At 39.3% G+C, this 57,671-nt stretch carries 51 protein-coding genes and 1 tRNA gene (1 of these 52 running past the window's edge); 22 read left to right on the top strand and 30 right to left on the bottom strand.

Features of this window, described 5'->3' with window-relative positions; translation table 11 throughout:
* Positions 1–162: 162 nt before the first annotated feature.
* Both CLV99_RS17545 and mfd read left to right on the top strand, forming a co-directional pair.
* On the top strand, positions 163–714 hold the full coding sequence (locus CLV99_RS17545) for a hypothetical protein (protein ID WP_133585810.1): 552 nt from the start codon (positions 163–165) through the stop codon (positions 712–714).
* Positions 715–757: 43 nt separating this feature from the next.
* Positions 758–4,093 carry a transcription-repair coupling factor gene (mfd, locus tag CLV99_RS17550; RefSeq protein ID WP_133585811.1) on the top strand — a complete coding sequence of 1,112 codons (3,336 nt, stop codon included), beginning with the start codon at positions 758–760 and terminating at the stop codon, positions 4,091–4,093.
* Positions 4,094–4,154: 61 nt separating this feature from the next.
* Here mfd and CLV99_RS17555 read toward each other — a convergent pair whose 3' ends face one another.
* The 8 genes from CLV99_RS17555 to CLV99_RS17580 form a co-directional block, all read right to left on the bottom strand.
* Complete coding sequence (locus CLV99_RS17555) at positions 4,155–4,547, bottom strand: hypothetical protein (RefSeq protein WP_133585812.1); 393 nt, start codon at positions 4,545–4,547, stop codon at positions 4,155–4,157.
* A 77-nt stretch (positions 4,548–4,624) separates the two neighbouring features.
* Complete coding sequence (locus tag CLV99_RS23485; protein WP_262708312.1) at positions 4,625–4,756, bottom strand: hypothetical protein; 132 nt, start codon at positions 4,754–4,756, stop codon at positions 4,625–4,627.
* A 40-nt stretch (positions 4,757–4,796) separates the two neighbouring features.
* On the bottom strand, positions 4,797–4,967 hold the full coding sequence (locus tag CLV99_RS17560; protein WP_133585813.1) for a class IIb bacteriocin, lactobin A/cerein 7B family: 171 nt from the start codon (positions 4,965–4,967) through the stop codon (positions 4,797–4,799).
* Between the two features lie 19 nt (positions 4,968–4,986).
* On the bottom strand, positions 4,987–5,127 hold the full coding sequence (locus CLV99_RS23245; protein ID WP_162850146.1) for a hypothetical protein: 141 nt from the start codon (positions 5,125–5,127) through the stop codon (positions 4,987–4,989).
* A 372-nt stretch (positions 5,128–5,499) separates the two neighbouring features.
* Positions 5,500–6,624: a TlpA disulfide reductase family protein gene (locus CLV99_RS17565; protein WP_133585814.1), complete on the bottom strand. Its 1,125-nt coding sequence runs from the start codon at positions 6,622–6,624 to the stop codon at positions 5,500–5,502.
* 47 nt (positions 6,625–6,671) lie between these two features.
* Positions 6,672–7,493 (bottom strand): TPM domain-containing protein, encoded by an 822-nt coding sequence (locus CLV99_RS17570; RefSeq protein ID WP_133585815.1) that lies wholly within the window; start codon positions 7,491–7,493, stop codon positions 6,672–6,674.
* 112 nt (positions 7,494–7,605) lie between these two features.
* Positions 7,606–8,040, bottom strand: coding sequence for a TPM domain-containing protein (locus tag CLV99_RS17575; protein WP_133585816.1), 435 nt, complete (start codon positions 8,038–8,040; stop codon positions 7,606–7,608).
* Between the two features lie 94 nt (positions 8,041–8,134).
* Positions 8,135–8,713 carry a LemA family protein gene (locus tag CLV99_RS17580; protein ID WP_133585817.1) on the bottom strand — a complete coding sequence of 193 codons (579 nt, stop codon included), beginning with the start codon at positions 8,711–8,713 and terminating at the stop codon, positions 8,135–8,137.
* A gap of 262 nt (positions 8,714–8,975) precedes the next feature.
* On the opposite strand from CLV99_RS17580, the gene CLV99_RS17585 reads away from it, so the two are divergent.
* From CLV99_RS17585 to CLV99_RS17595, 3 genes are all read left to right on the top strand, one after another.
* Positions 8,976–10,523, top strand: coding sequence for an NAD(P)/FAD-dependent oxidoreductase (locus tag CLV99_RS17585; protein ID WP_133585818.1), 1,548 nt, complete (start codon positions 8,976–8,978; stop codon positions 10,521–10,523).
* 61 nt (positions 10,524–10,584) lie between these two features.
* A tRNA-Gly gene (locus CLV99_RS17590) sits at positions 10,585–10,657 on the top strand.
* A gap of 151 nt (positions 10,658–10,808) precedes the next feature.
* Entirely contained in the window at positions 10,809–11,789 is a 981-nt protein-coding gene (locus tag CLV99_RS17595; protein WP_133585819.1) for an energy transducer TonB, read from the top strand.
* Positions 11,790–11,862: 73 nt separating this feature from the next.
* On the opposite strand, the gene sufD is transcribed toward CLV99_RS17595, so the two are convergent.
* The 3 genes from sufD to sufB form a co-directional block, all read right to left on the bottom strand.
* Positions 11,863–13,170 carry a Fe-S cluster assembly protein SufD gene (gene sufD / locus CLV99_RS17600; RefSeq protein WP_246032791.1) on the bottom strand — a complete coding sequence of 436 codons (1,308 nt, stop codon included), beginning with the start codon at positions 13,168–13,170 and terminating at the stop codon, positions 11,863–11,865.
* Between the two features lie 98 nt (positions 13,171–13,268).
* Positions 13,269–14,027 carry a Fe-S cluster assembly ATPase SufC gene (gene sufC / locus CLV99_RS17605; RefSeq protein WP_133585820.1) on the bottom strand — a complete coding sequence of 253 codons (759 nt, stop codon included), beginning with the start codon at positions 14,025–14,027 and terminating at the stop codon, positions 13,269–13,271.
* 83 nt (positions 14,028–14,110) lie between these two features.
* On the bottom strand, positions 14,111–15,562 hold the full coding sequence (gene sufB / locus CLV99_RS17610) for a Fe-S cluster assembly protein SufB (protein WP_133585821.1): 1,452 nt from the start codon (positions 15,560–15,562) through the stop codon (positions 14,111–14,113).
* Positions 15,563–16,008: 446 nt separating this feature from the next.
* On the opposite strand from sufB, the gene CLV99_RS17615 reads away from it, so the two are divergent.
* Positions 16,009–16,479 carry an Lrp/AsnC family transcriptional regulator gene (locus tag CLV99_RS17615; RefSeq protein WP_021071083.1) on the top strand — a complete coding sequence of 157 codons (471 nt, stop codon included), beginning with the start codon at positions 16,009–16,011 and terminating at the stop codon, positions 16,477–16,479.
* A 5-nt stretch (positions 16,480–16,484) separates the two neighbouring features.
* Positions 16,485–17,564: a DUF6695 family protein gene (locus CLV99_RS17620; RefSeq protein ID WP_133585822.1), complete on the top strand. Its 1,080-nt coding sequence runs from the start codon at positions 16,485–16,487 to the stop codon at positions 17,562–17,564.
* On the opposite strand, the gene ung is transcribed toward CLV99_RS17620, so the two are convergent.
* Both ung and CLV99_RS17630 read right to left on the bottom strand, forming a co-directional pair.
* Positions 17,561–18,235 carry a uracil-DNA glycosylase gene (gene ung / locus CLV99_RS17625; RefSeq protein WP_133585823.1) on the bottom strand — a complete coding sequence of 225 codons (675 nt, stop codon included), beginning with the start codon at positions 18,233–18,235 and terminating at the stop codon, positions 17,561–17,563. The two genes, CLV99_RS17620 and ung, sit on opposite strands and share 4 nt — an antisense overlap.
* A gap of 60 nt (positions 18,236–18,295) precedes the next feature.
* Entirely contained in the window at positions 18,296–18,811 is a 516-nt protein-coding gene (locus CLV99_RS17630) for a DUF421 domain-containing protein (protein WP_133585824.1), read from the bottom strand.
* A gap of 192 nt (positions 18,812–19,003) precedes the next feature.
* Here CLV99_RS17630 and CLV99_RS17635 point away from each other — a divergent pair, with 192 nt between their 5' ends.
* Positions 19,004–19,543 carry a tetratricopeptide repeat protein gene (locus tag CLV99_RS17635; protein ID WP_133585825.1) on the top strand — a complete coding sequence of 180 codons (540 nt, stop codon included), beginning with the start codon at positions 19,004–19,006 and terminating at the stop codon, positions 19,541–19,543.
* A gap of 35 nt (positions 19,544–19,578) precedes the next feature.
* Here the strand turns inward: CLV99_RS17635 and CLV99_RS17640 are convergent, their stop codons facing one another.
* Positions 19,579–20,040 carry a hypothetical protein gene (locus CLV99_RS17640; RefSeq protein ID WP_246032792.1) on the bottom strand — a complete coding sequence of 154 codons (462 nt, stop codon included), beginning with the start codon at positions 20,038–20,040 and terminating at the stop codon, positions 19,579–19,581.
* On the bottom strand, positions 20,040–20,513 hold the full coding sequence (locus CLV99_RS17645) for a DUF4293 domain-containing protein (RefSeq protein WP_133585826.1): 474 nt from the start codon (positions 20,511–20,513) through the stop codon (positions 20,040–20,042). The genes CLV99_RS17640 and CLV99_RS17645 overlap by 1 nt, the downstream gene beginning before the upstream one ends.
* A gap of 135 nt (positions 20,514–20,648) precedes the next feature.
* Here CLV99_RS17645 and truA point away from each other — a divergent pair, with 135 nt between their 5' ends.
* Both truA and CLV99_RS17655 read left to right on the top strand, forming a co-directional pair.
* Positions 20,649–21,380, top strand: coding sequence for a tRNA pseudouridine(38-40) synthase TruA (gene truA / locus CLV99_RS17650; protein WP_246032793.1), 732 nt, complete (start codon positions 20,649–20,651; stop codon positions 21,378–21,380).
* A 38-nt stretch (positions 21,381–21,418) separates the two neighbouring features.
* Complete coding sequence (locus CLV99_RS17655; protein ID WP_133585828.1) at positions 21,419–23,182, top strand: ABC transporter ATP-binding protein; 1,764 nt, start codon at positions 21,419–21,421, stop codon at positions 23,180–23,182.
* A 129-nt stretch (positions 23,183–23,311) separates the two neighbouring features.
* Here the strand turns inward: CLV99_RS17655 and CLV99_RS17660 are convergent, their stop codons facing one another.
* The gene (locus CLV99_RS17660) at positions 23,312–23,500 is read right to left on the bottom strand and encodes a hypothetical protein (protein ID WP_133585829.1); all 189 of its coding nucleotides are present in this window, start codon (positions 23,498–23,500) and stop codon (positions 23,312–23,314) included.
* 388 nt (positions 23,501–23,888) lie between these two features.
* Positions 23,889–26,003 (bottom strand): M3 family metallopeptidase, encoded by a 2,115-nt coding sequence (locus tag CLV99_RS17665; protein WP_133585830.1) that lies wholly within the window; start codon positions 26,001–26,003, stop codon positions 23,889–23,891.
* 259 nt (positions 26,004–26,262) lie between these two features.
* Between CLV99_RS17665 and CLV99_RS17670 the strand changes: the two genes are divergently transcribed.
* Positions 26,263–27,366 (top strand): DUF4407 domain-containing protein, encoded by a 1,104-nt coding sequence (locus tag CLV99_RS17670; RefSeq protein ID WP_246032794.1) that lies wholly within the window; start codon positions 26,263–26,265, stop codon positions 27,364–27,366.
* Between the two features lie 95 nt (positions 27,367–27,461).
* The gene (locus tag CLV99_RS17675) at positions 27,462–27,965 is read left to right on the top strand and encodes an ecotin (protein ID WP_133585832.1); all 504 of its coding nucleotides are present in this window, start codon (positions 27,462–27,464) and stop codon (positions 27,963–27,965) included.
* Positions 27,966–28,024: 59 nt separating this feature from the next.
* On the opposite strand, the gene typA is transcribed toward CLV99_RS17675, so the two are convergent.
* The 3 genes from typA to CLV99_RS17690 all read right to left on the bottom strand — a co-directional run bounded on the left by typA (position 28,025) and on the right by CLV99_RS17690 (position 31,772).
* Positions 28,025–29,824 carry a translational GTPase TypA gene (gene typA, locus CLV99_RS17680; protein WP_133585833.1) on the bottom strand — a complete coding sequence of 600 codons (1,800 nt, stop codon included), beginning with the start codon at positions 29,822–29,824 and terminating at the stop codon, positions 28,025–28,027.
* A gap of 206 nt (positions 29,825–30,030) precedes the next feature.
* A complete protein-coding gene (gene kbl / locus CLV99_RS17685; protein ID WP_133585834.1) occupies positions 30,031–31,221 on the bottom strand; it encodes a glycine C-acetyltransferase in 1,191 nt (396 codons plus the stop codon).
* Positions 31,222–31,358: 137 nt separating this feature from the next.
* Positions 31,359–31,772 carry a DUF2147 domain-containing protein gene (locus CLV99_RS17690; protein ID WP_133585835.1) on the bottom strand — a complete coding sequence of 138 codons (414 nt, stop codon included), beginning with the start codon at positions 31,770–31,772 and terminating at the stop codon, positions 31,359–31,361.
* A gap of 155 nt (positions 31,773–31,927) precedes the next feature.
* Between CLV99_RS17690 and CLV99_RS17695 the strand changes: the two genes are divergently transcribed.
* The gene (locus CLV99_RS17695; protein ID WP_133585836.1) at positions 31,928–32,275 is read left to right on the top strand and encodes a phage holin family protein; all 348 of its coding nucleotides are present in this window, start codon (positions 31,928–31,930) and stop codon (positions 32,273–32,275) included.
* Between the two features lie 261 nt (positions 32,276–32,536).
* On the opposite strand, the gene CLV99_RS17700 is transcribed toward CLV99_RS17695, so the two are convergent.
* The 3 genes from CLV99_RS17700 to CLV99_RS17710 all read right to left on the bottom strand — a co-directional run bounded on the left by CLV99_RS17700 (position 32,537) and on the right by CLV99_RS17710 (position 37,887).
* Positions 32,537–33,907: a PepSY-associated TM helix domain-containing protein gene (locus CLV99_RS17700; RefSeq protein WP_133585837.1), complete on the bottom strand. Its 1,371-nt coding sequence runs from the start codon at positions 33,905–33,907 to the stop codon at positions 32,537–32,539.
* 107 nt (positions 33,908–34,014) lie between these two features.
* Positions 34,015–35,427 (bottom strand): hypothetical protein, encoded by a 1,413-nt coding sequence (locus CLV99_RS17705; protein WP_133585838.1) that lies wholly within the window; start codon positions 35,425–35,427, stop codon positions 34,015–34,017.
* Between the two features lie 3 nt (positions 35,428–35,430).
* Positions 35,431–37,887 carry a TonB-dependent receptor gene (locus CLV99_RS17710; protein ID WP_133585839.1) on the bottom strand — a complete coding sequence of 819 codons (2,457 nt, stop codon included), beginning with the start codon at positions 37,885–37,887 and terminating at the stop codon, positions 35,431–35,433.
* A gap of 88 nt (positions 37,888–37,975) precedes the next feature.
* Here CLV99_RS17710 and CLV99_RS17715 point away from each other — a divergent pair, with 88 nt between their 5' ends.
* Positions 37,976–38,929, top strand: coding sequence for a helix-turn-helix transcriptional regulator (locus CLV99_RS17715; RefSeq protein ID WP_133585840.1), 954 nt, complete (start codon positions 37,976–37,978; stop codon positions 38,927–38,929).
* 56 nt (positions 38,930–38,985) lie between these two features.
* Here the strand turns inward: CLV99_RS17715 and CLV99_RS17720 are convergent, their stop codons facing one another.
* The gene (locus CLV99_RS17720) at positions 38,986–41,478 is read right to left on the bottom strand and encodes a TonB-dependent receptor (RefSeq protein WP_133585841.1); all 2,493 of its coding nucleotides are present in this window, start codon (positions 41,476–41,478) and stop codon (positions 38,986–38,988) included.
* Between the two features lie 306 nt (positions 41,479–41,784).
* A complete protein-coding gene (nagB, locus tag CLV99_RS17725) occupies positions 41,785–43,707 on the bottom strand; it encodes a glucosamine-6-phosphate deaminase (RefSeq protein WP_133585842.1) in 1,923 nt (640 codons plus the stop codon).
* Between the two features lie 164 nt (positions 43,708–43,871).
* On the opposite strand from nagB, the gene CLV99_RS17730 reads away from it, so the two are divergent.
* Positions 43,872–44,537, top strand: a complete 666-nt coding sequence (locus CLV99_RS17730) for a TlpA family protein disulfide reductase (protein WP_133585843.1) — start codon at positions 43,872–43,874, stop codon at positions 44,535–44,537.
* A 35-nt stretch (positions 44,538–44,572) separates the two neighbouring features.
* Here CLV99_RS17730 and radA read toward each other — a convergent pair whose 3' ends face one another.
* Positions 44,573–45,961 (bottom strand): DNA repair protein RadA, encoded by a 1,389-nt coding sequence (gene radA / locus CLV99_RS17735; protein ID WP_133585844.1) that lies wholly within the window; start codon positions 45,959–45,961, stop codon positions 44,573–44,575.
* Between the two features lie 72 nt (positions 45,962–46,033).
* Here radA and CLV99_RS17740 point away from each other — a divergent pair, with 72 nt between their 5' ends.
* Together CLV99_RS17740 and CLV99_RS17745 are read left to right on the top strand one after the other, a co-directional pair.
* The gene (locus CLV99_RS17740; RefSeq protein ID WP_133585845.1) at positions 46,034–46,540 is read left to right on the top strand and encodes an RNA polymerase sigma factor; all 507 of its coding nucleotides are present in this window, start codon (positions 46,034–46,036) and stop codon (positions 46,538–46,540) included.
* Entirely contained in the window at positions 46,540–47,157 is a 618-nt protein-coding gene (locus CLV99_RS17745) for a hypothetical protein (protein ID WP_133585846.1), read from the top strand. Before CLV99_RS17740 ends, CLV99_RS17745 begins: the two co-directional genes overlap by 1 nt.
* 10 nt (positions 47,158–47,167) lie before the next feature.
* On the opposite strand, the gene CLV99_RS17750 is transcribed toward CLV99_RS17745, so the two are convergent.
* Together CLV99_RS17750 and CLV99_RS17755 are read right to left on the bottom strand one after the other, a co-directional pair.
* The gene (locus tag CLV99_RS17750; protein WP_133585847.1) at positions 47,168–48,316 is read right to left on the bottom strand and encodes a dipeptidase; all 1,149 of its coding nucleotides are present in this window, start codon (positions 48,314–48,316) and stop codon (positions 47,168–47,170) included.
* The gene (locus tag CLV99_RS17755; protein WP_246032795.1) at positions 48,313–50,052 is read right to left on the bottom strand and encodes a serine hydrolase domain-containing protein; all 1,740 of its coding nucleotides are present in this window, start codon (positions 50,050–50,052) and stop codon (positions 48,313–48,315) included. The genes CLV99_RS17750 and CLV99_RS17755 overlap by 4 nt, the downstream gene beginning before the upstream one ends.
* A gap of 327 nt (positions 50,053–50,379) precedes the next feature.
* Between CLV99_RS17755 and xseA the strand changes: the two genes are divergently transcribed.
* From xseA to CLV99_RS17780, 5 genes are all read left to right on the top strand, one after another.
* Positions 50,380–51,636 carry an exodeoxyribonuclease VII large subunit gene (gene xseA, locus CLV99_RS17760; protein WP_133585848.1) on the top strand — a complete coding sequence of 419 codons (1,257 nt, stop codon included), beginning with the start codon at positions 50,380–50,382 and terminating at the stop codon, positions 51,634–51,636.
* A gap of 6 nt (positions 51,637–51,642) precedes the next feature.
* On the top strand, positions 51,643–51,867 hold the full coding sequence (gene xseB / locus CLV99_RS17765) for an exodeoxyribonuclease VII small subunit (RefSeq protein ID WP_133585849.1): 225 nt from the start codon (positions 51,643–51,645) through the stop codon (positions 51,865–51,867).
* Between the two features lie 192 nt (positions 51,868–52,059).
* Positions 52,060–53,910, top strand: coding sequence for a HEAT repeat domain-containing protein (locus tag CLV99_RS17770; protein WP_133585850.1), 1,851 nt, complete (start codon positions 52,060–52,062; stop codon positions 53,908–53,910).
* Entirely contained in the window at positions 53,910–55,808 is a 1,899-nt protein-coding gene (locus CLV99_RS17775; protein WP_133585851.1) for a HEAT repeat domain-containing protein, read from the top strand. Before CLV99_RS17770 ends, CLV99_RS17775 begins: the two co-directional genes overlap by 1 nt.
* A gap of 23 nt (positions 55,809–55,831) precedes the next feature.
* Positions 55,832–56,437 carry a hypothetical protein gene (locus CLV99_RS17780; RefSeq protein WP_133585852.1) on the top strand — a complete coding sequence of 202 codons (606 nt, stop codon included), beginning with the start codon at positions 55,832–55,834 and terminating at the stop codon, positions 56,435–56,437.
* 68 nt (positions 56,438–56,505) lie between these two features.
* On the opposite strand, the gene CLV99_RS17785 is transcribed toward CLV99_RS17780, so the two are convergent.
* Both CLV99_RS17785 and CLV99_RS17790 read right to left on the bottom strand, forming a co-directional pair.
* A complete protein-coding gene (locus CLV99_RS17785) occupies positions 56,506–56,925 on the bottom strand; it encodes an SRPBCC family protein (protein WP_133585853.1) in 420 nt (139 codons plus the stop codon).
* A 97-nt stretch (positions 56,926–57,022) separates the two neighbouring features.
* Positions 57,023–57,671 carry the final stretch of a HEAT repeat domain-containing protein gene (locus CLV99_RS17790; protein ID WP_133585854.1) on the bottom strand. Its footprint extends 1,571 nt past the window's final position, so the window shows 649 of its 2,220 coding nt (coding positions 1,572–2,220); the start codon falls outside the window, past its right edge — the gene reads right to left on this strand; it ends in the stop codon at positions 57,023–57,025.

Genomic DNA, 57,671 nt, shown 5'->3' on the forward strand with positions numbered 1-57,671 from the left:
TTATTCTACAAATAGTTTGGACGTATTATATCTTTCAAACATAGATAAAATGCATGTAATTCACGAATAGCACCTCAAAAAAAACCAAACTATACGCTATTTACTCGATAACACCGAAAATTTGGGCAAGTTAAATCCAATTACAATCCTTAAATTTACATCATGTCTCTACATAAAGATCCTGAACTTAAATCAGCTGTACTCAACCTTTCTCAAAAAGAGAAAGACAAGCTACTGATACGACTCATCGGCAAGGATAAAATGCTACTGAAGCAATTACACTATCAACTTTTAGAAAACGAGTATGACCTTGAACATCGGATTGAAACTTTAAAAGCCAAGCTCGAGAATCTATTACATGATACCGCACATAAAGTATCAAACACGCCCATCTTCTCTAACTACAAAACAATAAACAATCTATTGCGCCAAGCCAGTGGTTTGATTAATGAGCACGAGAAAGTAACCAAGGACAAATTTAGCACAGCCGAATGCAGACTGTATATATTAGTACAACCTTATAAGATGTACCCTAGGCTATATGAAACAAGTCATCTTCAGGTCTCTGAAAAATTGCACAAATATATAAATGCTAGGATTAAAACGACGCTCAACAATGTCGCAACTCTACATGAAGACCTACAATTTGATCTTCAGGAAAACCTCTCTATTGTAGAGGAAATAAAGGAAAGACTAGATTTAGTTAAGTCTTAAAGACTATTAAAAATTAGTAATTTTACCAAAAATTGTTACTCAAGTGGAGATTCAAGAAATTTTATCAAAATACACAAATACCGAGCAAATAACTTCACTCGTTAAAAACTTACAGGAGAAAAGTCCAAAAATTCACCTGAAGGGATTAATAGGCTCCTCGGATGCCATGGTCGTCACAGCAGCCTATTCCTTGGCAGAAAGACCTTATATATTTATTTTACCCACTCACGAAGAAGCTTCTTATTTCCTAAGCGATCTAGAAAGTCTTTTTGACAAGCAAATCTTATTTTTTCCAGCTTCTTATCGAAAAGCTTTTGAATTTACGCAAACCGATAGTGCACATGTACTACAAAGAGCAGAAACCCTTAGCTCGCTAAACCGTAGTACAGGACTTCCAAAAATCGTAGTCACTTACCCCGAAGCCATAGCCGAAAAAGTAATCAATCGAAGTGATCTAGAAAAAAACACACTCTCTATAACACAGAACACCAAACTAGGGATTGATTTTATCAATGAGTTCCTTTACGAGTATGACTTTGAACGTGTAGACTTTGTATATGAACCTGGACAGTTTGCAATTCGGGGCGGGATTGTAGATATCTTCTCTTTCTCAAACGATCTCCCCTACAGAATCGAGTTCTTTGGTGATGAAATAGAGAGTATTCGAACATTCGACATTGAGTCTCAGCTTTCTGTTAATAAAATACATACTGTAACCATTGTTCCCAATGTCCAAGCAAAGTTTTTGACCAACAACCACATATCATTGCTTGAGTATATAGACAAAGAGGCTGTAGTATGGATCAAAGATGTACAGTTTACCCTGGATATTATCTCTAACGGATATAAAACTGCCTCTCAGTTCTGGAAAGCACTATCGGAGACCGATGTCAAAAACAACCCCGAATGGCTAGATCCTAGGTTTACATTTACAGACGATAAAAATTTCAGCGCCCTTCTTTTTGAGTTTCCCAATATCGAGTTTGGTAAGCAATTTTTCTTTAAGGCCGACCATACCATACAATTTGACACGCACCCACAACCCTCATTCAACAAAGATTTTAACCTACTGATACACAATCTAAAGGAAAACGAATCGAAGAAGATCAATAACCTCATTTTTTCCGACTCCACCAAACAAGTCGAACGCATCTATGCTATCCTCGACGACCTGGACAAGACCGTATCCTTTACCCCTATTTACAAAGCTCTTCGCGAAGGCTTTCGTGATGATCATACCCAACTCGCTTGTTATACCGATCATCAAATATTTGACCGATATTATAAGTACAAAAGGAAAAAGGGATACGAGCGTTCACAAGCTATTACACTAAAAGAACTGAGGGATTTAAAACCTGGAGACTACATCACTCATATCGATCATGGCGTCGGAAAATATGCAGGTCTTGAGAAAGTAGATGTAAACGGAAAAACCCAAGAAATGATCCGCTTAATCTATGCGGACAATGACTTGCTCTATGTCAATATCAACTCCTTAAATCGAATTTCAAAGTATTCTGGCAAGGAAGGAAGCATCCCAAAGATGAATAAGCTGGGAACAGATACCTGGGACAAATTAAAGAAGACGACTAAGAAAAAAGTTAAAGATATTGCTCGGGACCTTATCAAACTTTATGCAAAACGTAAGGCCCAGACAGGAAATGCTTTCAGTCCGGACACCTATCTACAAAAAGAACTAGAGGCATCTTTTATCTATGAAGATACCCCAGACCAAGAAAAATCCACTGCAGATGTAAAACGCGATATGGAATCGCCTCATCCGATGGATCGCTTAGTATGTGGAGATGTTGGCTTCGGAAAGACAGAGGTTGCCATTCGAGCAGCATTCAAAGCAGTTGCCGACAGTAAGCAGGTCGCCGTTTTAGTACCGACAACAATTCTTGCCCTGCAACATTTCCGTACATTCTCCGAACGTCTAAAAGGACTCCCTGCAAACATCGACTATATTAATCGCTTTAAAACAGCAAAACAAATAAAGGAAACCCTGAAGAAATTAGAAGAAGGGAAAATAGATATCATCATAGGCACACACCGTTTGGTCAGCAAAGATGTAAAATTCAAGGACCTTGGTTTGATGATCATTGATGAGGAACAAAAATTTGGCGTTTCTGTAAAGGAGAAGTTAAAAGTCATGCGCGCTAATGTGGATTCGCTAACGTTAACTGCGACACCGATACCTCGTACATTACATTTTTCACTCATGGGCGCTAGAGACCTAAGTATCATATCTACGCCACCGCCGAATCGCCAACCAGTACAAACCGAATTGCATGTATTCAACGAAACCTTAATAAAAGAAACCGTAGCGTTCGAATTAGAACGAGGTGGTCAGGTATTCTTTATACATAACCGAGTCGCAGACCTCAAACAACTTGGATCTATGATTCAGAATCTAGTACCAGGAGCTCGTGTAGGTGTTGCGCATGGGCAGTTGGAAGGTGATGACCTAGAAGACGTGATGTTAAAGTTTATCAATCACGATTTTGATGTCTTAGTAGCCACCACTATTATCGAAGCGGGTTTGGATATACCAAATGCCAACACGATTATCATCAACCATGCCCACATGTTTGGACTCAGCGACCTACACCAAATGCGTGGCCGAGTAGGACGTTCCAATAAAAAGGCATTCTGTTATCTGCTCAGTCCACCGTTGTCAACACTCACACCGGAAGCCTACAAACGTCTTTCTGCTATTGAAGAATTTTCTGAGCTAGGCTCAGGTTTTAATGTCGCAATGCGTGATTTGGATATACGTGGGTCCGGTAATCTATTAGGAGCCGAGCAATCTGGTTTTATCGCGGAGATAGGATTTGAAATGTACAATAAGATTTTGGATGAAGCTGTACAAGAGCTCAAAGATGATGAGTTCGGTGACCTATTTGCCGATGAACAAAACAAAAAATATGTCACTTTCACCCAAATCGACACCGATCTCGAAGTATTGATTCCGGACGAATATGTCACCAATATTAGTGAGCGCTACAATCTGTACAACGAGATAGCTAAACTCGAAAATGAGCCCCAATTGGAAGCTTTTCAACAAGAACTGGAAGATAGATTCGGCCCTATTCCAGAACCTGTATTTGAATTATTTAACACACTTCGATTGCAATGGCTGGGTAAAGAAATTGGGTTTGAAAAGATTTCATTTAAGAAACAAACACTTAAGGGCTATTTCGTAAACAATCCCAAGTCTACCTATTTTGAATCAAATCAATTTGGCAAAGTATTGGCTTTTGTTCAAAAGCATCCTAGCATCAGTAATTTAAAAGAAGTAAAGGGTCAGTTAAGAATAGCCTTGAGCAACATCAATACAATCGATTATGCGCTTAATCTATTAAAAGAAATGGTATAAGAAAAGGGAGCAAGGTTATCCCCTTAAAAACGGTTTAGAATAAAACAGAAGGATTTTGCATCTATTTGCTATAGACTTCTGTTTTTTTTAATATAAAAACATCTATCAGTTGGGAGACAATAACGGCGAGTAGACTGGCTATAATATCATTCCAGTCAAATTTTATACCGTCCAACCAGACATTTACTGTTTCATGCAAAACTGAATACACGACAATAAACAAAGAAGCTTTTAGTCCATTATAACCTTTCAGAATTCTTGTAATAAAAATATACAATATAATGGAACCCAAAAAATTGGGCAATGAATTCAATATCACCCTTACAGTCGTCAAATCAGGATACGTAGTTCGAATATACGGGCGAACGAAATGCCTATTTAAAGCATAAACACCCGTAAGTAAAACAATTAAATAGGTATGCCATTTTTTGTAAAAATAAATATCAAATTTCATAGGTTGTCATATGATTCTTTAATATTAAAAAATCAAAAGGACTAAACCAAAAAATAGTTCAGTCCTTTTACTTTGTCTTACCACCAGCCCATATCACATCCAGCGTAGTAAGCTACTGCAATTGGTCCTCCAAGTGCTATTCCTACTGCTCGACCAAATAATTTAGCTCCGGCTTTTGATCCTGCATCACCACCGTTGCAGTTGATCATTTCTTGTTCATTTAAATTTTCCATTTCGAGTATTATTTAATTATCTTCCTAAAAAACCATCACGAAATTCTCTTGGATTTTCGATTGCACTTACGATTCCGTAAAGCAATAACCCACCTAATACTGTTGGCCAGATACCGCCATCAACCATTTTCATTTCTTGAGCATCCAACTCTTGGACATCAAGACCGTTTAATTTTAAATTCATCATTTTTCTATATATAAATTGTTTAAATTTTCTGATTTACTTTCACGGTGTATCCACCTCCTCTACTAGCACTCTCAAACATGATGTCTAAAGTGATGTAACTTCCTTCCAAATTTGCACCACCCTGTATCTCTAAAAGTTCCTTTTCTGTTAAGTTTTCCATCCTATTCATTCTTAATAATTATCATTTATTTTGTTGAACCCTCTGTCATTTTCTTACTCAAAATTATTCTGTGACAATGCATAAAAAAAGCATTGGGATTTTATTTTTTATTTTTTTTCATTACCTATTGAAATCATATTTCCTTTTACCTTATCCTTAATTTCTACCTCAAAGATCTATTGGTTCAATGCTCAAAAAAAGCAGTGTAATTTTTTTTCTAGCTATCAAAACTCACACAAATAGAGTAATGGACATTAACGAGTGTCATGAGCATAACATGCAAAAGGCTCTTAGTTTTAAATGAGAAAAACAACCAAATAAAAACGGGGTTTAATATCTCTATTAAACCCCGTTTCTTTATATTAAGGAATATTACTTAAGTAGTTCCGCTAGTTTAGCTTCTAAAGCCTCTCCGCGTAGGTTGGATGCAACTATTTTACCATCTCTATCCAGTAAATAATTTTGTGGAATACCACTGATAGCATACAGCTCTACGACAATTGACTTCCATCCCTTCAGGTCGGACACATGTTTCCATTGTCCCAGCTTATCTTCCTCAATAGCAGCCACCCAAGCGTCCTTCTTTCCTGGATTATCCAAGGACACACCAAACACCGTAAATCCTTTATCTTTAAACTTGTTATAAGCAGCTACCACATAAGGGTTTTCATGACGGCACGGGCCGCACCATGATGCCCAAAAATCAACAAGTACATATTGTCCCTTAAGCGAGGAAAGGGCAATATCATTCCCATCAGGATCAGGCAACGTAAAATCAGGTGCAGGCATCCCTACAGCCAGTTTGCGCATAGACTCTATTTTAGCATTCACGCTTTTACCCTTCGCTGTCGCTTTTAACCCCGGAGATAATGCCTTAAAGTTCACTTCCAGTTCCAGTACATTCTCAGGGCTTATCTTTTCATCTAAAAGCGTAAGTGTGACATAACTATTAGGATTTGCTTTGATATATTCGCTATCAATCCCTTCCTGCTTTTTATAAATCTCTTGTGCTCGTTGCTGTAATGAAGCAATAAATGCCTCATCGCCTTTCTGCTCATCAGTAGCAGCATAAAATTCGCTATTCAAGGCATCCATAGCTACTGATAAATCTTTACCTGCTAATTGATACTTTGCAAATTCTTCGTTGATCGAATTACCAGATACTTTTGCTTCTTTCAATGTACTTCCAACGACAGATATTACTCCCTTAGAAAGATATAAAGAACCAAAATCGGGAGCCTGAAGCTGACGGAGCGCCTTGCCTTCTGGAGACAATATCAAATAAGCTTGTAAGGGCTCATTGACAACACCGTTAAACTTAAACTCTCCATTTGAAAAAGAGGCCGAGTCAAGTTTTTCTTGTCCATTGTCTCTATACTGCATATACACCTTAGCAGGAGCATTAAGATTTCCGATTTTACCCTTTATGGTATATTCCTCTTGAGCAAAAATAAGTGTAGGAAGCACTGCTATACTACACATTAACATTTTCTTCATCTTCATCATATCTATATTTAACTAACTTACCTTAATCATTCATTGTCTTACCATCGGCCACTAGCACCTCCGCCACCAAAACCACCTCCGCCAAAACCTCCGAAGCCACCACCGCCGCCTCCGCCAAAGCCACCACCAAAACCACTATCATCTCTATCCGATCCGCCACGTCCCAATCCACTTAATAACATCCACCAGAAAAGATCAGAAGACCCCTTACCATCAATTACTCTTCTTCCTTTATTGCGCCCTCCTCCTTTGGAAATCAAAGAAATTAGGATAAAAATAATAATGATTACAACCACTCCTCCTACACGTCCACCTTCCGACTCCGAAGAAGCCTTAGGTTCTGCTTTATATTCACCTTTAGTATAAGAGATAATAGAACTAGTCGCATTGTTCAGTCCAGTATAATAATCTCCTGAACGAAAAGCGGGCTTGATATCATTTTCAATAATCCGGTAGGCAATAGCATCCGGCAACGCACCTTCTATCCCATATCCCGTTTGAATAGTAATAGCACGATCTCCAATGGCAGCCAATACCATTACACCATTATTATACTTCTTATTCCCTACTCCCCATTTTTGAGCGAGACGAACAGCATAATCAGCGATATCATAACCATCTGTAGAGTTGACCAATACTACCGCTATCTGCGTAGAGGTGCTATCGTCAAATGCTACAAGCTTACGCTCCAAAGCCTGAACTTCAGACGAGCTCAACGTATTGGTATAATCAGTAACTAGTGTTTTTGATACGGCAGGAAAATCCTGTCCTACTGCTACCGATACACCTACAAGGATCAGTACAGGTAAAACAACCATTTTTAAAATCAACGAATAGAAGATTCTCCTGACATTTTTCATCGAAATAGTTTTTTTGAGTATTTATATTCTTCTCTAAGAAAGAGAGCAGATGTGTCCGTCGCCCTATCGTTAAGGTTATCAGAATCCGGAATTTTCCTGAAGGTATACATCGTTAATTCCTTCCAAAATAAACTTCATTTGGCAATTCATTGATATCGTCCTCTTGCCTTGGAAAAAAACGATGAAGCTGTTCTCCTGCCTCATGTATACCTTCAACCAGTCCACCAAAAAAATTACCGGTCCTAAAATAGACAAGCATTTTTTCTTTTGTAGTTTCCCAAAAATCATCTCCTACGCGCTTATTGATACCAATATCCCCAATAATAGCAAATTGATGATCTACAACTGCCAAATAAATCAACACGCCATTTCTCAGCGCAGTCTTGTGCATATCCAACTCCTCAAAATATTGGGAAGCCTTATCAAGCACATCTACATCACCCACAACGTTCTCAATAACGATTCGTATCTCTCCTGAAGTCCTATTTTCAGCAATACTGACCGCGTGTGCCACACGCTCTTGCTCCTCTGTATTTAAGATAGACATACTATACCGTTTTAAAGTCTATAAAAAAGAAAGATGAATACTGGACACCAATACCCATCTCTCTTCTTATAGTATAAATAATTTTGACAACTCGTTAGAAAGATACTGTTGGCGCTTTATCAGCTCCTTCTGTAGCCTGGAACGTACCTTTCGATTTGAAACCAAACATTCCTGCCATAATATTATTCGGAAAACTTCTTACCGTTGTATTATAGTCCTGTACGGCTTCATTATAAGCTCTTCGCTCTACAGAGATACGATTTTCTGTTCCTTCCAATTGAGCCTGTAACTCCTGAAAGCTCTGATTTGCTTTTAAATCAGGATAAGCCTCCACACTGACCAACAGACGACCGATCGACTGCGACAAAGCATCCTGTGTCTTTTGAAACTCGGCAATAGATTCCTCTGTCAAATTTTCAGGATTTACAGTTACGGAAGTAGCCTTAGCCCTAGCCTCCACCACAGCGGTCAATGTTCCTTGTTCGTGTTGAGCAGCCCCTTTCACAGTCGAGACTAAATTTGGAATCAAATCTGCGCGGCGTTGATACGCATTTTCTACCTGTGCCCATTTAGCTTTAACATTTTCGTCCTTAGACACCATCGTGTTATAACCGCACGAACTAAAAGAAAGTGCAGTAAACAATCCAACAATTGCAATTAATAGTCTTTTCATGTGTATTTAATTTGTATCTCTTTTGCCACATCAGAGTACTTAATTGTACTTCAATGTTCATTATTTTATAACAGAATAATTTGTCCCCTACTATTTTAAAGCTGCTCGACAACAACTTCAATCCAGTTTTTTAAAAATACAAATTACTTTTTAATTTCAAACTAGACAGACAAAGCTAATGCCAACTTTTTAATATAGATATATGTCTGCTAAATTGTTACTTTTGCACTTATTGTGGGATAAAAACCCAACTTAAAACACTATGCAGAAAGAGATTGAATTGGCTGTAAGCCCGGATTTTATACACGACGAAAACTATATTATCCAACAAGGGGCCGCCAAATTAAAAGTAGACCGTAACCGGATTAAAGGCATACATGTCCGCAAGCGTTCCATAGATGCTAGAGCGCGTACGGTAGTATATAGAATACGGGTAGTGTATTTTGTAGACGAACATCCGAAGCCACTACACTTCAAGTCTGATTTACAAAACATCAAAGATGCCAAACCAGTCATTATTATCGGGGCAGGCCCCGCTGGGCTATTTGCTGCATACCGTTGTTTAGAGGTAGGTCTCAAACCTATAGTTTTAGAACGAGGAAAACCTGTCCGAGAGCGGCGTAGAGATTTGGCAAAAATAAACAGAGAAGGTATTGTTAACCCCGACTCCAACTATTGTCATGGGGAGGGGGGCGCAGGAACCTATTCTGATGGTAAGTTATACACCCGATCAGACAAAAGAGGAGATGTCAACAAGGTACTTTCCATTTTTGTAGAACATGGTGCCGATGCTGATATTCTTGTCGATGCCCGTCCCCATATCGGCACAAATAAGCTCCCCCACATCATTGAGGATATGCGCGAGCGAATCTTGGAAATGGGAGGAGAAATACATTTTGACAGTAAAGTCAACAATATCCTGACACAATTTGACAAAGTCACTGCAGTAACGACTGCCAATGGAAAGCGGTTTGATGCTAAGCATGTTATTCTAGCGACTGGCCATTCTGCCAGAGATATCTATGAATTATTTCGAACAAATAATTGGCACCTTGAAGCCAAGCCGTTCGCACTAGGGGTCCGGATAGAGCATCCGCAAGCGATCATAGACCAAGCACAATACCATTGTAGTACCCGCCACGAAAACTTGCCTCCAGCATACTATAGTCTAGTTGAGCAGGTAAATGGCAGAGGTGTGTTTTCATTTTGCATGTGTCCGGGAGGCATCATAGCTCCCTGTTCGACCGAACCTAACGAGATTGTAGTAAATGGCTGGTCTCCTTCCAAAAGAAATAACCCAACCGCAAATTCAGGGACGGTCATACAGATTAACCTAGAGGATGTACATTCGTCCGCTCACGATCCTTTTGCACTATTGGATTTTCAACGTCAAGTGGAACAAAAAGCTTTTAACCTAGGAGGAGGTCGTTTGGTAGCTCCTGCCCAACGAATGGTTGATTTTGTTCAAAATAGGCTATCTAATGACCTACCACAGAACTCCTATAAGCCAGGCACAAAATCAGTTGATTTGAATGAAGTCCTTCCTGATTTTGTACACCAAGCTTTACGTGGCGCACTTCCAATATTTGGAAAAAAGATGAAAGGTTATTACACCAATGAAGCCATATTGGTAGGTGTAGAATCTCGTACCTCATCACCTATACGAATTCCCAGAGACAGAGAGACTCTACAGCATACGCAGATTAAAGGTTTATACCCCTGTGCAGAAGGAGCCGGTTACGCAGGAGGAATTGTTTCTGCCGCGATTGACGGAATCAACTGCGTCGATGCAATCTCTAAATTGCAGTAAGTATTTTATTTTTACCCTTGACAAGCATACTAAAATAGCTTACTTTTGTATCACAAAACAAGCGAAAGTAGCTCAGTTGGTAGAGCACAACCTTGCCAAGGTTGGGGTCGCGAGTTCGAATCTCGTCTTTCGCTCAAAAGGCTTCATCAAAATGATGAAGCCTTTTTCTGTAACACCTTACTCCATCTTAGCAACAAAATTTATAACCGATTTTATTCTCAGGATGAAAGATTTACGATTTTGCATATAAATTTGAATTACGTATGTTTGAGGAAAACTTAAAGTATGAATCAAATTATAATTTTACTATTTATATTTCTATCAGTAGCTCAATCTACACAAGCCCAATTTTCCTTCCAAACATTTCACGAGAAAGATGGCACTCAAATAAAAGATGAACAAAAATCTCATTTTGTTCGCATTATTAACTTTCCTTCCCAAAAAGGAGAGCCTTATTCTGTCCAGGAATATTTTACTAAAACAGACAGCTTAAAACTATACGGTGCATACAATGACCTAGATAGAAAACAATATGTCGGAGACAAAATTGAACTGTACGAAAATGGCAAACTAAAATCCAAAGAAAAACTCGCCCATGATGGACAACTAATTGATACGGCCGCCTATTATCATAAAGATGGTAAACTCAAACTAGCTTTTTGGTATCCATATCAAGTGGATAAATCAAATAAAGTAACGGTTACTGACACCTTAATATTAATCTATAGAGATTCTTTGGGTCAAACCTTACTGACAAACGGGAACGGCTATGCTGAGCTAATAGAGGACAAAAATATTATCTCCAAAGGACACTTTAAAGATCACAAGAGAACAGATGACTGGAGTGGTTCTTTTAACAACGGAAGATATACATTTACGGAAATCTATAATGAAGGCAAACTCATATCAGGTATTACAACAGACTCTATCGGGACAACCTACCAATATGACCAAAATAACTTTATCATCGAACCAGAATATCCCGGCGGTCTAGAAAGACTAAGGCAATTTCTAGCGGATAACTATCGTTATCCTACAGAAGCAATCACACATGGTGTAACAGGCACGGTACGTATCGTTTTCACTGTAGATGAAAAAGGTAATATCAAAGATATAAAAGTAAAAGAGGATATAGGTCATGGTACAGGCGCAGCTGCTATTCAAACATTAAAAAGCGCAAAAAAATGGAAACCAGGAATAATACGTGGAGTAACTGTACCCGTTGGTTTTACACTTCCTCTAAGGCTAAACCTTACTAGATTATAGCATAAAAGCAATAAAAAAGCGTCCTTCAACTAAGTCGAAGAACGCTTTAAATATTAAACTACACTACTATTAATTATTTTTTATCTAGACCTTTTGCGACCAAATCCTCCACATAGGTACGGACTATATCATTAGAGAATCTTGAAGTCACATCAAACGCAAATGCATGAACCAATAATGTACGCGCTGACTCCTCACCAATACCTCTAGCTCTCAAATAGAAAAGAGCTTCATCATCAAATTGTCCCATCGTACAACCGTGCGAACATTTTACATCATCTGCAAAAATCTCTAATTGTGGTTTTGTGTTAACTGTAGACTTATCGCCAATCAACATGTTGTTATTTTGTTGGAATGCGTTTGTTTTCTGAGCATCTTCACGAACAAAAATTTTCCCATTAAAGACAGCAGTAGATTCATCCTGAGGGATGTTTTTGTACCACTCGTAAGATTCACAATGTGGTTTCATATGATCTACCACAGTATGGTTATCCACAAGTTGCTTGTCTGCCAACAAATTAATCCCGTAAAGGTGCGATTCTACGTTCTCCGCATCCAAACGAACGTTAATATCGTTACGAACAAAAGAAGCTCCTGGGAAATTACAATTATAATTATTATAAAGACTATACTTGGACTGATAAACCTCCGTGTGATTTATATATGCCCCAGCAGCAGATGCTAGTTGTAAATAATAATGTTGCACCTTTGCATTTTCGTCCAATACAATTTCTGTCACTTTATTCTGCAAGTTTTTTGCAGAACCATCCAAAGTAATGAAAGATTCAATAATTTCAACCTCTGCATTAGCCTCTACTACGTACAGGTTTCTAGTCTGTGCAAAAAAATCGCTGCTTCCCGTTGCCACATGGACAATCTGAATAGGCTTAGAAACAATTTTGCTCTTCCCTACAGACAAATAAAGTCCAGAAGTATGCAAAGCCGTATTCAAAGCCACTACAGCACTTCCCGTTTTATCAGCATGCTGTGCAAAGTGTTTCTGAAAATTAGCCTCCGCTGAAGCTTCCTCGATTGGCTTGACAGTCAGACCAATTTCATCTTCTAAAGAAGAAAAGGCCAATACATACTGTCCATTAATCAACACAATACGATGGGCATCCAAACCAGGAATATCAGCCTGACTCAAATCCAGATTTGAAACATCCATGTCTTCATTCAACAAATAAGGCTTATTGACCAGACTATGGATATTTGTATATTTCCAATCCTCATTCTTCACCGTAGGAAAACCCTGTTGCTCAAATTGAGCAAAGGCCTCTTGCCGTATATCTTTTAACGATGAAGGTTCATTAGTCGACTCCAGCTCTTGAAAAGCAGAAGCTAACTGTTCGAATAAAGAATTTGCTACTATAGTACTCATGTTATCTCTTATCAACCTGCTTATTAAAATTATGATAAGCAGGCCTATTTTTTGTAAATGGGCAGAACCAATATTCAATGCCCTCTTATATATTCCGATTAGCCTTCTTGTGTATCCAGTTCTTTAAGCCAATCGTATCCTTTTTCTTCCAACTCCAATGCCAACTCTTTCGTTCCAGTTTTGACAATACGTCCATCGTACAATACGTGTACAAAATCCGGAACGATATAATCCAACAATCTTTGATAGTGTGTAATCACTACAAATGCATTGTCTTTTGAACGCAATTGATTCACCCCATTAGCAACAATACGTAAAGCATCGATATCCAAACCTGAATCCGTCTCGTCCAAAATAGATAATTTAGGATTCAACATAGCCAGTTGAAAAATTTCGTTACGTTTTTTCTCTCCACCAGAAAATCCTTCATTTAAAGAACGGTTAGCCAGATTGGCAGAAAACTCAACTAGTTGTTGCTTTTCTTTAACCGTTTTCAAAAACTCCTTTGCTTCCATCGGAGGTAAGCCCTTGTACTCGCGGATATCATTTACCGCAGTTTTCAAGAAGTTGATGTTAGATACTCCTGGTATTTCCACAGGATATTGAAATGCCAAAAACAAACCTTCACGAGCTCTATCCTCTGGAGACAAATCCAATAGATCAACACCATCTAGAATCGCTTCACCATCCGTTACTTCATAAGAATCTCTCCCTGCTAACACGTTCCCTAAAGTACTCTTTCCAGCACCGTTAGGCCCCATAATAGCGTGAACTTCACCCGGTTTAACCTCTAGATTTAATCCTTTTAATATTTGTTTGTCTTCGATAGACGCATGTAAATTTTTAATGCTTAACATTATCTTAGTATTGAGTATTGAGTATTGAGTAACTAAATCTCCCTCTCAATTTTTATTTTTAAACTTATCTATATAATTATCTACTACCCTACAGATCCTTCTAAAGAAATTGCAATCAACTTCTGGGCTTCTACTGCAAATTCCATTGGCAACTGATTTAACACCTCTTTAGCGTATCCATTGACAATCAAACCTACCGCTTTTTCAGAATCGATACCACGTTGATTCAAATAGAAAACCTGATCCTCTCCGATTTTGGAAGTAGTAGCTTCATGCTCAAGTTTAGCAGTCTTGCTCTTATTTTCTATATACGGGAAAGTATGTGCACCACAACGGTCTCCAATTAACAGGGAATCACACTGTGTAAAGTTGCGCGAATTGTCCGCATTAGGGCCTATTTTCACCAATCCACGGTAACTATTGTGGCTTCTTCCTGCAGAAATTCCTTTCGAAATAATCTTGGACTTCGTATTCTTACCCAAGTGAACCATCTTCGTACCCGTATCGGCTACCTGGAAGTTCTTAGTCATAGCGACAGAATAAAACTCGCCTACCGAATTATCTCCTTTAAGTATAACTCCTGGATATTTCCATGTAATAGCAGAACCTGTCTCTACCTGTGTCCAAGATATTTTTGAATTATCACCTTTACAGATACCACGTTTGGTTACAAAATTGAAAATACCACCTTTTCCTTCTTTATCTCCAGGATACCAGTTCTGTACAGTAGAATATTTGATTTCTGCATCTTTCATGGCGATCAATTCGACAACTGCCGCATGCAATTGATTCTCATCACGCATAGGCGCCGTACATCCTTCTAGATAGGACACGTAAGACCCTTCGTCCGCAACGATAAGCGTACGTTCAAATTGTCCTGTATTCTGCGCGTTGATTCGGAAATAGGTAGAAAGCTCCATAGGGCAGTGTACTCCCTTAGGAATATAAACAAATGACCCATCCGAAAACACTGCTGAGTTCAATGCGGCATAAATATTATCTGTTTGAGGAACCACAGTTCCCAAATATTCTTTTACCAGTTCAGGGTATTCCTGTACTGCTTCACCGAAAGAACAGAATATCACTCCCTTTTCTTTTAACTTTTCCCGAAAAGTAGTCTTCACAGAAACAGAGTCAAAAACAGCATCTACCGCCACGACTCCTGCTAATATTTTCTGCTCGTCCAAAGGAATCCCTAATTTTGCAAAGGTCTCCAATAATTCGGGATCAACTTCGTCCATACTCTCCAATAGCTTTTTAGGCTTTGGTGCAGCATAATAAGAAAGGTCTTGAAAATCGACTTCTGGATTCTCGAAATTCTGCCATGTCGGCATCTTCATCTTCAAGAAATGTTGAAAAGCTTTCAATCGCCATTCTAGCAACCATTCTGGCTCGTTTTTCTTTGAAGATATCAGGCGAATAGTGTCTTCATTCAGTCCCTTGGGAGCAATGTCCATCTCAATATCGGTCGTAAAACCGTATTTGTACTCCTCCTGCTCCAGCTCTTTCAGTAATTCGTCGTCTTTGGTACTCATAATAATCTTCCCTTTTACCGAGTAGGCAACCCCCACTCTATTACAGGACTACAAAGCTACGACTTAAATAGCAATTAAACAGCATATTTTCACCAAGCAAGCCCTGTAAATCCCAATTTTGTGATAAAGATCACCTTTTTTTGTGCTTAACACGGATTTGCATTTCTTTTTTGACAAAGAAATGATTCCAGCTAGAGAAAAATAAAGCAGACGGTTTTCTTCAAAAGGATTTACATCCCTCACTAAATCCCCTCTTTCATTCAAAAATAATTCCTATTTTTATATAACATAATTACTATCGAAAATCACTTTTGAACGAAGAATATCAAACCTTTGGACTCGTGAAGCCTGATTCGGACGGAATTATGCCTAGTTATTTTTTGCCTAGCACATTCGCGAATGCAAACCATTTTATTTAAGTTTACAAATTGAAGTAAAATAACCCTATGTCTTATCAACCGGATAAATTAGATTTAAAAATATTACGGCTGTTGCAAGAAAACGGAAGAATTACAAACCTCCAGCTTGCAACTAATATTGGTTTGTCTCCTGCTCCCACATTAGAACGGGTACGGAAACTGGAAAACTCAGGATTTATCAAAAGCTACCATGCTTTTGTTGACGAAGAAAAACTAGGCTTGGGGATAAAATCCTTCATTCAGATTTCTTTAGACTTCCACACGCATAATGCCATTCCTGAATTTGTAGAAGCTGTAAAAGCAATACCAGAAGTAACAGAGTGTCATCACGTTACTGGGAACTGCGATTTCATCCTAAAAGTTTACGTCAAAGACATCAAGGCATACGAAGGAGTTATTATGGAAAAGATTGCTAAAATCCCATTTGTAAAAACCTTCCAGACAATGATGATTATGTCAACCTCAAAAAAAGAGCCTATAGTACCACTTGAATACTAAGCTGAATGCAAGAGCAAACCATACCATACAACGACTTTGCAATAATATTGACTTGGCCCGATGCTACTATTAGAGGCGATGAAAAATGGATGATGTTTTTCAAAAAAATCGGGGTAGTTAAGAATCTCAATTTTAAAGTGGGGCATACCGGAATTGTCTTAATAGATCACAGAAATGGCAATATGTTGTTCTATGATTTTGGTAGATACATCGCCCCCCGAGGCTATGGTCGTGCAAGATCACAATTCTCTGACCCTTTACTTGAGATTAAAATCAAAGCCAAATTTATTGGAGGAAAAGTCAGCAACTTACACGAAATTGTTGAATATTTCGAAGATTTGAAACCCGCTATGTATGGTGAGGGCAGACTCTTGCTGTCGATCGTGGAAGGCATCAACTTTTCAATGGCTAGGGCCTATGGAGATCAGTGTGTGATGCAGGGAACCTATCCCTACGGTGCTGTAGCCCGTAACAATAATAATTGCTCTCGATTTATTACGAGAATGCTGATAAAGGCCTCACAACGCTTTCACTTCTGGCATATGATCAATCTTCCAGAGACCATCAAATCCAGTCCTGTTAGTAACTTAGTCAATACGGTCAGTGATAGAATGATCTACTCTTACTCGCCCGAAGAAGGTCTTGTTCATTTTCGGATGAATAGGTTTCAATCTTTCTGGTTCTTAGTTAAGCAGCTTGGCGACAATGTCTTTCGAACGAAGGCAAACTTACTTCCTACAGATCAGATTATTGGAGCCGTCCATTACCGTTCAAAACCAATCAGTATCCCCAAAGATGCGATGTATTTAGGTGGAGTTGGAGATGGCGCTTGGTATACCGTTTCCCCTCAAGAGGACAAACACCTTATAATAAAACGGTTTACAACATCTGGAAAGTTAGAGTATGTGGTTTTGGGCGAAGCAGAAGATGCTTTTGACCCGACAGAATCATATGAAATTACGTACGACAGCAATCTACTCGTGACGCATATTCTCCAACAAGGGAACAAACTCCGTATTAAACATATTAAGCAACTCGAAGCAAAACAGTACACCTACAATCATATTCAAGAAAGATACGCTTAATCAAGCTGCCAGTCAATAGACCCGCGCCCATGCTCCTCGAGATAAGCATTGCTTTTTGAAAAGTGCTTGGATCCAAAGAAACCACGGTACACCGAAAGAGGTGAAGGGTGCACAGCCTTTAACACCAAATGCTTGCTGTGATCAATCAACACCGATTTCTTTTGTGCATATGACCCCCACAAGATAAACACAACGTGATTTAACTCTTTAGAAATCTGAGCTATCACCTGATCGGTAAACTCTTCCCATCCTTGCTTTTGATGAGAGGCCGCCTGATGTGCTCGAACCGTAAGTGTTGCATTAAGTAATAAAACACCCTGTTCTGCCCACTTGGTCAAATCACCAGATTTTGGGTAGGTAAAACCGGGAATATCTGTCGTAAGTTCCGCAAAAATATTCTTCAAAGAAGGAGGGTGCATTATACCATTTGGGACAGAAAAAGACAACCCATGAGCCTGTCCTACATTATGATAAGGATCTTGCCCCAGAATCACGACTTTCACATCAGGAAGAGGCGTCAGCCGAAAAGCATTAAAGACCAGTTCCTGCGGCGGATAGACAACCTGGTCATGGCGCTCCTTCTGTACAAATGCAGATAGATGGCGCATACGCTCTTGTTTTAATAATGGTTTTAACAACTCATCCCAACTTTCATCAAATAGCTTTTCCATGTATCCAACTTAGATAAAATGCCTTATATTAACGAACAACAAACTAAAAAAAATCGACTACTAATTTGCGCCTCGTAAATTCCTATGATTATGCTTTCGCGTATAAAACGTCTGCTTTAAAGCAGACTCTCCGGAAATGATAGAAATATTCCCATCTTCCTCAAACATCGCTAACTTTACATCTTTGATATGCTCTACACCATGCTCCCGCATAGCTTCATACAATTCATCAGCTGATATTCCAATCTTACTAAGCATATCAAAATCAGGCTTGCCTTTGTGTACTAACACTTGGGGTTTTTGTTGCACAATCTTTTGGAAAAACTTATTTTTCAAAACCACTCTTTTAATAAAGAAATTGACAAGAAAAAGAACGAGTGCGGCCAACAAGCCTCCCTCTAAACTTGTATCATTCCCTACCATCGCATTCTGCACGGCATTACTTATCAGTAATATCAAAATGACATCTACTGTATTAAGTTGTGAGAGTTCCTTCTTTCCAAAAACACGGATAGCAATCAGCATGAAAAAGTAAACTGCTACACAACGGATAATAACATTCAAATATGCTTCCATTGAGTTTCCTTTCTACAAGATAAGATAAAAATTACAAATCCTATTTCCTTTCCTTTTCCATTCATTAAAATATCCGACAAATAAGCTTGGATAGCACCAAAACACCAGCTTAAACACTTTTATACATCAAACCTGTTGGATAACACCTTAAATTAACAGATATTTGCATATATAATATAGTTATAGATTAAAATGTCAAATTTAGTACGTATAATTCTAAGTAGCCTCCTATTAATAGGTACTGTGGCTCTTTTTTGGTTTGGTCACTGGGGCTGGGGGATTTTAGGAATCTTAATCACTATTCTTGCGTGGGTGACGGTATTTTTCAATGAGAACATGCTTATCGCGCAATGGTATTTTCGCAAACAAGACATTCCTAACGCAGAAAAATGGCTAAATAAAATTAAAAACTACGAGTCCCAGCTTATCACGGCCCAACACGGATATTATCACTTGTTATTGGGCTTGATCGAATCACAACGAGCTCCAATGCAATCTGAGAAATTCTTTAAGAAAGCACTTTCTCTAGGTTTACATATGGACCACAACGTAGCCTTAGCAAAACTAAGTCTAGCTGGTGTGATGATGGCGAAAAGAAACAAACGGGAGGCTGAAAAGCTCCTACAGGAAGCAAAGAGAGCCGATAAAAATAAATTATTGGCAGATCAGATTAAAATGATGAAAGATCAAATGACGATGATGGATAAGCAACAATTCCGTTATTCGAGATAACACAAAAAAGGCAATCTAGTTTAGATTGCCTTTTTCTATAAGTCTATAATTATCTCCAGGAACTTGCCTTGTTCGGAACTATCTTCAAAGACCAGTTTACATTGTTGAGGTATCCCCCACTGCTTTTTCCAACCTGTGGTTTGAATCACCAATTTAACAGGAGTATCTTCTTCTAATAAGTAATGTAGATAGTTTTGTCGATCCTTTGCCTGAAGTCGAACCTTTCCCATCTGCATCACGTCATATAAATAAACCTGTCCTTTTGAATCCACAATACCTGAAGCAAAACTATTAAGCTTAAACTCTCTAGTTCCCCTTTCATAAGATATAAGATAGAGCTCCACTGTAGCCGTATCCCCTTTTGCAGATAAGAAAACCTCTTTTACATCAACCTGTATATCATCCACCAAAACAGGCCCTTCGTCCGAGCTTTGCCCAAAAGAATCAAACGTAACTAGTGAAAAAACAAACGCAATAAGTATGATTATAGTTCTCATTAACGTAAGCGATCTGCAGATTTAATCAATTTCTCGTCCTTACGGATACCACCAATAGCCATTGCCAGAAATATGATTGCAATAGGCAAAAGAAAAAAACCTACACCTATATTCTGTGCTCCAAAAGATTGGGAAATTAGACTTAAGGTATCCGTTGCAGATACAAATAGCCAAACTCCAAATAAACAGATTAAGACGATTTCCACAAAAATCAGTGTTAATTGTCTTTTTCTATTCTTATATAAAAATATGGTCACAATAGGTATAAATCCTAATACCACTGTTGCAATACTTTGCAATAAGTAGCTCTCTTGTTTAACACTTTCGTTATTGACAGCGGCGTAAGAACCGGTCACCAAAAGCTTCTTACCCAATCCAACTAAATCGGTATAATTTAAATAGGGAAAAACAAATAACCCCAGAATAACAACTGCGGCCAATAACAACCAGATGGACTGAATACGTTGAATCATAACTTTACTTTCTTATTATAACGCAAACTTATATAAAATGCTTTGCATTCACCAACACCTAATGAAAAAGCACTATGCAATCACTAAAACTATTATTATTATCTTTGTTCTGTGGAGGCAAAAAAACGGTTTTTTATGGAGATAGCCTATGATGGCAGCTCATATCATGGTTGGCAGGTCCAACCTAATGCAATATCAGTACAGGAGAAGCTAAATCATGCTTTGCACACCTTGACCAGAGAAAACATAGAAACTACAGGGGCTGGAAGAACAGACACAGGTGTCCATGCTAAACAGCTATTTGTACATTTTGATAGCGAAAACCCTCACTTTTCAGGTGCATTGGAAAAGTTCAAACAGTCCTTAAATGCCTTACTTCCATACGACATCGCGATCAAAAGAGTTTTTGAAGTATCCCTGGACGCTCACGCTCGATTCGATGCAACGTCCCGTAGCTACGAATACCATATACATATCCACAAAAACCCCTTTTTTATCAATAGGTCATGGCACGTACGGGCACTTCCAAATATCGAGAAAATGAATGAGGCCGCTCAATACCTTTTGGGAACTAAGGATTTTTCATGTTTCAGTAAGTCAAATACACAAGTCCATACAAACATATGTACTATTACCGAAGCACTGTGGGTACAACAAGGAGATACTGCTGTATTTAAGATTACCGCAGATCGATTTCTTAGGAATATGGTACGGGCTATCGTAGGTACACTTTTTAAGATAGGCTCACAGGACTTACCCATTGCTTACCTTACTGATGTGCTTTCGAGCAAAGACAGGTCAATGGCAGGCACCTCTGTCCCTGCCCATGGATTATACCTAACCCAAGTTCTTTACCCCTACGTATGAGTAGCCCTCAACAAATCACATACCCTTAATTGATTCGGATGAAAAAGGAGAAGATAACAGGCAGCACCTATGATAGCAGACTGCTCAACAGATTAGCAAAGTATATGCGCCCCTACAGCAGCACTTTTTGGGTGTCAGTCATACTTACAATCCTCCTAGCTGCAGTAGCTCCAGCGTTGCCCCTTCTGATTGAACATACCCTTGACAACTATATCCTCAATGGCGAATATGATGGGCTAAACACCATGTTGGCACTGATGATTCTGCTTTTGGTATTGCAGACTATAATACGTTACTTTCACACCTTGATGACCAATACATTGGGGCAGTCCGTCATTAGGGATATACGTATCCAAGTCTTCAATCATATTACCAATCTCCGTCTTAAATATTTTGATAATACACCTATAGGAAGATTAATTACCCGGACCATCTCCGATTTGGAAACCATTGCTAACATATTTTCCGAGGGCTTGATACAGATTATTGGTGATTTACTGCAATTGGTTGTGATTCTCGCTGTTATGTTTTACACAGATTGGAGACTCACATTGATTGTATTGGTACCAATGCCATTGATGATAGCGGCAACCTACGTGTTCAAAGAGGCTATGAAGTCTGCTTTCCAAAGTGTAAGATTATGGATAGCAAATTTAAACACCTTCTTACAGGAGCATATCTCAGGTATGGCAATCATACAATATTTTGCGCGTGAGGACCAGGAAATGCGCAAATTTGAGGCTATCAATAAAGAACACCGAAATGCGCATATCCGTGCAAACTGGTATTTTTCCATTTTCTTTCCTGTATTGGAGATCATAGTAGCTATAGCTACCGGATTATTAGTTTGGTATGGTTCTAAGCAAATCATTGCCGACATTATATCTCCTGGTGTCGTCGTCGCATTCATTATGTACATCAACATGATATTCCGACCTATTCGTGAGCTGATCGACAAATTCAATACCCTGCAGATGGGAATGGTCTCGGCCGAGCGGATATTTGACATTTTGGACACAGACGAGTTTACACCTAATACAGGCACCTTAAAAGAAAGGGAAATACAAGGAGCTATCGAATTCAAAAATGTGTGGTTTGCCTACGATAATGAAAAATGGGTTCTAAAGGATGTAAGTTTTCGTGTCGCTCCAGGAGAGACGTTAGCTCTTGTCGGAGCTACTGGCGCAGGAAAATCTTCTATAATAAGTATACTAAGCCGATTTTACGAGATACAAAAAGGTCAAATATTGTTGGATGGAATTGATATTAAAGAGTATGATCTCAATTTTCTCCGCACCAATATTTCCATAGTATTACAGGACGTGTTTTTATTCTCGGACACAGTTAAAAATAACATATCGCTAAATGATTCAACAATATCCACAGAAAAAATTATTGATGCAGCAAAAAAAGTTGGAGCTTTTGATTTTATTAATAGGTTACCTAACCAATTTGATTATGAAGTACAGGAACGAGGCGCTACACTATCTGCAGGTCAGGCCCAGTTGGTTTCTTTCATCCGAGCACTAGTACACGAGCCAAAGATCCTTGTTCTGGACGAAGCTACATCATCAATAGATACTGAAACAGAGGAGATGATACAAGCCGCCATAGACAACCTAATGGAGGGGCGAACAGCCATCGTCATAGCCCACCGTTTGTCAACCATCCAAAAAGCAGACAAGATTATCGTTCTAGATAAAGGAGAGGTAAAAGAAATCGGCTCACATCAAGAGCTATTAATAATAGATGGGTATTACAAAAAGCTATACGAGTTACAGTTCAATTCCACAGGCATATAAAAAATCCCCTAAGTCAAGCAAAGGGGATTTACAGTCTATAAAAAGAAGAGAGAGAAATATTTATAAAACTGCAATTAGTGCCTAGGCATTTATTATAAAAAATAAGTAAACACCTAGGTCTTAATATCTTTAATTTATAATTTGATACACCTCACGCATGTAATAAGCTTCCTGCAGTGTACTTGTGAAGTCCCGCCACTCAGCCTCGGAAAACGTAAATAGGATTTCCTGTACTGGAGTGGGAAGCAATACTCGAAATACACCATCCGGGAAACTAATAAACTCCTCTGCACCAATCTTTTTACTTATTTCTTCCAAGAAACAATCATATTGTAATGAAGTAAATGTTAAAATAAAGGCCCCTTGCCAGATGTAATGATTTTTGCACTTACTGCAATAACTAATAGTAGTACTTCCTCTTGAGCCTAAAGTTACAGATTGACACATAACCAATGTATTTATTTAGACCAAATATAAATAAAAGAGGTGATAATAAAAAAGCTTTTACTAAAATTTATTTTATCCCCGCTTTAATTGTTTGAAAAGTTCCCTCGGGTTCAAGTTTCCATATAGTCTTGTCCTAGCCAAAAACCTTTATACCTATGGACTATCAGATTTGGACTATCTTGGAAAATTGAATTAAAGCAAAGGGACTGACTCCATTTTCAGAAGTCAGTCCCTTTGTCTGTTTTTTAAATATATTTAACTAGTTCAATCCTCTCTTTTTCATCAAATGAATTGGATCTGGATCTTTTCCTCTAAACGCCTTATACAGTTCGGCAGGATCTCCTGTTCCGCCTTTTTCCAAAATATTCTTACGGAATGACTCTGCGGTAGCCTGATCAAATAATCCTTTCTCCTTAAATGCTGCAAAAGCATCAGAATCTAATACCTCTGCCCATATGTAAGCATAATATCCGGCAGAGTATCCTCCAGAAAAGATATGCTGAAAATATGTACTTCTGTAACGTGGAATAATTGCATCAATTAAGCCCACTTTCGCCATGGCTGCCTTTTCAAAAGTATTAGCATCGGTTGTGATTGTAGAAGTCGCTGCATGGTAATTCATATCCAATAGTGACGCTGCAACATATTCTGTTGTTGCAAATCCCTGGTCGAAAGTACCAGCTTTCTCCATTTTAGTGATCAATGAATCTGGAATAGCCTCTCCTGTTTTGTAATGCTTAGCGTATGTTTTCAACACTTCTGGATCTGCCGCCCAGTTTTCCATCACTTGAGACGGCAACTCGACAAAATCGCGCGACACTGAAGTACCTGCCAATGACTTATATTTAACATTAGAGAATAAACCATGCAATGCGTGTCCAAACTCATGGAATAATGTTGTAGCTTCATCGAAAGTCAATAATGCAGGCTGATCACCAACTGGCTTCGTAAAATTACATACAATAGAGATTACAGGTGCGACACGTTTGCCATCTTTCGTCTGCTGGCTACGGTAAGACGTCATCCATGCTCCTCCGCGTTTCGAATCACGAGGAAAGAAATCAGCGTATAATAATCCTAAATGTGAACCATCTTTATCTTTTACTTCATACACCTCAACCTCTTCATGGTAGGTAGGCACATTATTCAATGCTACAAAAGTGATTCCCCATAGCTTCGTTGCTGTCGAAAACGCGCCTTCACGTACCGCAGACAGGCCAAAATAAGGCTTTATTTCTTCCTCATTCAAGGCGAAGCGTTTAACACGGATTTTCTCTGCATAGTATCTCCAGTCGTAAGGAGCCACCTTAAAAGTATCTTTTGCTGCTTCAATCTCTTTTTGAATATCTCCGGCTTCAACCTTAGCCTTTGCTAGTGCTGGTCCCCACAATTTATTTAACAAGCTATAAACATTTGTAGGATTTCCTGCCATCGATTCCTCTAAAACGTAAGCCGCATGTGAAGCGTATCCTAAAAGCTTAGCTTTCTCTAAACGTAGGTTCGCTATTTTCATAAGATCAGCCTTGTTGTCGTGATCATTACCGTTATTGGCTCTAGATTGATATGCGTTCCAGATTTCTTTGCGTAAATCTCTATTGTCCGCATACTGCAAAAATGGCATTACCGAAGGATTAGAAAGTGTGAATACCCACTTTCCTTCTTTACCTTTAGCTTTTGCAGTCTCCGCTGCTGCCGCAACCAAACCGTCAGGCAGACCAGCTAAATCTTCTTTCTTGTCAACGACCAATTCATACGCATTGGTTTCTGCTAATAAATTTTGTCCAAATTGCGTAGTCAGAACAGACAAATCCGCATTAATTTGCTTTAACTTACTTTTATCCGCATCTGACAAATTCGCGCCTGCACGTACAAACCCCTTATATGTCTCTTCCAATAACTTCTTGTCTTCAGCATCTAGACCTAGTGCATCCTTCTTCGAATACACCGCCTTCACTCTTTCAAAAAGCTTCGCGTTCAATTGAATCTCGTCACTATGAGCAGAGATCAAGGGAGCCATATCCTTAGCGATGGACTGAATTGTATCGTTCGTATTTGCTGAATTTAAGTTATAAAACACAGTTGATACATTCCCTAACAAAGTACCAGCATTCTCTAAAGCTACAATTGTATTAGCAAAACTAGGTTCTTCCGTATTGTTGATAATACTGTCAATTTCTAAATTATGCTGTTTGAGCGCTTCCTCAAAAGCAGGTCTAAAATGTTCATCTTTGATTTTGTCAAAAGGAGGAACATTAAATGGCGTATCGTATGCCGTCAAAAATGGATTATCCGAATCCTTACTCTTTTCTTCGTTGTTGCATCCTACAAAAATAGAGGCAACAACCAAAAATGGAATGAAGCTTTTTTTACTCATTTCAATCTATTTATTTTTCTTCTGTTTTTTGTTCTATTTAGCAAAAGCATCCGTCCTATTAACAATGACTGGTCTTATGTGCTCTTCGATTCACACTTCGGTTTCAACTTGTTCCTGCAAACTTAGATAAATTTCACGACAAATTCGGTCTTCACCGCTTATTTACTGACATTCACCGAAAAGAACATTAAAGATTCAGCGCCGATATATACCTTTGAAAAACAAACAACTATTCTAGCTCAAATTTGATATAATGAGTATGTTACAAAATTTTTTCTGGTGGTGCGCTGGTGTGCACAAAGATACCTTGTCTAAATTTCCAGAAGAACACAGCAAATACGTCAGTATAGGTGCCACGATTTTCTTCACAGGTCTTTTTGCTAGCTTAGCAGGAGGATATGCGCTCTACTTTGTATTCAGTGGTAGTCCATTAGCTCCCTTATACGCCTCGTTTTTTGGAATAATATGGGGACTAGCAATATTCAACCTAGACAGATACATTGTACTCAGTCTAGACAAGTCTAGCTCCTTAGGCAAACAATTATTACAAGCATTACCGCGTATCCTACTTGCAGTCTTAATAGGTATTGTTATTTCTCGCCCATTAGAGCTTAAAATCTTTGACAAAGAGATAAAGGAGCACTTACGGGTTGAATATCTAAAACAACAACAGGCTCGGATTGATACGCTAAACCATACCTTCGAAAGTAAATATCAAGTGGAGTATGGACAATTGCTTCGTCTCAAATCTCAGGCAGATTCTTTAGAGTCGACTATCAAAACCTCTAGGCAGCAGCTCAATCACGAAATATTCGGAACAAAAACAGCAGAAACATCAGGTGTACTGGGCTATGGTCCTTATGCCAAGCGCAAGGAAGAAAGTCTCCAAAAAGAAGAAGTATTTTTAGATACGCTAAGGAGTAGGATACAGCAAAAAGAAAGTCAACTCCTCGTTCGAAAAGAGAAGGAAGGCCTTTTTGACCAAAAAATATTGTCAAATACAAGTCTGGACAGTGCTATAAATATAGCGGGCTTTGCTGACCGGAATGCGGCATTGGCAAACCTCCATAAAAAACCGGATGGAACAGAGGATAGCTCAACAAAATACGCGGTAATCTTTATAGCCCTACTGTTTGTGTTTTTTGAGTGTCTACCGGTATTTGTCAAGCTCATGAGTGCTAAAGATCCTTACGACATGGCTATCCGAAGCCAACGAACCATACATCAACTTGAGTCCGCTTCAAATATCGATATCGAAAAGAATGCACTCAATCAGTTGATTCCCCAGCGCACGGATATAGCCATCCAAAGACGGATGGATAAGCTCTCTGAGAACTATGAAAAGTCGAAAAGTCAGCGATAACATCACTAAAAAAATAGTTGTCTATTAAACTTTTTGTCTTTTTTGGAATCATATTTGGTATAGACACTATAATAGTGTAATTAAAAGCAACAAATATGAACAAACAATTACTGAAGACCTTGACTATCTTATTGGGTCTATTCGGCTTGACAACAATGGCTACGGCACAATCTGTTTTAAAACAAAATACAGACATATTTCCGACTCCTGAAGCGGGATATAAGAAAATGATTATTGAAGTCCCTCATTCAAAAAATGATGACAACAAGAAAATTGAATTCAGTGTGGGTAAATGGATGGAGGTTGACGGTTGCAATCATTTCTCTCTCCAAGGGACTTTAGAAAAGAAGGACTTACAAGGATGGGGTTATGACTATTATACCTTCAAAACAAATGGTAATGTAATATCGACTCAAATGGCTTGTCCTGGAGCGCCAAACAGAAATTTATTTGTCTCGGCCCAACCGGAAATGGTACGTTATAATGGAAAATTACCGATCATAATATATGTTCCAGAAGGTTATGAGGTACAATTCAAAATCTATAAAGCAGAAGAGGATGTCTATGTTGCAGCAGAAGAACGCACCAAGAAAAAATAGACTACATAAAGTTTTGGAAATAAAAAAGGCCAGTCAAATTTGACTGGCCTTTTTATGTTTTATCCTTTTTTGTTCACCTTACGTTCATTTTCCGTTAAGTAAATTTTACGTAAGCGGATAGACTGAGGTGTTACTTCAATATATTCGTCTCCTTGGATGTATTCCATTGATTCCTCTAGCGAGAACTTGATAGCAGGAGCAATACGTGTATTATCATCCGTACCGGACGCACGCATATTTGTCAATTGCTTAGCTTTAACAATATTAATTGTCAAATCGTTGTCTCTGATGTGCTCTCCTAAAATCTGTCCTTCGTAGATCTCAACTCCTGGCTCAACAAAGAACTTACCACGATCTTGTAATTTATCAATAGAGTAAGCTGTTGTAGTACCTTTATCTAAAGAGATCAATACACCGTGTAGACGACCAGGGATTGTTCCTTTCCAAGGCTCATAACCTTTTAGACGGTGTGCCATTACAGCTTCACCTGCTGTAGCAGTCAAGATGTTGTTACGCAATCCGATAATACCACGAGAAGGAATTTCAAACTCCAAGTGCTGCATTTCACCTTTTGCTTCCATAATCAATAACTCACCTTTACGCTGTGTTACCAATTCGATTACTTTACCAGATACATCACCTGGAACATCGACCACCAATACCTCTACTGGTTCGCACTTTTTACCATCGATTTCTTTAACGATAACCTGTGGTTGTCCTACTTGTAATTCGTAACCTTCGCGACGCATAGTCTCGATAAGTACGGACAAGTGTAAGATACCACGACCATATACCAACCACGCATCAGGAGAATCAGTTGGAACAACACGTAATGCTAAGTTTTTCTCTAATTCTTTCTGTAAACGGTCATGAATATGACGAGAAGTAACCAATTTACCTTCTTTACCAAAGAAAGGTGAGTTATTTATCGTAAATAACATGTTCATTGTAGGCTCATCAATATGAATAACCTCCAATTGTTCAGGATTCTCAAAATCAGCGATAGTATCTCCGATATCAAATCCTTCAATACCTACCACCGCACAAATATCGCCCGCTTTAACTTCTGACACTTTAAGACGTCCTAAACCTTCAAATATCTGAAGCTCTTTAACACGGCTTTTAACAATCTTGCCATCACGTTTTACTAATGAAACAGGCTGATTTTCTTTAATAGTACCACGTGCCACGCGACCAATAGCTATACGGCCGACAAATGTAGAGTAATCTAAAGATGTAATCTGCATTTGCAATGTACCTTCACTTTGTGGGGCAGCTGGAATATGTTCAATAATTGCATCTAACAATGCACTAAAGTCTTCTGTTGGTTGTTTCCAGTCTGTAGACATCCATCCTTGTTTTGATGAACCATATAACACAGGAAATTCTAATTGCTCTTCCGTAGCATCTAAGCTAAAGAATAGATCAAAAACATTTTCATATACTTCATCTGGACGACAGTTTTCCTTATCTACCTTATTAACCACGACAATAGGTTTTAATCCTAATGCCAAAGCCTTTTGAGTAACGAAACGCGTTTGAGGCATTGGTCCTTCAAAGGCGTCACATAATAACACCACACCATCTGCCATTTTTAGTACCCGCTCAACCTCTCCACCGAAATCGGCGTGACCAGGGGTATCAATTACATTGATCTTAACATCTTTGTATTTGACAGCAACATTCTTCGAAACGATTGTAATACCGCGTTCACGTTCTAAATCGTTGTTATCTAAGATTAAATCACCTGTACCATCATTATCTCTAAATTGGTTTGTGAAATGTAAGATTTTGTCAACTAACGTTGTTTTTCCGTGATCGACGTGAGCGATAATCGCTATATTTCTAATATTTTGCATCTAGCAAGTAAATTTGTTTTAAATTCAGGGTGCAAAGATAATTATTTTACACCTCAAATTTTAGTATTTTATATTATTATTTTGTTAACCTTCTGATTTCACCTTCAAACACTTATGACATTTTTACATCAAAAACCACTCATCGAGATCTGTTAGCGTATTAGCAATGTCTTTTCCCGTCCTCAGTTAACAAGTAATTTGAGCATTTACGAAATTACGTCAAGGGCTTTTCCAACTTTCGTAAACGCCGCAATCGCCTTATCTAGATGAGCTCTATCATGAGCGGCAGAGATTTGTACACGGATACGTGCTTTTCCTTGTGGCACTACCGGATAATAGAAACCAATTACATAGATTCCCTCTTCCAACATTTTAGCGGCAAACTCCTGCGCCAACTTAGCATCATACAGCATAACAGGAACGATAGGGTGAAAACCAGGTTTAATATCGAAACCTGCAGCTGTCATCTGCTCACGGAAGTATAACGTATTCTCTTCTAATTTATCACGTAGCTCCGTAGTCTCACTCAACATATCCAAAACGGCAACCGATGCACCTGTAATTGCTGGAGCTAATGTATTAGAGAATAAATATGGTCTCGAGCGTTGACGCAACATATCGATGATTTCCTTTTTTCCAGAAGTGAATCCACCTGATGCTCCACCAAGGGCTTTACCTAAAGTACCTGTTATAATATCAATACGATCTATAACATTAAATAACTCATGCGTGCCGCGCCCCGTCTTACCGATGAAACCAGAACAATGAGACTCATCAATCATCACTAAAGCTTCATATTTATCAGCTAAATCGCATATTTTATCCAACGGAGCCACCGATCCATCCATAGAAAAAGCACCATCAGTAACAATGATTTTGTGACGGGCACCAGAAGCGGCTTGCAATTGAGCTTCTAAATCCTCCATATCACAGTTTTTATACCGGAAACGCTGTGCTTTACATAAACGTACCCCATCAATTATTGAAGCATGGTTCAACTCATCTGAAATGATTGCATCTTCAGCACCAAACAAAGGTTCAAAGACACCTCCGTTTGCATCAAATGCCGCTGCATAAAGAATCGTATCCTCTGTGCCCAAAAAGTTAGACAACTTTGCTTCCAGCTCTTTGTGTACATCTTGTGTACCACAGATAAAACGAACAGAAGACATTCCATATCCGTGATCATCGATTGCCTTTTTTGCAGCTGCCACAACCTTCGGATGCGAAGACAGTCCCAAATAATTATTTGCACAAAAGTTGACAACCTCTTGTCCAGTGCTTACTTTAATATCCGCTCCTTGAGGAGTTACAATAATACGTTCCTCTTTATAAAGTCCTGCTTCTTTGATTGCAGCCAACTCTTTTTCCAATGCTGGCTTTAACGTTTTGTACATATGAAAAAAATAAAATTTATAATTTTAAAATATCCAAAGCGTTAGGGCCTTAGGACATTTGATTCTAGCCCCAAAGATAGCAGAATTTTACCACACCGCAGTACGAAATCGTTTGTCTGAATATTATCAAAACCACATTATTTAGTCCGTGTCCAGGTTTCAGACCTTCCAAACATGCTAATCCCTATGAATCCACGAATATCCAAAGCATCATTTCCCTTTAGTTTCATTTTGCAACTATATGTCTTACCACTTTTAGGGTCATAAATTTCTCCACCCTCATAAGAGGTGCCTTTTTTTGTAAAATTGTTAAGAATCACCACCCCATTTAAAGCACGGGACCTCAGTTTTTCATCAGGATTTTGCGCGTCTTTCTTTGACTTATCCTTAACCAAATACAACTTCCCAAAAAATTTCCCGTTCGATTCATAAATCTCTACCTTCCCCTCCCCGCTGGGATTTAACCACGTCCCTACAATAGGATCCTTACTCTGTGCATAACATGTCATAGTAAACACTAGCGCAACAAAAGAAAATAATAACTGTCTCATAGTATAATTAAGTTTAAAATCCATATTAAAGATAATACATTTTTTCTATGCTCGCATAGCAAAGAAATATTTTAATTATCAGCCCTATAATTGGTCTTTTGCGACACCGCATTTGGCACTAATTTTGAAGTCTGTTTACAAAAACAGGTACTATTATGAGATTCATTATTTCCCTTTTATTGACAGGACTGGTCGTTGCAATTGCAGCTTACATTATTCCTGGAGCACATGTTGAAGGTTTTGGATGGGCTATTGTCACTGGCTTGGTAATCGGTTTTGTAAATGCTATAGTGGGCGGAGTATTAAGGCTATTTACCTTCCCTTTAAACTGGCTGACCTTCGGTCTAGTTTCATTCATAATCACCATTCTTATGATTATGCTAAGTGATTCCATCATGGGATCTAAGTTTGATGTAGATGGTTTTTGGAACGCGGCGCTGTTTGCCATCGTCGTTGCTATAATCGAGATGCTATTAGATAGCATGTTAAGCCGAAAGAAATAAATCAAGATACAAAAAAAGCCCCCGTCTATTGTATGCAAGGGCTCTTGAGGTTAATATAGGGATGGAAAATCCTTTCGTATGATGAATATTAATCTTTTCTAGAATGAGCAACAAATCTAACATATAGTCTACTTTTGACAGAATATTTAGGGGGGGACAAATTAGGGACAATTTGCAAAAAAGCTGATTAGAGCTAATCAGACAATAAAAAAGCCTCTACGGAATGTTCTGTAGAGGCTTTTTTATTAAGTTCAAACTATACTATTTCTTCTTTTTCTTCATCTTATTAATCCAAATCATCGTACCTGTAATTGGCAAAGAGGTGGCAATAAGACAAGCTATGAAGTATAAAAGTTTACTAAATGGCCCATAGATATCCCCAATATGCAATGCTTTAATTGATGCTGAGGCCCGCTGGTTAAATGGTTTGTCTCTGAAAATATCCTTTTCGAGTACCGCTCCACTATATTGATCCAACGTCAGTTTATCTCCTGCAGAAGGTGCGAAAAAACCTATACGATTCTTCGATACCGAAACTGTACCTACACTATCCTTTGCAAAATTTACTGTAATATCTCCATCATAAGGCAACAGTTTATTGACTATCAAAATAGTCTCCTCAATAGTAAGAGGCTTTTTCCCATCCGTTGGCACCACAGAAACCAATGTCGGCTTATCTTCTTTAGGTGCATCTGGAGATTTATAGGTTCCCCAAGTCTTTTGCCATCCTTCCCTATACCATTCAAATGACCAAAAAGGTCCCGTCACCGACATTAGAAACAGAATGATACAACTATAGAAACCCAGCGTATTATGCAAATCGTGATTAATACGTTTCCATCGAGCGGACCATTTTATCTTAAGACCATTCTTCCATCCTCTCATCTTAGCTGGAAACCAGATAATCATACCAGAGACTACCCCCAATAAAAATAGCAAAGTAGCTGTTCCAGTAATCCATGATCCCAGCTTACGGTTCTCCATCCCTTCTATAATGGGCTTTTCTACTTCATTCAGGAGTAGCCAACGGTGCAAACCGAACATCGTTTGCATCACAGCGGCTGTCTTCGTCTTCTCATCCGAAGGGTCACCAATAACCTGTCCTGTATACGGGTTTATGGCCATCTGATTGGCGCGAGGACCACGTCCACCAGCAGCTGGGGCGGCTTTTTTCTCTTTCCCAGCCCCCGCATTAGCCGCCTCGCCGGCCTTATTGGCATCTTTATCCGCCGACGCTACCCCATCACCCTTGGCAAGTTTGACTTCCGGGGCACCTGTATTAACCTCAGTCTTTTTATTTTCTTCCTTCTTTTTCGAATCGCCCTCTTCTTTTTTAGGCTTACTATATAATGCAAATATCGTTTTATCTGTATCAAAAGGAACTTTTACCCCAACAACCTTTCCCTTTATAGACGTCTTAGCCTGCTTAATAAGGGTATCCACATTTTGTTTATCTCCCTCTGGAGTTACTTTGTAATATTGCGGTATAGCTGCCTCTCGAAGTTCTGTATTATAAGTATAGACAGTTCCTGTCAGACAGACAATCAGTACGACAATACCAGAAATCAATCCGCCCCATAGGTGGATATCGTTAAAAAATTTGCGAATCTTAGGCCAATTGGATGAAGACATATTATTTATTTTTTGCAAATATATTATTTATCCTTAGTCTAAATAATATTTAGTAAAAAAAGGACCCTAAGTAAAACTTAAAGTCCTTTTTATATTGTATTTAGATTTTAGTAAGCGCCGATGTAAAAACTACCTGACTGATTCTTCAATCTTGCTCCTTTTGTAACCGCTTTTGTCTTATAATTTATGACATACAAGTTACCATCCACACCATTCGGAGTCATAGGTACATAAATATTATCTCCAATTACTCCGATGTTTTGAAACTGTCCAAATGTACCTGTGATAGCTGTTATGCCCTGTGCTTCGTTTGCAGAACGACCAGAAAAACCAATATCACTTTGATTTTCTGTTGTCAAGCGAGTTGCCTTTCTTTCATTCAAGTCAACAAGCGCTAGGTAACCGCCATCAACTTTCGATTCAGTATATAACACAATAGCGACACCATCTTTAATATACTTCCAAGCCCTAATAGCAACACTATTACTTGTTCCTAACGCAGTTTTCAAATCAAAATTATAATCATTATCATACTGATTTGTAGACTTGTTAATACGTAAAATCTGGGAACCAGAAGTTGCTGTTGCCTGGTAAACGTTTCCATCGGTTCCTACATACTGTGTCATTGTACGATAAGAATGATTATTGACCTTACTTACGACAGCATCAGCATATATTAATTTAGGATTAGCTAGAGATGGATAATCTACTACCAAAGTAACGGTTCCTAATTCTCTATTTCCAGTACTCCACGTCTGAACATTATCCTTAATACCCGATTTTTTTGTCACATCGGTTCTAGTCAAATTACAACCAATGAAGACTTTGGTCTTCGTTGCATTAACAATTGGTACGTCAATACGACCAATCTGATAACCTGCTTTCGTCTGTTCTGCAGTAAAAGGAATTGTAAATTCAGTTTGACGCGTTACCTGAGGATCATTCAGATCCATAATTGCTATTTTGGCGGTGCTAGTTACGTCAACAAAATCTGCACCAGCTCCCTCGGCCGACGCTTTGATTGTAGCAGAAGCGTAGACTCCTATACCCACCCCCTCAGCAGCAACTACCCATCGAGGAGCTGTACCAAGAATAGGTTCGGTATTCATTTCTTCACGTGTATCGGTAAAAACTTTACCACCGTCGACGCGGTATTTATTAAAAATACCTCCATCTGTACCCGTATACTGTATATTGTATAAAAAATTACCATTTGTAGACCCTTGTACCCGTGCTGTACGTTGTGAACGAAGCGGATAGCCGCTACTATAAACATTCACTTCAAAATTTGGGTTAATAGCTTCCTCAGGCGTAATTGCAAACGCCATAGTTCCTCCATTTCCAGCAGTACCTTTATCATCAGGGAATGCTCCTGTCAACGTAATATATTTCCTAGGTTGATTGTCCGGGCCTGACGGTTCTAAGCCCCCATTTGGCCCATCACTTTTTTTACATCCCGCTAGTGCCCCCATAGTAATCACTGCTCCTACAGCTAATGAGGTGAATAATCTCGTTTTCATATGCTATTTAATAAAGTTATTTAATGTATAATTCAATTTAATATAAAATGCTCTGCCTGGTTTTTGGACACCAAAATTGTCATATACTTCCGCATTAAACACATTTTTCCCATCCAAACTTACGACTACGTTTCCCTTTGGAAAACGATAGCTTGCTCCAAAATCATGTGCAAATTGAGTTGGTGTCGTAAACCACTCTGACTCGATCCATATGGTACTAAACGGTGCAACATACCCCATGTTATAATGAAGATTCACCACTGATTTTTTTTGAAATATATTATTTAACCGATATTGAACATTTGCATTCATTGTAAAGAAAGGTTCATTAGGTACTTGAAGATTATATAGACTGTGTGGGTTTCCTCTTTCATCTTCTTTCACTTTGAATAGCGAATTGAACTTCGAAAAGTTAACCATTGCATTCAATTTATTGCTATAGATATAGTTAATCTCTCCCTCAAAACCTAATGTCTGGGTTCTAGGCAAGTTCACAAATTGACTTACTTGTATGTCTTCAACTTGGTTTTCTCGTCCTTCAATAATAGGATCTACACGAGTCTGGAGGATAATTTTTTCATAACCATTACGCCAAAATGCATTTGCGTAGAAACTCAACTTATGATCCGAAAATTCTAGGAAGCCATAACGTCCTCCCAAATTATAGTTTACAGCTACCTCAGGCAAAATCCCTGCATTGGGAAGTAGATTGTTCTCCGGCTCGCCATACAAGTGTCGCTCAGTAGGCATAATAAAAGACTTCTCTGCGGACAAAATAATAAAACCATCCTTAATCGCTTGATAAGATAAAGTCGCTCCAAAGCCTTTATTATCTCTGGTTGAGGTGCTTTGTTCATAGTTCATCACCCCATTTTCAAGCGCCGTAGGTTGTAGACTCTTAGTCTTGGTTAATCCATACTTCCCAAAAACATTTGTTCGGAGCTTATTATCAAAAGTCTCCATCTCATAATTCAAAGCCCAAATGTTTGTCCATATATCATTTTGCGTTACCCATTTGTCTTTTTCAGGATTAAGCAAATCCTTATCATCTCGGGTTGTTTTTTCGAACTTATGATTCAGTGATAGACGATGACCAGGTAAAAAAAGATAAGCCAAATTAGTCCGAACATTCGATATCGTACGATCAATATCATTCATCACCGCATCCCCTTGTTGTCCTTTCCCTGGCATATGAGGGAAGGGCTTCACTTCTCCATTTTCATTTGGTGGAGCCATCAACAATGTACCGTCCCAATTATACAACTGACTCACGGTATCTTGGAGATACGTGTTTCGTTTACTGTGGACAGCATTCAGGTTGAGCGATAGTCCGTCTACAAAAAGGTCACGCTTACTATAATTCACGCTAAAAACATGCGCCTGATATTCATTGAATCGACCAAAATAGGGTCTAGTCATGGTGATTCCATGTGGAATATCTTTATAAGAATCAGACACATTATAACCTACGAAAAATTGGTCCGCCCAGGATACATCTGTGAATCCTAACTCAAAACGTCCACCAATAGTCTCAAATTTATCATTTGGTCGCTTAGTACGATAATACCTTTCCACACGTGCATTAGGCAATGTATATTTAGAGAACTTGCCCCACATTTCATAATTATTGTCCGAATGACTGTAAAACCCTGAAGCTCTAACGGTCAAACCATTCTTTTGATTACGATACAATCCACCGACATCAGCTCGATACGTATTAAAAGAACCGTAAGATACAGCCGCGGATAAATTATTCGCAGAAGCGTCTTTTTTCATAATGACATTTATAGCTCCACCAACATAATTACCACTTAGATGAGACGGCAAAACACCCTTATACACTTCTATACGCTCAATCATAGCAGGAGGAATATTGTTAAGATTAAAGGATGAACCATAAGTAGAAATCTCAATCCCATCTAAAAACAACCCTATGGTACTCCCTGACATGCCATTTAGATTATACTCAATGGGCGATCCCTCACCTCCATTTTGACGAACACGCACCCCTACTGCTCGATCCAACAATTCATTTGTGGTCAAATTTCTTAAAGAAGCTTCCTTAGTTTCGATGATAGAGACCGCAAATCCGGAGGTCTCTACCTCCCGTTTTGCAGTATTACGTGTTACTTTTACCTCGTCCAAAGATACATCGCCCTTTTCTCCCACATGTATGTGTAAATCAGGATAATCTTTGTTCACATCAATTTTCAACGTCTTCGTTTCTATTTCTACGGAAGAAATCGATAAGGTATACTTTCCTTGTGGGACAGTAGAGAACGAATAGCGTCCCTGCTCATTCGTAATAGACACTAAGGATGTACCATTAATCTTAACCGTAACATGAGATATCGGTTCGCCACTTTCTTTATGTACTTTACCATTTACGGAGAATGTTTTTTGTGCAAATACCGAAGTCACAAGAACTACGAAAAACAACGACAGGTAAATTTGTTTCATTATCTCAGATTAATAGTCTACTTTTGCTTTTAGAACAAGTCTAAATAAAACCTTGCGCTGCAAATCTAGAATTATTCTAAACAATAAAATGACGGAATCGGGAAAAAAAGCTTCAAATTTAGAAATCGTAGATTTCCAATCCCCTGCGTCTACCTCGTATCCTTTGAACTGCATCTCTTTTGATATTCACTACGCTTTATTAAATGAGACTACCAATCAAGAATTGTCTAGCCCAATAGATGGGTTTATAAACATTCTCTACCCTGTTCAGGATAATAGTTGTATCTGTCCCTATTTTCTAAAAAAACAATCTTATGTAATTCGAGGAGGAGAAAATGTCATACACCCTGTCAAAAAAGGGGAAACACTCGAGTGGAAGAATATCTATCAAGACAATCTTGCTATTGTATTATTCATTTCTCACGAGATACTCAGTGATTTTAGAATAAAGTTTGAGCAAAATAGTCTACGTTTTAGCTCCGGTCTATTGACCAGTAGTGACAACCGTACACGTTGGCTTGTCAACCAACTGATAGACTATATACATCACGACAACTATTTGAACCGCTTACGTATACAGGCTCTGTTAATTGATATTATCGTCCATCAAATCGAAGGGTTATACGCGGAGAATGAAAAGCACGAAATTATACCCAACAAAAGCCACTATGACAAAATAGTTCTCGCACGGAACCTCATTCATCAAGATCTTTCAAAAAACTACACTATCCCTGAGTTGGCAAAGTATGTAGGCACCAACGAGCAATACCTAAAAAAACACTTCAAACAGTATTTTGGTAAAACAGTGATGAGCTATATCACGGAAAAGAAAATGGAACACGCCAAGGAGCTGATTTTAACGGGAGATTATCGTGTGTCCGATGTCGCACAGATGACCGGCTACAAGCATTCCACACACTTCACATCTGCCTTCAAGAAATACTTCGGAATTATCCCCAATTCCCTAAGGTACACCTTTCTAATCGCAAATGAAGGAGCTCGCATCCTATCTGAATTTGACAGTTTCATAAATATATTATAATAAAAAAGGCTTCCATTTAGTTATGAAAGCCTTTTTTTATGATATAAAACCGTAACTTAAAACTTACAGGTCAATGTCGTCATGAAATTGCGAGGAGGAATCGGATTGACCGAATAATTCTCGTGAATGAAATAATTAAGTTCATTGGTTATATTTGCCACTTTAGCAAGTAAACTAAAACGTCCTATCGAATAACCCAGCGATACATCAACAGTAGTGAACGGGTTGACCGGAATTAATCTATTTTCCCCTTTTTCGATGTTAATTTTGGAATTGTTCCAACCTGCATTCCGCTTTCCGGTATAGAAAGCCGAAACCCCAAATTTCAACCCTTTAACCGCTCCATCCTGTATGGTATAGAAAGCAGTTGCATTTCCGGTATGTGCAGTAGTTCCGACAAGTCTTACACCTTCCTCCGAACCCGATGTCTCAACCATTTTCTCTACCAGATTACCATTTTTATCGGGGACCATCGCTTTATACCGTGAAATAGGTAACGTCTCAGTATATCGCATAAAATTGTAAGCATACCCTGCCATAATATCAAGTCCTGGCAGTAAATGCCCCGTAATATCAAGCTCTATTCCATCAGAAGCGGTCTTTCCTGAAAACTCTTTCATATTGGTATCTCCATTCCCTTCTCCATTTGCACCGAGCAAAGCCATTTGTGCAAATTTGTTATTATTGATACGATACAAAGTTAAATTAGTAGAAAGTGCCCCTTTAAAGAAGTCATTCTTAACACCGGCCTCATAGTGATCAACAATAGAAGGTGCCAGTGGTTGATAGTTCACGTCATAGCCCGTATTTGACGTAAAGTTATTCGTATAGCTCACATAGACTGTCGTTGTCTCAACCGGCTGATAAATTAATCCGAACTTAGGAGACCAAGCTTTATCTTCTTTTATTGGAACATCATTATTTGATAAATCTTTAGGAATCTGTGTGGTCAATGTGCCACTTGCAACATCGTACTTTTCAGAGTATGGCGTACGCTGATAAGTAAAACGCACTCCCGCAAGCACTTTAAACTTCTCAGAAAGAGCAAACATATCCTGTACAAATGCACCATATCGATAGACATTTGTCTTAGTCCAACTGTTTTGGGCCGTATTAGGGATATCCTGTCTCATTCCAGCTTTATAAGGATCGAACACATCGATTACGTCGTATGCTGTATTCGGTTTACTTGGATCATCTAGCCCCGCAAAGATATCATAGGCATAAACCTTTGTTGCAGCCTGATCGGCATCTCCTCCAAATAGCACCTGATGTTTAATCCCGCCGGTATTAAAAGCCCCTGTCAGATTAATTTGCTGATTCTTTGTAAACTCCTCCGTTTGACTTCTGCTCAACGCCCGAGGAGCTAATCCTTGTGCGTTTGCCTGAAGTCGCTCAGATCCATAGTAATTACGATTGTAGTTTTGAAGACTCGCTATTGCACTTATTTTCCAATTTTCATTAAAATTGTGATCTAAAGCGACCTGTCCATTAGTAGAATTTGTCTTATTAAATGCACCATTGACGTTAAGGAAGGTATTTCTTCCAACAGCATCGTTCAACTTGCCCTCTACTGAACCTACACCAAAATCCGGTGTAAAATCTGCCTTTAAGTAATCAAAGTTCACATTCAACTCTGTTCGTTCAGAAATCTTATAAAGTACAGAGGGGTTCACATATACCCTATTGGAAGTAACCACATCTCTATAACTATTTGCAGATTCACCCGTTCCTACAAAGCGAAAAGCCACCTTATTAGACAGCGGACCATATATGTCCAATGTCGGCTTGTACCTATCCCAACTTCCGTACCGCATTGAAACCTCTCCTCCGAGGTCAAATTTTGGCTTCTTTGTAACCAGATTCACAACAGCCCCACCCGTCACACCTCCATACAACATCGCTGCAGAACCTTTAAGAATTTCAACAGACTCTAGCGTACTCGCTTCTATCTGTCCTCCATTGTTAGTCCTTGCACCATTTTTAAAAATATTGTTGGCTCCTAGACTATACCCGCGAGCATAAAAATTCTCCCCAACACCTCCACGATTCGCACCCAACGCTATACCATTCGCATTTTTTAAAGCATCACCTAAAGTATTTATCTGCTGATCAGCAATCACCTGTTTATTGATAATTTGAACTGACTGAGGTAGGTCTTTATCCTGAATTCCCGATTTTGCAACACCAACGGTTTTATTATTTACCGAGTTATATCCCGTAACCTCAACTTGATCAATCGCGTTATTAATTTTATGCAAAGTAACCGCACTGAGATTTGTTTCACTTCCTTTTGGAACGACTGTCAATCGGTTTTTCTCAAAACCAACTCCGCCCAACAAAAGCTCAAAAGCCCCTTTCTGATTCACATATAATTGAAACTGTCCATTTATATCCGTTTTTGTAAAATTATTACCTACCGATATACTGATATCCGAAATAGAATGACCTTTGTCGTCGATAACCCGCCCTTTAACGGTTGTCTGCGCATTGACCAAAGAAGATGCGCTAAATGCGCCCATTAATGCAAAAAACAGCTTAGCTTTCATTTGTTTATTTATACTAATTATAAATTGAGTGCAAATTTAAACGAGCCGCTGTATCTATAAAATAAAAAATCCGACAAAAAGATTAACAATCCGAAATTTTCATCCTTCAATTCCAATCATAACAACAAAACTTTCATTATTCTTTCGGTTCACCAACAGACATACAGACTCTTGGCATCCGTTAAGCCGAACGAAAAGCGTTCATTGATGCCTTGGAATATAGTGTCGCATCAAAATACATACACTTTCATAAAAAAAGCCGGCATGTATACACACACCGGCTCTTACTATTTAATTTATTACTAATTAATCAAACTTCCAACGGACGAATGCCTCTATAGCTTCGTAATCCGCAAGCCCTAGCTTATGATATAAAGCTGCAGTCTCACTTGTACGGTCTTCTGCACGAACCCAGAATTCACGAGGATCATCTCCCGGGAATACAGGCACATCTTTCTGTGATTGGTGCTTAAAGATTGCTAAACGCTTACGTTTCACCTCTTGAGGGGAAAGTGGAATAGCCATCTCAATCTCATGGATTGGATACTCGTGCCAAGCGCCACGGTACAACCACAACCAACAGTCTTTTGTCCATTCATCTGTCTTACGCAAACGTAATAAAGCTTCTAAAATAATATCGAAACAAACTTTATGCGTTCCATGTGGATCAGCAAAATCTCCAGCGGCAAAAACCTGCTGTGGTTTTACTTTACGAAGCAATTCCATTGTTTGCACGATATCATCTTCAAAAGATACTTCTTTAGAGAATTTCGTTCTATCGTAAAAAGGCAAGTTCTGAAAATGGATATTCTGATCTGGCAAGCCTACAAAACGAGCCCCAGCAATAGCTTCACCTTTACGGATCAACCCCTTCACTGTACGGATTATCTCTGGATCGACCTGATTAGGTTTCTTAGTCTTGAAAAATTCTCTCGCTTCAGCGTAAATCTTACTTGTAATACCTTTGTCGTCTTCTATTGCTACAGCAAAGTCTTGTACAAATTCCAAATAACGCAACACATCATCATCCCAAACTGCTGTATTTCCAGATGTCTGGTAAGCAACATGCACGTTGTGCCCTTGGTCTGCTAAACGGATGAAAGTTCCTCCCATTGAGATTACATCATCGTCAGGGTGTGGCGAGAAAAGAATCGCATTCTTCTGAGCTGGCTCAGCTCGCTCTGGACGATTTGTATCATCCACATTAGGCTTTCCTCCCGGCCATCCGGTTATTGTTCTTTGTAACTCGTTAAAGATTCTGATATTAATGTTATACGCAGGACCTTGCTCAGTCACAAGTTCTGCCATACCATTATTGTTGTAGTCCTCATCTGTCAACTTTAAAATTGCTTTATTCAATTTTAAAGACAGCCACACTACAGCCTTTTTAGTCAAAAATTCTGTCCAGACAACATCATGTGCCAACCATGGCGTATCAAATCGGGTTAAAAGTGACGCTGCACCTTCATCCAATATAAACTCTACATTATTAGACAACTGTAAGTAAGTCGCCGGAATCTCAGGTGACATCTCACCTTCGACAGCTTTCTTAACAATCTCTGCCTTATTTTCGTTCCACGCCATCAGTACAATCTCCTTTGCTTTGAAGATTGTTCCTACCCCCATAGTAATTGCTTTAGTAGGTACGTACTCTTTACCTCCAAATCCACGAGATGCATCGCGACGCGTCAAATCATCTAATGTCACTAGACGCGTACCGGAGTTTGGAGCAGATCCTGGTTCATTAAACCCAATATGCCCTGTACGTCCGATCCCCAACAATTGAATATCCAATCCTCCTAGCTCTGAAATCTTCTGCTCGTACGCTTCGCAGTACGCCTGCACTTGATTGATATCTATTGTCCCATCAGGAATATTAATATTTTCTGCGGGGATATCGATCAGATCGAAGAGGTTTTTCTTCATGAATGTAACGTAACTCTGATCAGCCGTCGGCTGCATCGGAAAGTACTCATCCAAATTGAAGGTTACCACATTCTGGAAGCTCAAACCCTCTTCTTTGTGTTGACGAACAAGTTCTTTATAAACTTTAACAGGTGTTGCTCCTGTTGCTAGCCCTAGGACAGCTTTCTCGCCATTTGCCTGCTTTTCTTTAATCAGTGAAGCGATACGATTTGCAACATGAATAGAAGCATCACTTTGACTTGGATATACCGTTACAGGTACTTTTTCAAAGCGTGTTTCCTCTAATAAATTTAATCTTGCCATTTATGAGGTAATAAATATGATAAATCGTGAATAGCAAATTTAACAATAATATGAGCTTTTCGTAAATAAAAGTGCAATTAAAAAATAATTTTAAAATCATTTTAACATATACCCTATCAATTTATTTGCTCTTTTTATCTAAGTTTGAATAAAATAGCTATAACATGAACAGACTTCTTGCTTTATTATTGACTATAATTCCGTTTTTATTAACGGCGCAATCTAAAGACGATTTAATAAAAGAGATTAAAGCCAACCCATCTCAGACGGAAACAATTCGGCTCATCCAACGTGTCGGTGGGTATGATCCAGACTACAAAGAAATGGAAGCTTTATTCAAAACCCTTGACAAAAGCGTAAAAAAGACAAACGAAGGTAAACTATTCCAACGCTATCTAAAAAATCTATCCAATGTAGCTATCGGAAAAAAAGCTCCTGGGATAACCCAATTTGACCTGGAAGGCAATCCATACGGACTACAGAATCTAAAAGGGAAATATGTTCTAGTCGATTTTTGGGCTTCTTGGTGTCCTCCATGCCGTGCGGAGAATCCTAATCTTGTAGCTGCATATGCGGAATTCAAAGACCGCAACTTTGAAATACTTGGCGTATCATTTGACCGGGAGCTTGACTCGTGGAAAAAAGCAATTGCAGACGACAACTTAACTTGGAAACATATCTCAGATCTACAATACTGGAACAATGGAGCTGCTATCCCTTACGGTATCAAAGCAATTCCCCAAAATGTTCTCGTAGACCCGAATGGCATTATCATCGGGCGCAACCTACATGGCGAGGATCTAAAGAAAAAACTAAGGGAGATACTATAAATATCTCCCCATTTTCTTTGCACACGCTCCCTGTTCTATCCAAAAAGAGCGTTAAAGAGATTTTCTAAAGTAGCCATAGGTCTAATGGCTATGTTATACTTTTTAGCGTCCAAGCCTTTAACATTATACTTAGAAATAAATATTCCCTCAAACCCTAGTTTCTCTGCCTCAGCGATACGCTGCTCTATACGATTTACGGCACGGATTTCTCCGGATAGGCCAACCTCTCCTGCGAAAGTAACCTGAGAGGGCAATGGGATATCCTGCTGCGACGAGATCAATGCCGCTATCACTGCCAAATCAATAGCCGGATCTTCCACACGAAGTCCACCAGCAATGTTCAAAAACACATCCTGCGCACTCAATCGGAAACCGAAACGCTTCTCCAATACCGCCAATAACATACTCAGCCGCTTACTATCAAAGCCTGTCGCAGTCCGTTGTGGTGTTCCAAATGCAGAATTGCTCACCAAGGCCTGTACCTCGATCATCAAAGGACGTACTCCTTCCAGCATCGCAGCTACCGCTACTCCGCTGACCGGACTCTCCCGTTGTGACAACATAATCTCCGAAGGATTCGATACTTCCCGAAGCCCAGCTCCCTGCATCTCATATATCCCTAATTCGGATGAAGAGCCAAATCTATTTTTTACTGACCGTAGTATTCTATACACATGATTTCGGTCGCCTTCAAACTGTAACACGGTATCCACCATATGCTCCAGTACCTTTGGACCTGCGATAGAGCCATCTTTCGTAATGTGGCCCACAATCAATACGGGCGTATTGGTTTCTTTAGCAAAGCGTAATAGCTCCGCTGTACATTCACGAACCTGAGAAACCGAACCAGGAGCCGACTCTATCTGTGAAGAATGCAACGTCTGAATCGAGTCAATCACTACGACATTGGGGTTTACAACTTCAATCTGTTTAAATATATTCTGCGTACTACTTTCAGTAAGAATATAGCAATTTGCTTTAGACGATTGAGATAAGCGTTCTGCACGCATCTTAATCTGCTGCTCACTCTCCTCTCCGGAAATATAAAGCGTTTTTACGGCCGGCAGCGACAGCGCCAATTGCAACATCAATGTAGACTTACCGATCCCAGGCTCTCCTCCAATCAGTACCAAAGATCCCGGTACAATCCCACCTCCCAACACACGATTAAATTCCTTGTCCGGGGTCAATATCCGTTGTTCTTCCGAATAAACAATCTCATGGATGATAGCGGCTTTGTTGGTTCGCTTAGTAGCAGTGGTACCTGCTGTTGTACTTCGCCACTCTGGCACTCTCGAAGAAGCAGGAGTTACTAATTCTTCCACAAAAGAATTCCACTGTTTACAAGACGGACATTGTCCCATCCATTTTGGAGATTCATATCCGCAGGACTGACAGAAATATGCTGATTTTGACTTAGCCATTGAGCTAAATTAGTAAAAAGCTTACATTACATGTAACAATATCTTCTTAATTTCGACATATAACCAAACTAGATGAACAAAAGCACAGAAATAGAATTTGTTGGGCTACTGGAACAACACCAGAATATCCTTCATAAGATCTGCAAGCTATATGCTGCGGATTTGGATACGCACAAAGATCTTTTTCAGGAAATGGTCATCCAACTTTGGAAATCCTATCCATCATTCAAAGGCGAAGCCAAATTTACAACATGGGCCTACCGCGTAGCATTGAATACTGCAATCTCCCTATATCGGGGCACGAAACGAAAAATCACAACCGTAGACTGGGATAATTCGCTACAGAATATCCGATACGAAGAATACGACACTGAACAAGAAGAGCAATTAAAAACGCTTTATACTGCCGTTAGACAACTCAACGACATCGAAAAAGCGTTAGTTTACATGTACCTAGAAGACAAAGATTATGCTGAAATATCCGACACATTAGGTATCAGCGAAGTCAACGCCCGTGTCAAAATGAACCGGATAAAAACAAAATTAAAGAGCATGATAGATCAGAATGGAGGTTATTAATGGATGGACTAGATTTATTAAAGAAACACTGGAATACGGACAAACAGTTCCCACAGGTTGACAGCAGCGAGATTCGTACCATGCTGCATCGCAACTCTTCTTCTATCGTGCGATGGATATTCTTTATCTGCTGCTTAGAATTTACGCTATGGATGGCATTATCTCTTTTCTTACCTGTCGAAAAAGAAGATTCACTTTTTTTTCAAATCACGGATGGCATTTATAACATCGTTTTTTATGCCTGTATCTTCTATTTTATCTTTCAGTTCTACACCTTACTCATACAGATAAAAAGCACTAAAAATACGCGCAAACTGATGGAGAGTATCCTGGCCGTAAGAAGCAACGCCCATCGATATATACGTTTTAACCTCTTTGCTGCTTACGCCGCCTTCGGTTTACAGCTTATTCAATTGATTACCAAAGAATATCTCAAAGGAGAAGAATGGGGCGACATGCTGTTTGTAATCGCCCTAGTAACCATTCTTTTTGTAGCCTTTGGTCTTTTGTTCGTTTGGCTATACAAACTCTATTTTAAGGTTATATATGGTTTCCTACTAAAGCGATTGAACAAGAACTATGAGGAACTGATACGGCTAGATAAAGAAGATGTGTGATGCCTCTCGGTTATTCATTCTCCTTTAAAATACGTAAAAAATTTAACCCCATTATCTTTGCTATGGCATCTTCACTATAGCCTCTTGCTAATAAGGCCTTAGTCAGATTCGGGAACTGAGACACATCTTCTAAATCTTGGGGAGAAGCCTCTATTCCATCAAAATCCGACCCGATAGCAACATGGTCTATTCCAACTTTTTCTACGAGATAATCGATATGATCTATCAACTTGGATAACGGAGCGGTCACCTCATATTGTTGCTGCTTCGTGAGTTTTACATACTGCGCCCAGGTAGACATTTCTTTATTAATTGGCCCTACATATTTAATGTATGCCTCCTTTAGTCGGGATTCATAATCGCTATCCAAAAAACCTGCGTAAAAGTTGACTCCGACAACACCTCCGTTTTTCTTCAGCGCTGCCAATTGCTGATCATCCAGATTTCTAGAATGTGGTGTGAGCGCCGCTGCATTACTATGTGATACTAAAATAGGCTTCGTACTAACTTCTAACACATCGTAAAACAGCTTTTTGCTACCATGCGAGAGGTCCACCATCATGCCCAATTCATTCATCTTTCGGATTATCGCCTTCCCGTTCTTTGATAAGCCCCGCTGTTGAGACACCGGCTTACTATCTTCAATAGCTGCAGCAGTTGCCCAAGGGAGATTATAATTCCAGGTCAGTGTTAAATAACGAGCCCCTCGATCATATAGTTTTTCGAGATTAGAGATACTGGACTCAATCATATTACCTCCTTCAACACCGATTAAAGCAGCTATCTTGCCCTCACGGTAAATCTTGGCAATCTCTTCTGTGCTTCTTGCTAACGCAATTTGATCTGGGTTTTGGGCGATCACTTTTTCTAAAGCATCAATTTGATCATTTGCGTGCTTAAAAGCGCCTTTGCGCCAACGTTTGTCATCCGACCATACGGCAAAAACCTGTACATCCACACCGCCCTCCAGCAATCTAGGAATATCCGTATGCCCGCTTTGCAAACGCTTGCCGATATCCTTCCCCTTCAAAATGCTTGTAATAATCACATCATTGTGCCCATCAACAACCATAATCCTACGGTGTACCGCTTCATGGTCTTGTGCCCATCCTACAGTTACAAGCCCGAACAGGCATAAAAAGCTCAATACCTTTTTCATTTCGCTTCGTTTATAGTCTCATATATTGCATCCAACATACGTCCCCGTATACTCAGATCTGATAACTTGTTTGAAACCTGCGGATGCACCCGATTAGATAAGAATATATAGGTCAATTGATGCTTCGGATCAACCCAGATACAAGTACCAGTATATCCTGTATGCCCGAAAACAGCAGAATTAGCCAATTTTGAGGGGTACTCTTTCTTTGGATCCGAATCGGCACGGTCAAAGCCCAATCCTCTGCGGCTCGTTTTGGACTGTTTGGAGGTAAACAGGTCGACCGTAGCCGGTTTAAAGTAGCGTGTACCACCATACTCTCCTCTATTCAGTAAAAGCTGACCATAAATAGCCAAATCATTGGCTGTCGAAAACAACCCCGCATGTCCAGCTACTCCTCCTGCCATTGCAGCACCTTGGTCATGCACATACCCTTCTAGCAACACCTTTCTAAAAGAAGTATCATTTTCAGTAGGAATGATTCTATATCTTTCGAATCGCTCTCTTGGATTATACCCAGCGGTCTTCATTCCTATTGGCCGATAGAGTATCTGTTGTACATATTCGTCCATCGGTATAGCGGTCTCGTGCTCCGCTACCTCTTTCATCACATACATACTGATATCCGAATAGACATAATCACCTATCGGCTTCACGGCCGAATTCAACATCTCTGGCCACATTACATCTCTGTAGTAATTATTTCTCAAATAAGCATTGTCTGCCACTTTCGTTTGATGCGTTGCAGAGGAAGTCGTCTGAAGATCTCCTGGTTTCAAATGACGATAGAAAGGAATAAAAGGAGTAAAGCCTGCCTCATGTAATAGAACCGTACGCAAGGAGATATTTGCTTTATTGCCAGCTTTGGCTTGCCATAAGTAATGCCCCATCGTGCTATCTAGATTGATAATCTCCTTTTCCTGAAGGTGCATAATGACAGGTGTAGTCCCCGCAATCTTACTTACTGAAGCTAGATCGAAGATATCGTCTATTACTGTAGGGCTCTTTTTGTCATAGGTGTGTGTACCATAAGCCTTTTCAAAAATAACCTGTCCGTTCTTAACCGCCATAACCACCATCCCAGGTGCCGCTTTTTCACGAATAGCTTCATCGGCAATACGATCTATCTTTTGGGTCATCTTCGCTATATTCAGACCGGATCCCTCCCCTAGCGTATACTGTAGACGAGTCTGTTCTGTTCGATTACGACTATTACCTTCTGTAATCGCCAAACCACCGAAGACACTCATAGCCATATTTCGTTGCGCAACTTCAGAAAAAGACGGATAGCCAAGCTCCGTGACGCGGCCTCCTAATAATGGTGCCCATTGAGGTATACTCCCATTTAGGTCCTGAAATCGACAAAGGATAATATTCTTGCGATTGACCAACGACTGTCTCAACATATATAACATCTCTTTGCTAAGATCTGCCTCTGTACCGCCTACTATAATCGTATTAAAATATTTTGTCTGTTCATCATATTTGGAAAAATCAAAGGATGCGACATCTGCGTAACGCTCTAGCTGCTGAATAAAGGGGGCATACTTCTGCAAATCAGGAGTTACAACCGCAATTTTTGTTTGATCAAGACGACCTAGAGGGACAGCATGCTCTTTATTGAATAGCAGTTGTGTTTTATTTAACACTGTTTGTTTATACTGCGCATTAACAGCTCCGGCACATAGCATAGCAAAGACGAAGAGCGTCAGGGATTTTATTGATAATTGATTCATGACAATAAGGTTTCTAAAGTAAATATATGCAAAAACCGCACAAAAACGCAATATGAATAAGAAACTACCTTTATCTCTCTAAATAAATGTTTCCAATAAGTTTGGTACAGGTTGTAACCAGCTAGGTACCCTGTTTATTTTTAATAGGGATTTAACAGGGACTTTATTCGGACTTTATAGGGACTTCATTCGGATATATGCGAATGAAATCCCCATAATCTGCGTTTAAAATTCGTTCTAATTTCCCTTTAAAAGATAAGTTGTTGCAAATCTGTCTCCCAGTTGATCCCTGTACTATACATCAAAGTTTTTATTTACCTTTGATTCATGCCTGAAGTGGTTGAAGACAAAACTATTTTTTCCCTCCTAGAAGTAACGAAGAGCATACAGCGAACCATTGCAGAGCGTTACAGGAGCTTGTATTGGATAAAAGCAGAAATGAACAAACTCAACCATTACAAGCATTCCGGACACTGTTATCCTGAACTTGTCGAGAAGAAAGATGGCAAAATAGTTGCAGAGATACGCTCCATACTATGGAAAACAGATTTTGAACGAATTAACACACAGTTCATTCAATTGCTCAACGAACCTTTACGAGATGGCATAACGGTATTATTTCAAGCAGGAGTATCTTACGACCCTTTGTATGGCCTAAGCCTTCGCATAGTAGACATAGATCCCACATTTGTTCTGGGTGAACTTGAAAAAGAGAAAAAGGAAAGTATAGCTAAGTTACAGCAAGAAGGCCTATTTGAAGCCAATAAACGATTGGCATTCCCGTTACTCCCCAAGCGCTTGGCTATAATTTCGGTTGAAACCAGTAAAGGTCTATCTGATTTCTTTAAAATCATCACGCAAAACCCCTGGGGATACAAAATAGAGACAACACTTTATCCAGCTCTTCTACAAGGGGATAAATCCATCCCTTCAATTATCCGTCAACTCGCTACCATTGCCGATCACCTCGAAAAATATGACGCCGTAGCAATCATCCGCGGTGGTGGTGGTGAAGTCGGTCTATCGAGTTATAATAACTACGCTCTTTCTAAAGCAATTGCAATCTTTCCCATTCCTGTATTGACAGGGATAGGGCACTCGACCAATGAAACAGTTAGTGAAATGGTAGCTTACAAAAATGCAATTACCCCAAGTGAGCTCGCAGACTTCCTAATCCAGAAGTTTCACAACTTTTCAATCCCCGTAGACAAAGCACAGGAAAGGATGATTTCTCTTGCCCAAGATTTTTTTCTACTAAACCAAAAAAAACTTACGGAATCGGCACAGGTACTATCTTGGAATAGCAAACAGAAACTTACATCAGAAGGACACCAGATACAAATGTTATCTCAACAATTGAAACTGTACGGCCAACATATTCTAAAGGAGCAACAAAATGCACTAGAGGGAATCTCCCGCGTTATTAATATGGCAGACCCCGAGCTTCTCTTAAAGAAGGGATTTAGTATTACACGGATAAATGGAAAGGCTGTCACTTCAAAAGAACAGATCAAAGAAGGTGATATCATAGAAACAATTTATGCCGATGGCATATTATCTAGTAAAGTCCTCTCAACAACTTAGTAATATATGGAGTCAAACTATACATACAAGGACGCGTTTAGCGAATTACAGCAAATAGTTTCTGAAATAGAAACGGGAGATGTCAATGTGGATGAGCTGGCTGACAAAATAAAAAAGGCCTCTCAGTTGATACTGATCTGCAAGGCGAAACTAACTTCGTCAGAAGAAGAAGTGAATGCTCTGTTGGCCAAGCTCCAAGAAACAGATCAAGGCACTCCTGACTCCGATTAAGGACTTAATTTGACAATAGGATTAGTTTTCGGAGGACTACTCCCGATCTACTATTAAGAATTTCAGCTTATATTTGCTGCTGATATTTTGTCGATTTTCAGTTATTTCTGGTTTTACCTTTAGTCTTATTTTTTCATCATGAAGGCTTCACACAAACTGTTCCTCTTCGTTTTAGTCTCGTGTCTATCTATCTTGAATACAGTTAGAGCTCAAGAAATCATATCGCCCACAATCGAAATAGCAGATCGCTCTTTCGCTATCATTACCGACAGAAGCACCTTTGAAAAATGTCAAAAAGAAATTCTTGCTTACCGCGATATCGTTGAATCAGAGCTTCTCCCTACCTTAATTGTTTATCACGACTGGAAGTCCCCAGAACAACTAAAAAAAGAACTGCAAAGGCTTTACGAAACCGTCAAGATAGAAGGTGTTATCTTTATTGGTGATATCCCCATTCCGATGGTGCTAAAAGCGCAACATCTCACGAATGTATCGACAGCTATCCCATCGGACCGCTTCTATGATGATTTCGGATTGACTTTCGATTTTCTTGAGCAGAGCAAAACCAATCCGCAATTGTTTTTTTATAATTTAGGAATCTCTTCCCCAAACCGCATCAGGTCGACTATTTATTCTGCCCGTCTCAAACCAGCTACAGATGGAGACACTGACAAATATCAACAGATTAACACTTACCTCAACAAAGCAATACAAGCCCGCTTAAACAAGGATAGTATCGATCAGGTGATGTCCTACGTTGCCTATCAGCCTTTATCTGCTTGGTCATCTCACTCAAACTTTCTAGAAGAGCAATTCCCTCAGATTTTAAAGACAAGTACACAGTTTCAAAATTACAAGGATGACAAACAACGTACGTTGCAGAATGAAACCATTAATCAATTTAGAAGACGGGACCTCGATATTGCCTTCATTCGCCAATATCCGCTCTCCAATGTGGCATCGATCTATCCAAATGTTACTTTCACCATTTTTGCGGACGACCCCATAGGAAATTTTAGTGAAGGACAATATAGCGCAGGTCAGTTCACCATGGGTAAAGGATCTACATTAACTGTATTGGCCAACACGGTCCAACCGACCCCGCACCGTCATCCTACATACCTCATAGGCTCTTTGGGCATGGGCCTCAATATCGGTCAATGGAGCAAACTTAATAATACACTTGAATCACACCTTTTCGGGGACCCTACATTCGCTTTCTCCATTAATTCGACAGATACTTTAACCAGATATGTACATGAAGGGGGCACTAAAAAGTTAGTAGAAGCCCTGTCAAAATCCAAATCTCCAGAGGCACAGAGTTTTCTATTGAACCAACTCTATCTTCATAATTATGAGGGACTATCAAAGCTTATCACGCAGTACTACGACAATTCCAATTATGCTACGGTACGTTATACCTGCATCCATCTAGCAGACCGCCAGGAAGGAGAAACAAGATCCGTTCTTTTTGCAAAGGGCATTAAAGACACTGATGAATCGATTCGTCAGGAAGTAATCAATGCCATATCACGTATAGGAGATCCTATATTCATCCCCGCCTTAGTAGATGCCTATATAGAGAATCAACACGCAGAAGGCATATTATCTGCTATAAACATGGCACTCTATGCGTTTAATAAAGATCTGATTAAAAACATCGCTGAACAACGTTTTATGACCGCCAACAACTTTATTGATAACGTTAAGGCGAAAGAAAGCTTTTATGAGAACCAGTTCAAAGGGATCTATCTAGAAATCGACAAGAATATTTTTGACACAAAACCGGCTAGTCAACGACAGGGAATAAGTGATTTACGGACCATACACTATCATCCATCCATAACAAGGTACCTTGAGTTCGTACGCAACAGCAAGATGCCTATAGATTTGCGAATTGCAATGCTTGAATCTTTATCCTGTTTCGGGGATTCTTACCGTAAACAGGAAATTATAGCGGCTTGTAAAGAGCTCATGGTAGACACCAGACATTCAAAAAGGCTACGTGACGAAGCCCGCCGAACTTTAAATAATATAAACTAATGCAAAAGTCTCTATTCGCTCTACTCATCCTGTTCTCTATTGCAGTCACTGCTTATGGACAGTTGAAGATAGAAAAACCCAGCTTAGGTACAAGTAATAAGGCTTTTGCAATAGTCGTAGACCAGGATACCTATACACATACAGAAGACGCCATAAGAGCCTATCAAAAAACAGTTGAGGGCGACGGTATACCGACCTATATCATTCATGGTGTATTCAATCGCCCTGACGATATCAAAAAAGAGCTTATCAAGCTGCACAAAACGAAACAATCGCTGGAAGGGGCTGTCTTTATTGGTAATATCCCTATCCCTATGGTTTATGATTTTTCAGCGAATAGCATGGCCATTCCTTCGGATCGCTTCTACGACGACCTGCACCTCAACTTTGAATATGTCAAACAAGATGCAGCCCAAACGAACCTCCACTATTATAAATTACAGGAGAGCAGTCCGCGAAATATCAACCCAAGCTTTTATTCCGCTCGAATCTACTACCCGACGTTAAAGCCTAGTGATTCCTATGAAGCAATTACTAGCTACCTCTTAAAAGTAGCTGGCACACGTCGTGACAATGTCTTAGACCATGTCGTTAGCTCAACGAGTAGGAATTACTATAACGGATGTACGGCTGCCTGGAAAGATGAGCCCAAAGCCTACAAGGAGTACTTCCCTTTTTTAGTAAAACGGACAAACAGCTTACAGCAATTAGCTTTTAAGACCAACAATAACGCATCAATTTTAAACGAGATGCAACGTAAAGAGGTTGATTTATTTTTAATTCGCTCGGATAGCAGCCCGATCTTACAAGACCCGAAAATTAAACAACTGCATACGTATCCTTTATACATTATCCTCGATACACAGCCTGCCGGAGCATTCGATAGCACAGCATATGCTGCCCGTCAATACATCTTCAATCCTGGTCACACCATAGCAGTACAAGCCAATAGCCGACCAGCCACTACAGACATAAACTTTAGCGGTCTATTATCTTACGGCATACGCTGGGGGCATATTCACAATCTGGGTTTAAACCTAGAGCGTCATTTATTTGGAGATCCGACCTTTCATTTTGCAAACAAGGACACGGAAAAACTAAATGAAAAACTCAGTCAAGAAGATAATCCGGAATATTGGCGTTTATTATTAAAGAAAGACAATCCGATCTACCAAACACTGGCGCTGTATAAACTCAGCGCTAACAACGCAACCTTATCAGAGGCGGTAACTCCCTATTTTGAAACTTCTCCTTATCGTACCGTACGCTTACAAGCACTAAACGCTTTATCTGCCTATAAGAATAAAGATTTTACAGCTGCTGTATCAACTGGGCTCAGTGATGAATATGAACTAGTCGCTCAACAAGCTGCGGTCTATGCCCGAATGATCGGAGACACGACTTTAATCCCCTCGCTAGCACATGTATGGATAAATGACAAGTCTAGACTACGAGTCCAGCAGATTATAATAGCAGCATTTGAAGTATTTGACAGGAATAGAGTTGAAAAATCACTGACAAAGGCTTTAAGCAACAGCAATCGATTACATCAAGAGACAGAAATAGAATCCGTAAAAAACAGCTATATGCAGCCTTCTGTTCTTGAAATCTCACTGGAGCAGATAAAAGATAAAACTAGGCCTACAGAAGAACGGATTGCCCTAGTTAAGCTCCTAGCAGCCCGCAACTATCACCCTGGTATAGATGGTATACTTGATATAATAAATGATAGACAGGAACCTATTGAACTGCGCATTGCATTTGCTACTGCGCTAGGGACTTTTAGCCATTCCTGGAAAAGGGAGGCAATCTTGCTAAATTTTCAGACGCTATTAAAGTCCAAGATCTCCAAAGAATTGAAAATTGAAATAGAACGCACAATAAATAGATTAAATTGAGTTTTTAAATGATTAATTATAGAATGAACAAATTGATAATCGTTGCACTACTACTCTGGGCGGGTATAGGCAACATCCATGCACAGGACAAGAAAATTTTAGCTTCGGAAATTCAGATTAAAATTGCAGTACAGGCTGCTCCTGCCGAATTTAGGGATGGAGCAAAGGTATATGGATATGACCAAGAAGGAAACTTCGTCACCCTTCGTGAGGGGAGCAATTGCTACATCTGTTTGGCTCCAGACTACAAAATGTCGGTGTATTACGCCTATTGTTACCCAGAGAGCTTAGAACCTCTAATGGCTCGGGGACGCGAACTGATAGCGCAGGGTAAACGTAAAGAAAGGGATAAAATCCGTGAACAGGAATTTAAAGAGGGTAAACTGTCCATACCTCAGACTCCGTCTACGCTATATGGCTATTGGGGAGCCGCTAAGGATGTGAATTTAGAAACGGGAGAGATTAAAGATGCTAAAAGAAGATATGTGATCTATGTTCCTTTCGCTAAAGCAGCTGACCTCGGTCTTTCCAATCAACACAATAACTTGGGAATGCCTTGGCTAATGGATGAGGGCACCTACAAAGCCCATATTATGATTACCCCTCCGCTTGAGGCGCATCAGCATTAATAAAATCATCAAAAAGCACGCGCGCCGCACCTGGTATAGGTACGGCGCGCGTGCTTTTTATTCTGAAATCAAACCGTATAAACGGATTCGACGTATTTCTTAAAATTATTCAATATCGCTTGCCAACCATCCCGTTGCATATCCACCGGATTTTCAAGCTCGGGTTCGAAACGTACAAGTACGTCTGTATAGTTTTTATGCGATTCGAAATTCACCTCCGCCTTACGACCATCTGCCATAGTATAGGCAATTTTCTTAAAGGGTATTAATTCGGTATAGACACCTTCAAAGTCAAATCCAAAACTCCCATCCTTCGCTTCCATTCTGTTTATAAACTTTCCGCCTATGCGCAGATCGTTGATTGAACTTGTACAATGCCAATCATCCGAGGCATGATTCCACTGCATAATGTCCTCTACTGAATTATAGGCATTCCATACGGTCTCGACACGAATAGCAATCCGGCTTGTTATCTCTATAAGGTTCATATGTGAAAAATTTGACTTTTTTTAATGGTCATTAACTATTATTTCCTCATTGTACTTAACAGATCTGCCGCAATTTTGTTCTCATCGATACAAACTATTAGATCTTGTGCGTCGCTTCCCGAATTCGGTTTTTCGTCTTCAATGCTTCATCCTTTACCGCTTGTGGAGCATCAGAAAGCAGTACTTCATCACAACCTTTGATGATATTAGCCCTTTGATAAGACAAAGTAAACCAGCCCAATGCCTCCAACGCTGCTACACGAATGCTTTCGGGTGTTTTTTCATCCTTTATCAATGTGATTACCTGAGGTACTGCCGCATGGTGCCGGTATAAACGCAACGTTGTAACCTCTCCCAGTTTTTCTTTCTCAGAAAGCGATTCATTTTGGAGAGATTTTATCAAATCATCGCGTTTTTTTCCATAGTAATCCAAGTCTTTATCCAGTTTATCTGCCAGAGCAGCTCCATTATGAACCGCTTTGTTCTCCCGGATTAGGGTATTCACTTCTTGTTTCGCTAATACTGGGTCCATAAACTGCAATGCCCATCTCACTCTATAAGCAACCCGCTCAGAATGCGGATCTGAAACATAGAATTGGATCAGATCTTTAACAAATTCATTTGATCCAAAATCCGTTAGATCATATATTGCCCGACGACGGATATACTCATAAGGATCATTTTTTGCAGCGTGTAAGACTTCAATATATTCCTTATTCTCAAATTGACGTAACAGCTGGAATGCC

The organism is Sphingobacterium yanglingense (assembly GCF_004363245.1).
Classification (GTDB): Bacteria; Bacteroidota; Bacteroidia; order Sphingobacteriales; family Sphingobacteriaceae; genus Sphingobacterium; species Sphingobacterium yanglingense.

What these genes read in the sequence shown, in the direction of transcription:
- CLV99_RS17555 (WP_133585812.1), bottom strand. Translation starts at nt 4,547, where the DNA reads ATGAAATTTGATATTTATTTTTACAAAAAATGGCATACCTATTTAATT.
- CLV99_RS17775 (WP_133585851.1), top strand. Translation starts at nt 53,910, where the DNA reads ATGCAAAAGTCTCTATTCGCTCTACTCATCCTGTTCTCTATTGCAGTC.
- CLV99_RS17655 (WP_133585828.1), top strand. Translation starts at nt 21,419, where the DNA reads ATGAAAAAGGAGAAGATAACAGGCAGCACCTATGATAGCAGACTGCTC.
- CLV99_RS17780 (WP_133585852.1), top strand. Translation starts at nt 55,832, where the DNA reads ATGAACAAATTGATAATCGTTGCACTACTACTCTGGGCGGGTATAGGC.
- CLV99_RS17745 (WP_133585846.1), top strand. Translation starts at nt 46,540, where the DNA reads ATGGATGGACTAGATTTATTAAAGAAACACTGGAATACGGACAAACAG.
- truA (WP_246032793.1), top strand. Translation starts at nt 20,649, where the DNA reads ATGGAGATAGCCTATGATGGCAGCTCATATCATGGTTGGCAGGTCCAA.
- CLV99_RS17730 (WP_133585843.1), top strand. Translation starts at nt 43,872, where the DNA reads ATGAACAGACTTCTTGCTTTATTATTGACTATAATTCCGTTTTTATTA.
- CLV99_RS17575 (WP_133585816.1), bottom strand. Translation starts at nt 8,040, where the DNA reads ATGTCTATCTTAAATACAGAGGAGCAAGAGCGTGTGGCACACGCGGTC.
- CLV99_RS23245 (WP_162850146.1), bottom strand. Translation starts at nt 5,127, where the DNA reads ATGGAAAACTTAACAGAAAAGGAACTTTTAGAGATACAGGGTGGTGCA.
- CLV99_RS17705 (WP_133585838.1), bottom strand. Translation starts at nt 35,427, where the DNA reads ATGAAAACGAGATTATTCACCTCATTAGCTGTAGGAGCAGTGATTACT.
- CLV99_RS17740 (WP_133585845.1), top strand. Translation starts at nt 46,034, where the DNA reads ATGAACAAAAGCACAGAAATAGAATTTGTTGGGCTACTGGAACAACAC.
- CLV99_RS17545 (WP_133585810.1), top strand. Translation starts at nt 163, where the DNA reads ATGTCTCTACATAAAGATCCTGAACTTAAATCAGCTGTACTCAACCTT.
- nagB (WP_133585842.1), bottom strand. Translation starts at nt 43,707, where the DNA reads ATGGCAAGATTAAATTTATTAGAGGAAACACGCTTTGAAAAAGTACCT.
- CLV99_RS17635 (WP_133585825.1), top strand. Translation starts at nt 19,004, where the DNA reads ATGTCAAATTTAGTACGTATAATTCTAAGTAGCCTCCTATTAATAGGT.
- CLV99_RS17570 (WP_133585815.1), bottom strand. Translation starts at nt 7,493, where the DNA reads ATGAAAAATGTCAGGAGAATCTTCTATTCGTTGATTTTAAAAATGGTT.
- CLV99_RS17715 (WP_133585840.1), top strand. Translation starts at nt 37,976, where the DNA reads ATGACGGAATCGGGAAAAAAAGCTTCAAATTTAGAAATCGTAGATTTC.
- CLV99_RS17630 (WP_133585824.1), bottom strand. Translation starts at nt 18,811, where the DNA reads ATGGAAGCATATTTGAATGTTATTATCCGTTGTGTAGCAGTTTACTTT.
- CLV99_RS17615 (WP_021071083.1), top strand. Translation starts at nt 16,009, where the DNA reads ATGTCTTATCAACCGGATAAATTAGATTTAAAAATATTACGGCTGTTG.
- xseA (WP_133585848.1), top strand. Translation starts at nt 50,380, where the DNA reads ATGCCTGAAGTGGTTGAAGACAAAACTATTTTTTCCCTCCTAGAAGTA.
- CLV99_RS17755 (WP_246032795.1), bottom strand. Translation starts at nt 50,052, where the DNA reads ATGAATCAATTATCAATAAAATCCCTGACGCTCTTCGTCTTTGCTATG.
- CLV99_RS23485 (WP_262708312.1), bottom strand. Translation starts at nt 4,756, where the DNA reads ATGATCAACTGCAACGGTGGTGATGCAGGATCAAAAGCCGGAGCTAAA.
- CLV99_RS17710 (WP_133585839.1), bottom strand. Translation starts at nt 37,887, where the DNA reads ATGAAACAAATTTACCTGTCGTTGTTTTTCGTAGTTCTTGTGACTTCG.
- CLV99_RS17645 (WP_133585826.1), bottom strand. Translation starts at nt 20,513, where the DNA reads ATGATTCAACGTATTCAGTCCATCTGGTTGTTATTGGCCGCAGTTGTT.
- CLV99_RS17595 (WP_133585819.1), top strand. Translation starts at nt 10,809, where the DNA reads ATGAATCAAATTATAATTTTACTATTTATATTTCTATCAGTAGCTCAA.
- CLV99_RS17580 (WP_133585817.1), bottom strand. Translation starts at nt 8,713, where the DNA reads ATGAAAAGACTATTAATTGCAATTGTTGGATTGTTTACTGCACTTTCT.
- CLV99_RS17565 (WP_133585814.1), bottom strand. Translation starts at nt 6,624, where the DNA reads ATGAAGAAAATGTTAATGTGTAGTATAGCAGTGCTTCCTACACTTATT.
- radA (WP_133585844.1), bottom strand. Translation starts at nt 45,961, where the DNA reads ATGGCTAAGTCAAAATCAGCATATTTCTGTCAGTCCTGCGGATATGAA.
- CLV99_RS17620 (WP_133585822.1), top strand. Translation starts at nt 16,485, where the DNA reads ATGCAAGAGCAAACCATACCATACAACGACTTTGCAATAATATTGACT.
- CLV99_RS17665 (WP_133585830.1), bottom strand. Translation starts at nt 26,003, where the DNA reads ATGAGTAAAAAAAGCTTCATTCCATTTTTGGTTGTTGCCTCTATTTTT.
- kbl (WP_133585834.1), bottom strand. Translation starts at nt 31,221, where the DNA reads ATGTACAAAACGTTAAAGCCAGCATTGGAAAAAGAGTTGGCTGCAATC.
- CLV99_RS17585 (WP_133585818.1), top strand. Translation starts at nt 8,976, where the DNA reads ATGCAGAAAGAGATTGAATTGGCTGTAAGCCCGGATTTTATACACGAC.
- CLV99_RS17670 (WP_246032794.1), top strand. Translation starts at nt 26,263, where the DNA reads ATGTTACAAAATTTTTTCTGGTGGTGCGCTGGTGTGCACAAAGATACC.
- sufD (WP_246032791.1), bottom strand. Translation starts at nt 13,170, where the DNA reads ATGAGTACTATAGTAGCAAATTCTTTATTCGAACAGTTAGCTTCTGCT.
- sufC (WP_133585820.1), bottom strand. Translation starts at nt 14,027, where the DNA reads ATGTTAAGCATTAAAAATTTACATGCGTCTATCGAAGACAAACAAATA.
- typA (WP_133585833.1), bottom strand. Translation starts at nt 29,824, where the DNA reads ATGCAAAATATTAGAAATATAGCGATTATCGCTCACGTCGATCACGGA.
- CLV99_RS17560 (WP_133585813.1), bottom strand. Translation starts at nt 4,967, where the DNA reads ATGATGAATTTAAAATTAAACGGTCTTGATGTCCAAGAGTTGGATGCT.
- CLV99_RS17720 (WP_133585841.1), bottom strand. Translation starts at nt 41,478, where the DNA reads ATGAAAGCTAAGCTGTTTTTTGCATTAATGGGCGCATTTAGCGCATCT.
- xseB (WP_133585849.1), top strand. Translation starts at nt 51,643, where the DNA reads ATGGAGTCAAACTATACATACAAGGACGCGTTTAGCGAATTACAGCAA.
- CLV99_RS17675 (WP_133585832.1), top strand. Translation starts at nt 27,462, where the DNA reads ATGAACAAACAATTACTGAAGACCTTGACTATCTTATTGGGTCTATTC.
- CLV99_RS17700 (WP_133585837.1), bottom strand. Translation starts at nt 33,907, where the DNA reads ATGTCTTCATCCAATTGGCCTAAGATTCGCAAATTTTTTAACGATATC.
- CLV99_RS17640 (WP_246032792.1), bottom strand. Translation starts at nt 20,040, where the DNA reads ATGAGAACTATAATCATACTTATTGCGTTTGTTTTTTCACTAGTTACG.
- CLV99_RS17750 (WP_133585847.1), bottom strand. Translation starts at nt 48,316, where the DNA reads ATGAAAAAGGTATTGAGCTTTTTATGCCTGTTCGGGCTTGTAACTGTA.
- ung (WP_133585823.1), bottom strand. Translation starts at nt 18,235, where the DNA reads ATGGAAAAGCTATTTGATGAAAGTTGGGATGAGTTGTTAAAACCATTA.
- CLV99_RS17785 (WP_133585853.1), bottom strand. Translation starts at nt 56,925, where the DNA reads ATGAACCTTATAGAGATAACAAGCCGGATTGCTATTCGTGTCGAGACC.
- CLV99_RS17690 (WP_133585835.1), bottom strand. Translation starts at nt 31,772, where the DNA reads ATGAGACAGTTATTATTTTCTTTTGTTGCGCTAGTGTTTACTATGACA.
- sufB (WP_133585821.1), bottom strand. Translation starts at nt 15,562, where the DNA reads ATGAGTACCAAAGACGACGAATTACTGAAAGAGCTGGAGCAGGAGGAG.
- CLV99_RS17695 (WP_133585836.1), top strand. Translation starts at nt 31,928, where the DNA reads ATGAGATTCATTATTTCCCTTTTATTGACAGGACTGGTCGTTGCAATT.